Source organism: Faecalibacterium langellae (assembly GCF_002549775.1).
Taxonomy (GTDB): Bacteria; Bacillota; Clostridia; order Oscillospirales; family Ruminococcaceae; genus Faecalibacterium; species Faecalibacterium langellae.
In genome coordinates, this window is the sequence record NZ_NMTR01000010.1 from 1 (window position 1) to 46013 (window position 46013).

Annotated in this window: 41 protein-coding genes, 1 tRNA gene and 1 pseudogene; 21 read left to right on the forward strand and 22 right to left on the reverse strand. The window is 57.6% G+C overall.

What is annotated here, in order from left to right:
• Positions 1–499 precede the first annotated feature (499 nt).
• On the forward strand, positions 500–1459 hold the full coding sequence (locus CGS49_RS03610; protein WP_097800556.1) for a hypothetical protein: 960 nt from the start codon (positions 500–502) through the stop codon (positions 1457–1459).
• Positions 1460–1512: 53 nt separating this feature from the next.
• Here CGS49_RS03610 and CGS49_RS03615 read toward each other — a convergent pair whose 3' ends face one another.
• Both CGS49_RS03615 and CGS49_RS03620 read right to left on the reverse strand, forming a co-directional pair.
• Positions 1513–2061 carry a hypothetical protein gene (locus CGS49_RS03615; protein ID WP_097800557.1) on the reverse strand — a complete coding sequence of 183 codons (549 nt, stop codon included), beginning with the start codon at positions 2059–2061 and terminating at the stop codon, positions 1513–1515.
• A gap of 324 nt (positions 2062–2385) precedes the next feature.
• Positions 2386–2919, reverse strand: coding sequence for a gamma carbonic anhydrase family protein (locus tag CGS49_RS03620; protein ID WP_097800558.1), 534 nt, complete (start codon positions 2917–2919; stop codon positions 2386–2388).
• A gap of 114 nt (positions 2920–3033) precedes the next feature.
• Here CGS49_RS03620 and CGS49_RS03625 point away from each other — a divergent pair, with 114 nt between their 5' ends.
• On the forward strand, positions 3034–4314 hold the full coding sequence (locus tag CGS49_RS03625) for a D-alanyl-D-alanine carboxypeptidase family protein (protein WP_097800559.1): 1281 nt from the start codon (positions 3034–3036) through the stop codon (positions 4312–4314).
• Positions 4315–4383: 69 nt separating this feature from the next.
• On the opposite strand, the gene CGS49_RS03630 is transcribed toward CGS49_RS03625, so the two are convergent.
• The 10 genes from CGS49_RS03630 to CGS49_RS03675 all read right to left on the reverse strand — a co-directional run bounded on the left by CGS49_RS03630 (position 4384) and on the right by CGS49_RS03675 (position 15239).
• On the reverse strand, positions 4384–4737 hold the full coding sequence (locus tag CGS49_RS03630) for a PqqD family protein (RefSeq protein ID WP_179859020.1): 354 nt from the start codon (positions 4735–4737) through the stop codon (positions 4384–4386).
• Positions 4737–6626: an OPT family oligopeptide transporter gene (locus tag CGS49_RS03635; protein WP_097800560.1), complete on the reverse strand. Its 1890-nt coding sequence runs from the start codon at positions 6624–6626 to the stop codon at positions 4737–4739. Before CGS49_RS03635 ends, CGS49_RS03630 begins: the two co-directional genes overlap by 1 nt.
• 311 nt (positions 6627–6937) lie before the next feature.
• Positions 6938–8647: a serine/threonine protein kinase gene (locus CGS49_RS03640; protein WP_097800561.1), complete on the reverse strand. Its 1710-nt coding sequence runs from the start codon at positions 8645–8647 to the stop codon at positions 6938–6940.
• Between the two features lie 21 nt (positions 8648–8668).
• Complete coding sequence (locus CGS49_RS03645) at positions 8669–10657, reverse strand: protein kinase domain-containing protein (RefSeq protein ID WP_097800562.1); 1989 nt, start codon at positions 10655–10657, stop codon at positions 8669–8671.
• 45 nt (positions 10658–10702) lie between these two features.
• Positions 10703–11470, reverse strand: coding sequence for a biotin--[acetyl-CoA-carboxylase] ligase (locus CGS49_RS03650; protein WP_097800563.1), 768 nt, complete (start codon positions 11468–11470; stop codon positions 10703–10705).
• A complete protein-coding gene (locus tag CGS49_RS03655; protein ID WP_097800564.1) occupies positions 11467–11958 on the reverse strand; it encodes a YfcE family phosphodiesterase in 492 nt (163 codons plus the stop codon). Before CGS49_RS03655 ends, CGS49_RS03650 begins: the two co-directional genes overlap by 4 nt.
• Before the next feature lie 61 nt (positions 11959–12019).
• Positions 12020–12868: a 16S rRNA (cytidine(1402)-2'-O)-methyltransferase gene (rsmI, locus tag CGS49_RS03660; RefSeq protein WP_097800565.1), complete on the reverse strand. Its 849-nt coding sequence runs from the start codon at positions 12866–12868 to the stop codon at positions 12020–12022.
• Between the two features lie 161 nt (positions 12869–13029).
• Complete coding sequence (locus tag CGS49_RS03665; RefSeq protein WP_097800566.1) at positions 13030–13668, reverse strand: tRNA1(Val) (adenine(37)-N6)-methyltransferase; 639 nt, start codon at positions 13666–13668, stop codon at positions 13030–13032.
• Positions 13669–13835: 167 nt separating this feature from the next.
• Entirely contained in the window at positions 13836–14006 is a 171-nt protein-coding gene (fdxA, locus tag CGS49_RS03670) for a 4Fe-4S ferredoxin (RefSeq protein ID WP_097800567.1), read from the reverse strand.
• A 285-nt stretch (positions 14007–14291) separates the two neighbouring features.
• Positions 14292–15239 (reverse strand): PSP1 domain-containing protein, encoded by a 948-nt coding sequence (locus CGS49_RS03675; RefSeq protein WP_097800568.1) that lies wholly within the window; start codon positions 15237–15239, stop codon positions 14292–14294.
• 400 nt (positions 15240–15639) lie between these two features.
• On the opposite strand from CGS49_RS03675, the gene CGS49_RS03680 reads away from it, so the two are divergent.
• A complete protein-coding gene (locus tag CGS49_RS03680) occupies positions 15640–19587 on the forward strand; it encodes an efflux RND transporter permease subunit (protein WP_097800569.1) in 3948 nt (1315 codons plus the stop codon).
• Between the two features lie 95 nt (positions 19588–19682).
• Here the strand turns inward: CGS49_RS03680 and CGS49_RS03685 are convergent, their stop codons facing one another.
• Both CGS49_RS03685 and CGS49_RS14140 read right to left on the reverse strand, forming a co-directional pair.
• Positions 19683–20372, reverse strand: coding sequence for a GntR family transcriptional regulator (locus tag CGS49_RS03685; protein ID WP_097800570.1), 690 nt, complete (start codon positions 20370–20372; stop codon positions 19683–19685).
• Positions 20347–20694: a hypothetical protein gene (locus tag CGS49_RS14140; RefSeq protein ID WP_179859021.1), complete on the reverse strand. Its 348-nt coding sequence runs from the start codon at positions 20692–20694 to the stop codon at positions 20347–20349. Before CGS49_RS14140 ends, CGS49_RS03685 begins: the two co-directional genes overlap by 26 nt.
• Positions 20695–20920: 226 nt before the next feature.
• Between CGS49_RS14140 and CGS49_RS03690 the strand changes: the two genes are divergently transcribed.
• From CGS49_RS03690 to CGS49_RS14145, 7 genes are all read left to right on the forward strand, one after another.
• Positions 20921–21994, forward strand: coding sequence for an aldose epimerase family protein (locus tag CGS49_RS03690; protein WP_097800571.1), 1074 nt, complete (start codon positions 20921–20923; stop codon positions 21992–21994).
• Positions 21995–22145: 151 nt separating this feature from the next.
• Positions 22146–22352: a hypothetical protein gene (locus tag CGS49_RS13890; RefSeq protein WP_143405802.1), complete on the forward strand. Its 207-nt coding sequence runs from the start codon at positions 22146–22148 to the stop codon at positions 22350–22352.
• Between the two features lie 105 nt (positions 22353–22457).
• The gene (galE, locus tag CGS49_RS03695; RefSeq protein WP_097800572.1) at positions 22458–23483 is read left to right on the forward strand and encodes a UDP-glucose 4-epimerase GalE; all 1026 of its coding nucleotides are present in this window, start codon (positions 22458–22460) and stop codon (positions 23481–23483) included.
• 152 nt (positions 23484–23635) lie between these two features.
• Positions 23636–25978, forward strand: coding sequence for a ferrous iron transport protein B (gene feoB, locus CGS49_RS03700; RefSeq protein WP_097800573.1), 2343 nt, complete (start codon positions 23636–23638; stop codon positions 25976–25978).
• A gap of 133 nt (positions 25979–26111) precedes the next feature.
• Positions 26112–26546, forward strand: coding sequence for a MarR family winged helix-turn-helix transcriptional regulator (locus CGS49_RS03705; protein WP_097800574.1), 435 nt, complete (start codon positions 26112–26114; stop codon positions 26544–26546).
• Between the two features lies 1 nt (position 26547).
• A complete protein-coding gene (locus CGS49_RS03710) occupies positions 26548–27324 on the forward strand; it encodes a sulfite exporter TauE/SafE family protein (protein ID WP_097800575.1) in 777 nt (258 codons plus the stop codon).
• A gap of 281 nt (positions 27325–27605) precedes the next feature.
• Positions 27606–27743 carry a hypothetical protein gene (locus CGS49_RS14145; RefSeq protein ID WP_179859022.1) on the forward strand — a complete coding sequence of 46 codons (138 nt, stop codon included), beginning with the start codon at positions 27606–27608 and terminating at the stop codon, positions 27741–27743.
• A gap of 2 nt (positions 27744–27745) precedes the next feature.
• Here CGS49_RS14145 and tig read toward each other — a convergent pair whose 3' ends face one another.
• Positions 27746–29041 (reverse strand): trigger factor, encoded by a 1296-nt coding sequence (gene tig / locus CGS49_RS03715; RefSeq protein WP_097800576.1) that lies wholly within the window; start codon positions 29039–29041, stop codon positions 27746–27748.
• Positions 29042–29127: 86 nt separating this feature from the next.
• Positions 29128–29412, reverse strand: coding sequence for a hypothetical protein (locus CGS49_RS14150; RefSeq protein ID WP_179859023.1), 285 nt, complete (start codon positions 29410–29412; stop codon positions 29128–29130).
• Between the two features lie 61 nt (positions 29413–29473).
• Here CGS49_RS14150 and CGS49_RS03720 point away from each other — a divergent pair.
• Positions 29474–29550, forward strand: a tRNA-Arg gene (locus CGS49_RS03720).
• Between the two features lie 150 nt (positions 29551–29700).
• Here CGS49_RS03720 and CGS49_RS03725 read toward each other — a convergent pair.
• From CGS49_RS03725 to CGS49_RS03740, 4 genes and pseudogenes are all read right to left on the reverse strand, one after another.
• On the reverse strand, positions 29701–31089 hold the full coding sequence (locus CGS49_RS03725) for a site-specific integrase (protein ID WP_097800577.1): 1389 nt from the start codon (positions 31087–31089) through the stop codon (positions 29701–29703).
• Positions 31090–31104: 15 nt separating this feature from the next.
• On the reverse strand, positions 31105–31416 hold the full coding sequence (locus CGS49_RS03730) for a helix-turn-helix domain-containing protein (protein ID WP_097800578.1): 312 nt from the start codon (positions 31414–31416) through the stop codon (positions 31105–31107).
• Positions 31417–31428: 12 nt separating this feature from the next.
• The gene (locus CGS49_RS03735; protein ID WP_430407817.1) at positions 31429–32298 is read right to left on the reverse strand and encodes a plasmid recombination protein; all 870 of its coding nucleotides are present in this window, start codon (positions 32296–32298) and stop codon (positions 31429–31431) included.
• Positions 32243–32515 (reverse strand): annotated as a pseudogene (locus CGS49_RS03740) (plasmid recombination protein); the annotation flags it as partial. The pseudogene CGS49_RS03740 and the gene CGS49_RS03735, both read right to left, overlap by 56 nt.
• A 454-nt stretch (positions 32516–32969) precedes the next feature.
• Between CGS49_RS03740 and CGS49_RS03745 the strand changes: the two are divergent.
• Both CGS49_RS03745 and CGS49_RS03750 read left to right on the forward strand, forming a co-directional pair.
• A complete protein-coding gene (locus CGS49_RS03745; protein WP_143405804.1) occupies positions 32970–33728 on the forward strand; it encodes a hypothetical protein in 759 nt (252 codons plus the stop codon).
• Positions 33729–33741: 13 nt separating this feature from the next.
• Positions 33742–34191: a hypothetical protein gene (locus tag CGS49_RS03750; RefSeq protein ID WP_097800580.1), complete on the forward strand. Its 450-nt coding sequence runs from the start codon at positions 33742–33744 to the stop codon at positions 34189–34191.
• Here the strand turns inward: CGS49_RS03750 and CGS49_RS03755 are convergent.
• Positions 34188–34592 (reverse strand): CHC2 zinc finger domain-containing protein, encoded by a 405-nt coding sequence (locus tag CGS49_RS03755; protein WP_242975350.1) that lies wholly within the window; start codon positions 34590–34592, stop codon positions 34188–34190. The genes CGS49_RS03750 and CGS49_RS03755 overlap by 4 nt on opposite strands.
• 416 nt (positions 34593–35008) lie before the next feature.
• Between CGS49_RS03755 and CGS49_RS03760 the strand changes: the two genes are divergently transcribed.
• The 7 genes from CGS49_RS03760 to CGS49_RS03785 all read left to right on the forward strand — a co-directional run bounded on the left by CGS49_RS03760 (position 35009) and on the right by CGS49_RS03785 (position 44320).
• Positions 35009–35824, forward strand: coding sequence for a helix-turn-helix domain-containing protein (locus tag CGS49_RS03760; protein ID WP_097800587.1), 816 nt, complete (start codon positions 35009–35011; stop codon positions 35822–35824).
• A 379-nt stretch (positions 35825–36203) separates the two neighbouring features.
• Positions 36204–37202, forward strand: a complete 999-nt coding sequence (locus tag CGS49_RS03765; protein WP_097800581.1) for a restriction endonuclease subunit M — start codon at positions 36204–36206, stop codon at positions 37200–37202.
• A complete protein-coding gene (locus CGS49_RS03770; RefSeq protein WP_097800582.1) occupies positions 37189–41280 on the forward strand; it encodes an Eco57I restriction-modification methylase domain-containing protein in 4092 nt (1363 codons plus the stop codon). The genes CGS49_RS03765 and CGS49_RS03770 overlap by 14 nt, the downstream gene beginning before the upstream one ends.
• Positions 41281–41503: 223 nt before the next feature.
• Positions 41504–41881, forward strand: a complete 378-nt coding sequence (locus tag CGS49_RS03775; protein WP_097800583.1) for a hypothetical protein — start codon at positions 41504–41506, stop codon at positions 41879–41881.
• 220 nt (positions 41882–42101) lie between these two features.
• A complete protein-coding gene (locus CGS49_RS14155; RefSeq protein ID WP_179859019.1) occupies positions 42102–42251 on the forward strand; it encodes a hypothetical protein in 150 nt (49 codons plus the stop codon).
• Between the two features lie 77 nt (positions 42252–42328).
• Entirely contained in the window at positions 42329–42571 is a 243-nt protein-coding gene (locus tag CGS49_RS03780; protein ID WP_207653397.1) for a hypothetical protein, read from the forward strand.
• A 93-nt stretch (positions 42572–42664) separates the two neighbouring features.
• Positions 42665–44320 carry an RNA-binding domain-containing protein gene (locus CGS49_RS03785; protein ID WP_097800585.1) on the forward strand — a complete coding sequence of 552 codons (1656 nt, stop codon included), beginning with the start codon at positions 42665–42667 and terminating at the stop codon, positions 44318–44320.
• A gap of 155 nt (positions 44321–44475) precedes the next feature.
• Here CGS49_RS03785 and CGS49_RS03790 read toward each other — a convergent pair whose 3' ends face one another.
• Positions 44476–44724 carry a DUF6061 family protein gene (locus tag CGS49_RS03790; protein ID WP_015537124.1) on the reverse strand — a complete coding sequence of 83 codons (249 nt, stop codon included), beginning with the start codon at positions 44722–44724 and terminating at the stop codon, positions 44476–44478.
• 479 nt (positions 44725–45203) lie between these two features.
• Between CGS49_RS03790 and CGS49_RS03795 the strand changes: the two genes are divergently transcribed.
• Positions 45204–45455, forward strand: a complete 252-nt coding sequence (locus tag CGS49_RS03795; RefSeq protein WP_005927463.1) for a DUF6061 family protein — start codon at positions 45204–45206, stop codon at positions 45453–45455.
• Positions 45456–46013: the final 558 nt, after the last annotated feature.

Consider the following 46013-nt stretch of genomic DNA (forward strand, 5'->3'; position numbering starts at 1 on the left):
CAACCCCAAAGAGGATGGGCTCCATACAAAAAAGCTAGCCGCTTCGCTTAACGCTTTTTTGTGTTCCGCCATTTCAAGGCCCCTCAGCCGCTGCGGCGGCAGCTCCCCGCAGGGGAGCGGGAGCGCCCTCTCCGTCACCTTCGGTGACACCTCTCCCTAAGGGAGAGGCAAGAAGCACTCCCAGTATGCCCTTGGTACCCTTTCGAAAAAGAGACAAGAAACGTGCCCTCCACGGTCTTGGCTCTCCCTTCGGGAGAGCTGGCGCGAAGCGCCTGAGAGGGTTGGCTTCCCGCCGGGCTGCCTGTTCTCCCCGCTGACGCGGATGCTCCCGCAGGGAGCCAGCGGCAGCAGATGCCGTTTGCCGTTACGGCCCCACCCGTGAAAAAGAGAATTTGAAAAATCCGCAGATTTTTCAAATTCTCAAAATAAAATAATTTTTCCGCTAATATTGTCAGAGCGAAGCGGAGACAATTCTAAATCAAAAAAGGAGCACCCGCTTATGATGCTGGACCGCATGGAAGGCAATGCAGAACTGAAAACGAGCGTGCGGCAGATGCTGGCGTCCCGGCGGCTGACCCACAGTGTGCTTCTGGTGGGCGAAGACGGGCTGGGAGCCGGTTTTGCGGCCCGCTGCATCGCCGCCGATTATCTTTACCCCGCAGGCGGCGCGCCCGCTGAAGCGCTTCTGCGGGGCGAATGCTGCCGCGCTGTGGCAAAGGCCGGCAAGCGCGACAGCGGCCAGGTGGAGACGGGCATCGTGCGCGAGGCCATCTCGGTGTCCGGCATGGGCAGCGGCGGGCGGTACCTTGTGGGTCAGGTCACGGCCATGCGCAGTGAGATTTTCAACACCAGCCTGTCCGCCGAGGGACGCGCCGTCCTGCTCTACCATGTGGAGCGCATGAACGAGGAGTCCGCCAATGCCCTGCTGAAGGTCATGGAGGAGCCGCCCGAGGGGGTGCTGTTCCTGCTCACGGCGGATTCGCTGGCAAGCGTTCTGCCCACCATCCGCAGCCGCTGCGTCAGCTTTGCGGTGGCGCCCGTCTCGCCGGAGCAGTGCGCCCGCTACTGCGTCGCGCAGGGGGTGGACAAAAAGACGGCGGCCCTGTACAGTGAACTGTTCGACGGCCACATCGGCACGGTGCTGGCTGCCGCCCGGGACGAAGCCCGCACCGCGCAGGTGGAAAAGGCCCTGCAGCTGGCAAAGGCGGCCGCCGCCCACGACAGCTATGCCGCCGCCGTGCTGCTGGCCGCCTTTGAAAAGGACAAGGCCGGTGCGGCGGCCCTGCTGGCGGATTTCCGCGCCGTGGCGGCGGCAGGCCTGCGCGGCAGCCCCCACGCCCCGGTGCAGGGCGCGGACGCCCAGCGGGCCCTGCGGCTGGCCGAAGCCGCCATCCAGCGTCTGGGCGCGCAGGTGAACCCGAAGATCGTGCTCAGCGTGTTCGCTGCAAAACTTGCATAACAAAAATATCCCCGGCAGAGGAAGGCGCAAGGCCCTTTCTGCCGGGGATTTCTTTATACTTCTTCAACAAGGATATCCGGGTAAATGGAAGCGGCTTCGTAGGTGAAGGTCGCTTTTTTGTTTTTGCTTGCAGCAGTGAAGACAATGACAGTTCGATTGTCGTTCCGATACTGCTCAGGCGTGAGACTGATATAGAGAGGAATGCGGGGGGCGATTGCTCCGGGGGCGACAGAAACGGAATCAGTAAACTGCAGCGTGCCATTTTTTTCAATATTATCCAGACTGCAGACAGTTGCCGGACTGCCATCGACCGTGCAGGTGAAATCAGAAAGCTTCAATTCAAAAGAAGTGTTGTTTGCTTTGTTGTCGATATACAAGAAGGTGTACTTATAGTAGTCGTTGTTAAACGTCATCGGAACAAAGCTGCCCATGTTGACGTAGATATCACCCATGCCCTGCTGTTTGCTTCCATCCATGGTAGGAGATGCAGTGCTGGGTGCTCCCCCACCCCCGCATCCGGCCAGAGCGCCGGCGGCGGCAGCAGACAGAACGGCAAGGCCGGTGGCTTTCAGAAAAACGCGGCGGCTGATCATTTTAGACATCATTGATTCTCCTTTTCAAGATTTCTTCTGGGTGGAACAGTCGGATAGAAACAGAAACACCCTCCAGCGCTTGCGGTACACTGGAGGGGTCTCTGTTTGGGGTATTGCTTTGGTGTGAGGAGGAATCATGTGTAAGGCGCGGTTGCGGCCCCGCATCCCTACAAAAGATAGTATACCCTATTTTCCGTAAAAAGTCATTGCTTTTTTGTGAAAAAATCGAAAAATCAATTGATTTTTCAAACAGAGACCGTGCAGAACGTCAGGACGCCGTTTCAGCACGCCGTTTTTCCGCGCAGCGGATATTCTTTTCTCCAGAATAACATATCAGCGGCAAAAGGTCAAATCTTTTTTTGCTTCGGCGGCGTGCAGCCTGCCGTGCTCCACATAGTGGGCGGCGTTGCGCACATTCGCCTCGGCCTGGGCGGGCGTCACCTGCTTGATGATCTTTGCGGGCACGCCCACAGCCACCGACCCGTCCGGGATGACCATGCCTTCCGGCACCAGCGCCCCGGCCCCGATGATGCAGTTTTTGCCCACCACGCAGTGGTTCAGCAGGGTGGCGTGCATCCCGATGAGGCTGCCGTCGCCCACGGTGCACCCGTGCACCAGCGCGCTGTGGCCCACCGTGACGTTTTTGCCCAGCGTCACGGCCCCGCCCACGTCGCAGTGCAGCACGGCGTTGTCCTGCACATTGGTGTTCTCGCCGATGGTCAAAGTGCCGTCGTCGCCCCGCAGCACGGCCCCGTACCAGACGGTGGAGCCGGGTCTCAGCACCACATCGCCCTGCACGGTGGCGTTGGGGGCCACGAAGACTGCGCCCTCATCGCGGGGGAATTTTCCACAAAAAGACAGGAACATTGTTAAAAACCGCCTTTCTCTCTTTCGCTTTTGGCTCGTTTATGGTATTCTTTAAGGTAGAACAAAATCATTTCCGGCGCTTTGGGCCGGGACGTCGATCAAGGGGGTACGCTCATGTTTCAAAACAGGTTCTTCCGCCGTGCCGCAGCACTGGTGCTCACCCTGGCGCTTGCCGCCGCGGCGGCGCTGCCGGGGCTGGCCGCCTACCCCATGCCCATCCAGACGGCCAGCGAGACCGAGGCGGTGTATCTGTTCAACGCCGACACCGGCAAGACCATCCTGGCCCAGAACGCCGACCAGCAGCAGTATGTGGCCAGCCTGACCAAGATGATGACCGCCCTGCTGCTGCTGGAGAGCGGCAAGGACCTGAACGGCGAAGTGACCGTGCCCACCGCCATGACCCAGGAGTTCAAGGACATCCAGAACGCCAACGGCATGACCGCGGGCCTGCGCATCGGTGAGACGGTGCGCCGCATCGACCTGCTGTATGCCCTGCTGGTGTCCAGCGCCAACGACGCCGCCAGCGTCATCGCCTACGATGTGGGCGGCAGCGTGCTGGACTTCGTCCGGCAGATGAACGCCCGCGCGGCGGAGCTGGGCTGCACCGGCACCAACTTCACCTGCGCCCACGGCCTGTTCGACTACGGCAACGTTTCCACCGCCGAGGACATGGCCAGGATCGCGGCGGAATGCTACAAAAACCCCACCTTCGTGCAGGTGTCCGGCACGGCGGCCTACACCATGCCCGCCACCAATCTGCACCAGAATGAGCGCACCATCAACTCCACGAACCCCCTCACCGACACCGGCAGCGAGTTCTACCGCAGCTACATCAAGTGCGTCAAGGGCGGCTTCACCACCCTGGCGGGCCGCTGCGCCGTGGCCTTTGCCGAACAGGGCGGCCACACCTACGGCCTTGTGATCCTCCACGCGGACAACGCCAGCCTCTACACCGAGTGTGACCAGCTGCTGGACTGGGCCTTTGAGAGCTTTTCGGACCGCCCGCTGGTGGACACCCAGACCGAGCTGACCACCATCGACCTGACCAAGTGCCGCGCCCAGCCCACCGCCGCGCTGTATGCGGCGGCTCCTGTCAGCGGCTACGGCCACGCAGACGATGTGGTGAGCTACGCCTTCGACCTGCCCGAGAGCATCCCGGCCACCGTGAAAAACGGCCAGAAGGTGGGCACCGCCACCGTCTATCTGGACGGCTACGAGGTGGGTACCGTGGACCTTGTGACCCATGCGGAATATATCTCCGACTTCCGCACCGACTCCAAAGCCACCCTGCTGCTGCTGTGCACGCTGGTGGTCATCCTGGGCGCGCTCACCGTGCTCACCCTTGCGGCGGGCGGCGGCGCGCTGAGCCTGCGGCGCAGAAAGCGCAGACATTGACCTTATTCTATAACAAAAAAAGCGGCACATCAAGCCTTGCGGAAAAGGCCCGATGTGCCGCTTACTTTTTTACTTGTTGAGGAACCGGATAAAGTGGTAGGATTCCACGATCTGGAAGTACTTGATGATGCGGGGATACAGCGGCTCGGCCTTTTCGCCGTACTGCTGCTTCATGCATTCAGCAAGGTCCGCAACGGTCTTCTGCCCGTCGATCAGCGGCCAAAGGTAGCTGCCGGTCTCGTCCAGATGGACCTGGGTGGTGCGTGGTTTGTGAAACACTTTTTGCGCGATCGTATTGAACAGGCCGGTGTTCTCCACCTCCAGGGTGATAAGGCCGGTCTGCTCGTCGGTGTGCCAGCGCAGGGTCTCCGCACGCTGCGGGATCAGGTCCAGATAATTGATGGATTCGTTCTTATGCTTCATCAGTTCTTCTTTTTCTTGAGGGAAAACGCCAGCAGGCATGCGATCATCACGATCATCAGCACGATGCCGCCGATGTTGCCCAGGTCAAAGCTCAGGGCAGTGTTGATGCCAAACACGGCGAACACGGCCAGCAGGATGCCCACAAGGCCCTCGCCTGCGATCATACCGGCGCAGAACAGGGTGCCGTTGGTGCTCTGCTCCTCCTTGGTCTTGGCATCGACCTTCTTGCGGCTGTCCATGAACCAGCGCACCACGCCACCGATCATGATGGAGGTGTTCAGGTAGATGGGCAGGTACAGGCCGATGGCGAACGGCATCACGGGGATGCGCAGAACTTCCAGAGCCAGAGCCAGGAACACGCCGGTGAACACCAGGTTCCAGGGCAGGTTGCCGCCCATGATGCCCTCAACGATCATCTTCATCAGGGTAGCCTGGGGTGCGGGCACCTCGGCACCGCCGTAGCCCCATGCGCTGTCCAGCAGGTACAGCACGCCGCCGATGGCAAGGCCTGCGGCGATCACGCCGATCAGCTCGCCGATCTGCTGCTTGACCGGGGTCGCACCCAGCAGGTAGCCGGTCTTCAGGTCCTGCGAAGTATCCGCTGCGATGGCAGCGCAGATGCAGATGACGGAAGCGATGGCCATGGAGCCGATCATGCCCTCAATGCCCACGTTGCCGGTGGCCTTCAGGACCATGGTAGCGATCAGCAGGGTGGCAATGGTCATGCCGGAGACGGGGTTGTTGGAACTGCCGATCATGCCGACCATACGTGCAGAGACGGTGGAGAAGAAGAAGCCGAAGATGACGATCAGCAGAGCACCCAGCGGGCTGACGGGAATTGCCGGAGCCAGCCAGATGATGAGGATGATGAGCAGGATGCCGCCCAGGATGAAGGGCATGGGCAGGTCCTTCTCGGTGCGGGAGGTGCCGGAAGCACTGCCGCCCTTCATGCTCTTCATGGCATCACGGAAGGTGGATGCGATCAGAGGCAGGCTCTTGATCAGCGAGATGATGCCGCCGGTGGCGATGGCGCCAGCGCCGATATACTTGACGTAGTTGGACCAGATGGCGTCTGCACCGCCCGCTGCGTACAGGTCCGCAATGGTGGTGCCTGCTGCAGCCGGGTACAGGGAGATGTTCGCGCCGAACAGGCAGATCAGCGGGATGATGACCATCCAGCCCACCAGAGAACCGGCGAACATATAAGAAGCGGTCTTGGGGCCGACGATGTAGCCCACGCCCAGCAGAGCGGGGTAAACTTCCATGCCCAGCGCGCCCTTGAAGGAGTTGAACGCCAGAGCGATGTCGGCGGGGATGGCCTTCAGGCCATCGACGATGAACTTGAAGATGGCCGCCAGGCCCATGCCGGAGAACACGGTGGAAGCGTTTGAGCCGCCTTCCTCACCGGCCAGCAGCACGTCTGCGCAGGCGGTGCCTTCCGGGTAGAGCAGGGTGGCATGTTCCTTGACGATCAGCGCGTTGCGCAGGGGCACCATGAACAGAACGCCCAGGATGCCGCCGCACAGGGCGATCAGGGTGATCTCCAGGATGCTGGGCTTATCGCACAGGCCTTCCTTTGCCCACAGGAACAGCGCAGGCATGGTGAAGATGGCACCGGCGGCCAGGCTCTCGCCTGCGGAACCGATGGTCTGCACCATGTTGCTCTCCAGAATGGAGTTCTTCTTGAGCAGGACGCGGATGACGCCCATAGAGATGACTGCTGCCGGGATGGAGGCAGAAACAGTCATGCCGACGCGCAGGCCCAGGTAGGCATTTGCAGCGCCGAAGACCACGGACAGGATGATGCCCATGATCACAGAGGTCGCCGTCATTTCTGCGGTGATCTTTTCCGCAGGAATATACGGCTTGAAGGATTCTTGATCTTTCATGCTTGCACTCCTTGCGACAGCACAAACGTCCCGCTGCAAAAAAAGCAAGGCGCTTGTGCTGTCTGTTTTCCTATTCCTATTTCCAAAACACGCGCATCCTATCCCGAAAGGACACGCTGGCACATTCTCTATTATACTAAAGTGTGACTCTAAAGGCAACTGGAAATGTTCACAAGGAATCAACAAAAAGTTCGTGAATTCAAGCATTTTGCGTAAAATTCGGCCATAAACCTGCAAAAAAACTCCATGCAGGCAGAAAACTGTCCGCATGGAGCGTACATTCTTTTAACGGCACCCGGGGGCCCCGCTGCTCAGATCAGGAAAATGAGGAAGCCCACCGGGATGCACAGCACGTCCAGCACCAGCAGCACCTTCTGGCCGGTCGTGGGCTGGAAACCGGAGGTCTTGCTCTGCTGCAGGTAGCGGCAAATGCCCGCGATGCCGAACCATATCAGCGCAATGCCGCCTGCAATGGTCATACCGGCCACACCGCCCATCACAGCCAGGAAGATCAGCGCGCCCTTGCACAGGGCGCTGATGGCGCTGAGCACCTTTTTTCGGGTGAAGGGCGTCGTTTCTTCCGGTTTTGCGTCAGGCTTGGTGTCGGGTTTGGCATCGGGCTTCGGGGTGTCGTTGTGGCTGCCGGTGCCGCCCGCTGGGCTGTGGGTGTCGGGTTTGCTGTCGGGCTTCGGCGGCAGGTCTGCCTTGCTCAGGTCGCTGGCGTTCTGCCAGTGCTTTTTGCCGCCGCCCGTCCCGCCGGAAGCGCTGCTGCCGCCGGTGGTGCTGCCCGGGCCGGGGAAAATGCGCTTGGTCACGTTGCCGTCTGCGGCCGTGCCGCCGGTACTGCCGGAAACGCTGCCGGTGTCGCCGCCCGGGCCGGGGAAGATGCGCTGGGTCTTGTTGTCGTCTGCGGCTGTGCCGCCGGTCTTGCCGCCAAAGCCGCCAAGGTCCCTGCCGGTGTCAAAGCCCTTTTCGCCGGTGCCTTTGCCGCTGCCGCCCCACATGTCGGCGGTCTTTTCCGTTTCAGCTGCGTTCACGGCCGCGTCCGGCTTGCCCAGGGGCAGGATCATGGTCCGGGATTCCGGCGCGTTCAGCAGCTTTTCCAGCGCAAGGCGCATCTCGGTGGGCGAAGCAAAGCGCCCGGCGGGGTCCGGCGCGCAGGCTTTGCGCAGGATGGCGTCCAGCGCGGCGGTGGCGTTCACCGCCCGGGGCAGCTCCAGCCCGGACAGCCGCTTGCCCTCGGCCATGTTCCGGTCCTCGGGGGTCAGCGGCTGCGGATAGGGCGGGTAGAACGGCAGACGACCCTCGTTCAGGCAGCGGTAGAGCACCAGACCCAGCGCGTAGGTGTCCACGCTGGCGTTGTAGGTCTTGCCTGCCTGGAACATTTCCGGGGCCATGTAGCTGGGCGAGCCCACCTGGGTCAGCGCGCCGGAGCTGGCCAGCACGGTGCGGGCCACGCCGAAATCGCCCAGCTTGTAGTTGCCGTCCGCCGAGATGAAAATGTTCTCGGACTTGACGTCGCGGTGGATGATGTTGTGCCGCTGGCACAGTTCCAGCGCGCGGCACAGGTGGACGCCCATGCGCACCACTTCGCCCCGGGGCATCTGCACGGTGCGCTGCAGGTGGACGTTCAGCGGGGTGAGCAGCTCCATGCGGATGAGGATGTCCCAGCCGATGCCGTCTTTGTGGGGGACGATCTTGTGGTCCTCGTAGCTCACGATGTTGCTCTGGGCCTTGAGCTCACTCATCAGCTTGATCTCGTTGGTGATGGCGTCCGCGCAGGAGCGGTAGTAAGACGAAACGCTGTCGCCGGTGAGGTTGTTGGTCTCGATGGTGGAGCGCAGGTCGTCTTCCGATTGGGGCAGGCTGATGATCTTCAGCGCGCTGGTGTTCACGGTGCCCAGCGCGTCCCGCCGCTCGATCTCGAACACTCTGCCGTAACTGCCCGAGCCGATGCAGCGCTTGATGGTCCACTCGCCAAGGAGCGGCGCGTATTTTTCGTTATAAGATTCCGCAGTCATGATACTTCCTCACTTTTTGGCTCAGTCGTAGTAGTTGATGGTAACGCCCTCGTCAAAGGCACTTTCATGCACTTTGCAGTCCCGGGAGAGGGTGACGCTTGTCAGCGCACAGCCGGAGAAAGCACCATTGCGGATGCTGGTCACGCTTTCCGGGATGGAAACGGAAGAAAGACTGCTGCAATTGCCAAACGCACGATTTCCGATGTAGAAGACGCCGTCCGGGATCGTGACAGTGGTCAGGCTAACACAACAATAGAAGGAATAGGAACCGAAGATCTGCAGCCCTTCCGGAAGGGTGACCGAGGTCAGGCTGGTAAACCTGGTAAAGCAGTAGGGCGGGATTGTGGGGACGGAGGCCTGCAGGTCAATGGCGGTGACCCGGTCGGCAAGCTTCTCCCACGGGGTACCAGTAATGGTGCCGCTGCCCTGAATGGTAAGAACGCCTGCACCGGAAATGCTCCAAGTCAGACCGTCGCCGCAACTCCCTTCGGCAACAGGTTTAGAGGACTCCGCCGAATACACGGCGTATCCTCCCCCGCCCAGCACAGCCAGAGCGGCGGCACCGCCGATAACCCCCAGCATTTTGCGGCGGGAAATTTTCTTCTCCCCTGCCGGTGCGGGCGTTTCGGCTGCCTCGGCCTTTTCCTGCTCTGCCTTGCGGGCCGCTTCTTCGGCTTCCCGGGCTTTGCGCTCCTGTTCGGCGCGCTGGGCCTGCTCTTTTGCGGCGGCGGCGCGGGCTTCCTCAGCCTTGCGCTGCTCCTCGGCCCGGCGGGCGTCTTCTTCCGCCTTGCGGGCGGCGGCTTCCGCTTCGCGGCGCTGCTGCTCCTGCTGGGCGAACAGGAACACCGTCTCGTCCTCGGCCTTGGGGGCAGGGGCCTTTGCCGGTGGTGTGGGCTGTGCGGCGGGCTGCTGGCCGAAAGGCAGACGAGTGGTCTCGTCCGCTGCATCCGGGGTCTCCGGCGCTTTGGGCGCGGCAGCCACAGTTGCCGCTGCATCTGCGGCGGGCACTTGGGCCGCCGGTGCGGCCGCGCGCACGGTGGCGTCGCCTGCCTCCGGCACCGGGGCGGCGTCGGATGCACCGCGCAGCACGGCTTCCAGCGCAAGGCGCATCTCGGTGGGCGAAGCAAAGCGGTCCGCCGGGGAGGGCGCACAGGCTTTGCGCAGGATATCAGCCAGCGGGCCGGAAGCGTTCACCGGGTCCGGCAGGGGCTCCCCGGCCAGACGGCGGTCGTGGGCACGCTCTTTGGCCAGCGCAGTCAGCGGCTGCGGATAAGGCGGGTAGAAGGGCATCCGGTTCGCGTTCAGCAGCTGGTACATCACAAGGCCCAGCGAATAGGTGTCCACGCTGGCGGTGTACTTCTCGCGGCGGAACACCTCCGGGGCCATGTAGTTCACGGTGCCCGCAAAGGTGGAAGCACCGGTGGACGCGCTGGCCGTGCGGGCCACGCCGAAATCGCCCAGCTTGAAGTCGCCGGTGTCCGAGATAAAGATGTTGGCGGGCTTGATGTCCCGGTGGATGATGCTGTATTTCTCGCACACTTCCAGTGCGCGGCACAGGTCGATGCCCAGCCGCAGCACGGCCTGCCGGGGGATGGTGTCGAACTGCTTAAAGTACTGGCTGATGGGGGTGAGCAGTTCCATGCGGATGAGGATATCCCAGCCGATGCCGTCGGTGTGCTCGATCACGTCGTGGTCCTCATAGCTCACGATGTTGCTGTGGCCCTTCACCTTGTTCATCAGCGCGATCTCGCGGTTCAGGGCCACCACCGTCTCCCGGAAATAGGAGGAGGCCCCCTGCCTGTCCAGTCCGTCCTCGTCCAGCACGCTCTGCAGTTCTTCCGGCGAAGACGGGATGGTGATGGCCTTCAGCGCGCCGCGGTAAACGGTGCCGTCCAGCGCGTCGGTGCGCTGGATCTCAAACACCTTGCCGTAGCTGCCGGCTCCCAGCTGCTTTGTGATGTACCATTTGCCGAACACCGGCTCGTATTTCTTGTAGTATTCCGCATCCATAATGGATCCCTCCGCAAGGCCCCTGCCAAAGGCAGAAGCAGGTGTTTACACGGCCCCGTAAATGCCGTGCACCGAAACTTCGCCGGTGAAGACGTGTTCCTCGCCGCTGTCGGTGCGCACCACAAGGCGGCCCTCCTCGTCCACGTCGATGGCTTCACCTGCGCCCTGCCTGCCGTCCGGCAGGTCGAAGGTGACCCGGCGGCCCAGGTTGACGCAGGCGGCTTTATATTCCTCCCGGAAGGGTGCAAAGCCGTCCCGGGCAAAGACATACATGTTGCGGTCAAAGCCGAAGTCGGTCAGGCCCTCGGCCAGCCAGGCCGGGTCGGCGGCAAGGTCCACTTTGGCCCCCTGCAGCTCCAGCGAGGTGCCGTTTGGCAGGTTCGCCGCGTCGAAGTAGCTCTGGGGCTGGGCCAGGTTGATGCCGATGCCGCACAAAATGCCCCGGCCCTGCTGCTGGTAGCCGTAGCTCACGCCCTCGCACAGGATGCCCACGATCTTTTTGCCGTTCAGCAAAAGGTCGTTGGGCCACTTGATCTGGCAGTCCACGCCGTAGCGCAGCTTCAGCTGGGTGCGCACCGCAAGGCTGGCCAGCAGCGGCAGGGTGGACGGCTGGGCCAGCGGCTCCCGGATGGCCACCGTGTAGTACAGCGCACGGCCCTCGGCGTTCACCCAGCTGCGGCCCAGCCGCCCGCGCCCGGCGGTCTGGTTCTCGGTGTACACAGCCCCCACGGGGCCAAACTCCTCAAAATGCTCTTTCACATACGCGTTGGTGCTGCCGCATTCGGGCAGATAGCGCACCTCATTGATGCTCATTTTTTCGGTACCTCTTTGTGTTCGTGGGCAGTCACTTTGCCGTTTTCCAGCGTCAGGATGCCGTAGGTGTCCGGCCCGGTGTAGCACCGGCCGCAGGAGCCGGGGTTGAACAGGAACACGCTGCCGCGGTCCTCCGCGTGGGGGACGTGGGTGTGGCCGAACAGCGCCACATCCGCGCCCCGGGCGGCTGCCGCGTCGGCCAGCGTATCCAGATCGTATTTTACGCCGTACATATGACCGTGAGTGTAGAAAATGACCACGCCGTCAAAGGCGGCCAGGCCGTCGGTGGGCTCCAGCGCGCCGTAATCGCAGTTGCCCGCCACCGAGTAGGCTCGCAGCCGGGGGTATTTGGTCAGCGCCAGCTCCAGATCGCGCAGGCCGTCGCCCAGAAAGATCAGTGCGTCGATGTTTTTGCTCTCAGCCTTCAGGATGCGCTCAATGGCGTCGCGTCCGCCGTGGCTGTCGCTCAGAACCAGAAGTTTTGTCACGAAAGGGGTCCTCCTCTATTTACCAGATATCATTTGCTCTCATGAAGGGCTGAATGGCCTGTCAGTCCTGTTCCTGCTGCAGCACCAGCAGCTGCTTGTACACTTCGCTCTTGGAGTAGGGCGTGCCCTGGGCCGCTGCCTTGGCGGCGGCCGTGGGGCCGAAGCCCTGGCCGGTCAGCTCCAGCGCCCGCTGCGCGGCCTGCTCCAGCGTCAGCTCCTGCTCCGGGTCGGCAGAGTCCGGCGCACCGGCCATCACCAGCACATACTCGCCGCGGGGGTCGTTCACCTTATAATGTTCCACCGCTTCGCCGAGGGTGGTCTTCCAGATGTCCTCGTGCAGCTTGGTCAGCTCGCGGCAGAGGGTGATGCTGCGGTCCGCGCCGAAGGCATTCGTCAGGTCGTCCAGCGTGGTGCGCAGCTTGTGGGGCGCTTCGTAGAAGATGACCGTGCGCTTTTCCCGCAGAAGATCGGCCAGCCGCTCCTTTTTCTGCTTGCGGTTCACGGGCAGAAAGCCCTCGAACACCCAGCGGGAGGTGTCCTGCCCGGAGACGGCCAGCGCCGTCACGCAGGCAGACGCCGCAGGCACCGGCACCACCTTGATGCCCCGGGCCAGCGCGTCCCGCACGATCACTTCGCCCGGGTCGGAGACGCAGGGCATTCCGGCGTCACTGCACAGCGCGCAGCTCTCCCCTGCCTCGATGCGCTGCAAAATGGCCTCACCCTTCTGCAAAGCGTGCTCATAGTAGCTGACCATGGGCTTTTTCAGGCCCAGAAAGTTCAGCAGCTTCATGGTCACGCGGGTGTCCTCGGCGGCAATGAAGTCTGCCGCGCCAAAGGTGGCAGCCACCCGGGGCGGCATGTCGTCCAGATTGCCGATGGGCGTTGCCACGATATAAAGAGTTCCTGCCATAATTTACCTCCTGAAATTCCCCGAACGGCCTCGCCCTCTCCGTCACGGCTGCGCCGTGCCACCTCTCCCGAGGAGAGAGGCAGGCACTTTTCGGTTAAGCTCTTGGCTCTCCCTTTGGGAGAGCTGTCATGAAGCGGAGCGAAATGACTGAGAGGGCGCTCTCACCTTCCATAAAGAGCTGCACCTGTACTAATCAAAATATCCGGCTCCACCCGCAGGCCGGTCTTGCGGTTTTTCTGCGCTTCCACGAGGAAAAGCCAGGGTGCGCCGTCGGCCTTGTTCTTCACAAAGGCCAGACGCTTGGGCTCCAGCCGGTGGGCCCGCAGCACGGCCAGCACCTCGGCCAGCCGCTCCGGCCGGTGGCACAGCGCAAAGCGCCCGCCGTCCTTCAAAAGCCGGAAGGCGCAGGTGCACACATCCTCCAGCGTGCAGGTGTTCTCGTGCCGGGCAAGGGCGTGGGCGGCGTTCGCACTCTGGGGCCCGTCCGTAAAGTAAGGCGGATTGCACGCGCACAGGTCGAAACTGCCCTCGCCTTCCCGCCAGCTGCGCAGGTCGGCGCACACCGGTGTGATGTGGTCAAGGCCCTGCTGGGCTACAGCTTCGGCCAGCAATGCGCTGCCCTCGGGCTGCAGCTCCAGCGCGGTGCAGGGGCCGCGGTGGCCCCGGTCGTGCCATTCCAGCGCCACGATGCCGCAGCCGGAGCACAGGTCCGCCGCCTTCTGGGCGCGTTTCGGTGCACAGAAACGGGCCAGCAGCAGTGCATCCGAGCCAAAACGGTGGGCCGGGGTACAATATACCATGGTCCTATTATACAAAACTTCCGTAGAATGTTCCATAGAGTGTGTACCGAATCCTCTCAAAAAAATCAGGGGAATTACTCCCGGAATTTGTGCAAAAACAAAAAGCAGCAGACCCGCTTTGGACAGGTCTGCTGCTTTTGATGCGTTATTTCGGCAATCAGCTGCGATTATTCAGCAGTAATTGCACCAGTGGGGCAAGCGCCCTCGCAAGCGCCGCAATCAATGCAAGCGTCTGCGTTCACAACTGCAACGCCGCCGTCAACGGCGACTGCACCAACCGGGCAAGCGCCCTCGCAAGCGCCGCAGCCAACACATGCGTCAGAAACCTTGTGTGCCATAATAAACTCTCCTTTTATCCCCGTGCCCGTTGTGATGTATGAAGAAACGCACATTGGCACGGCTGTGCACGCCTCTCCGGAAATCATATCCTTGCCTGCATTTTAACAAAGCTGGATTGAAAAGGCAAGACTAACCGTGCGGCGTAAAAGGAGAATGATTACTTTTTGTTGGGTTGCACAAAAGCATGGGCTAACTTATAGCCAAAATTGCAGGAGATTTTCGGTAAAAATCACGAAGAATAGTTAGTTTTAGCAGACTAACCGCCCGGAGATCCCACCGCAGCATTATTCCTTTTCAGCGGCGCGTTTCCGGGCGCAGCCGGGGCAACGGCGGTTCTCATCGTCGGAGGATGCCACCACCGGGGCGGGGTTGCGCACGCCGGAATAATCGTCGTCCGGGTCCGGGCGGCGGGGGGCGCGCTTGCCGCCGCTGATATACTCGCACACGCCCACCTTATAATAACGGGGCGAGAGGCTCTCGGTGCCGCAGCGCACCCGCAGGTAGCCGGAGACAGGGTTCACTTCCAGCACCGTGCCCAGGCCGTCCGGGGTGCGCACCGTGCTGCCCACCATGGGCATGATGCTGTTGAGGTATTCGTAGGCGCTCTCCTCGTAGGCCAGGCAGCACATCAGGCGGCCGCAGGCACCGCTGATCTTGGTGGGGTTCAGCGAAAGGCCCTGCTCTTTGGCCATCTTGATGGAAACGGGCTGGAAGTCCTTGAGGAAACGGCTGCAGCAGAAGGGCTGGCCGCAGATGCCCAGGCCGCCGATCATCTTGCTCTCGTCGCGCACGCCGATCTGGCGCAGCTCGATGCGGGTGTGGAAGATGCCGGCCAGATCCTTGACCAGCTCGCGGAAGTCCACGCGGCCGTCGGCGGTGAAGTAGAACATGATCTTGGAGCGGTCGAGGGTGTACTCGGCCTCCACCAGCTTCATTTCCAGCCCGTGGCGGGCGATGCACTCCTGGCAGGTGCGGTAGGCGCGCTTTTCGTCCTCGCGGTTCTGGCGCATCCGGCGGATGTCCACGCTGTCGGCCATGCGGGTGATGGGCTTGAGGGCCTTGGGCACGGCGGCGTCGGCGATCTCCTTCACGCCCTGCACCACCTCGCCGCACTCGATGCCGCGGGCAGTCTCCACGATGACGTAGTCGCCGGTCTTGATGTCGGCCCCGGCGGGGTCAAAATAATAGCTTTTTCCGTTTTCTTTGAAACGGACAGAAATGACTTTTTTCATAATAATCCTCGTGTTGTATGTCGATCTATCGGATAGGGCCCGCTCAAAAGGGCCTGTTACTCCATTCTGTACTTTAGTATAACATATTCAAATGCACATTTCCACGCAAATTTCAGTGCAGCGCGGCGGCAAAATTTTTTCGGGGTGCAACAATCCGCCGTTCTGCAGCGTATTACTAAGGGAGACTGACCGAATTTGGTCGCATCCGCTGCCGGAAACTGGAAAAACGGAGCGGCAATTGTTAAAAAACTGCGAAAGTGTCAAAAGAAAAGCAAAAGATTCGGGCATTTGCTTGCAAGGGCGGCCCTTGCGTGTATAATAAAACTTGTTAAAGTGTGGCATTCCCGGCGAGGGGAACGGCTGCCCGGCCAGGGGCCCGGCAGAGAAACGGTAGGAGATAATGGAAAAATTCAGTGTCAAAAAGCCATTCACGGTCCTGGTGGCCGTGATCATGGTGCTGATCTTGGGCTTTGTGGCCATCACAAAGATGCAGACGAACCTGCTGCCCGACGTCAGCACGCCGTACCTGATGGTGGTGACGGTGTATCCCGGTGCCAGCCCGGAGCGCGTGGAGAGCGAAGTGTCGGATGTGCTCCAGAACGCGCTCACCGTGCCGGGCGTGGAGAAGATCACCGCCACTTCGGCCGAGAACTACAGCCTGCTGCTGATGCATTTCACCGAGGGCACGGACATGAACAGCGCGCTGGTCAAGGTGTCCAACAAGCTGGATCAGGCCAAAAGCGACCTGCCCAGCACGGCGCTGACCCCTTCCATCATCGAATACAGCCTGAACATGAACGCCTTCATGACGGTGGCCGTCAGCCGCGAGGGCAGCGATGTCTACGCGCTGTCGGACTTCGTCAAGAACACGCTGGTGCCCTACGTCCAGCGCAAGGGCGGCGTTTCCAGCGCTTCGGCCAGCGGCCTTGTGGAGCAGCTGGTGCAGGTGCAGCTGAATCAGGACAAGATCGACGCCATCAACGCCCAGCTGCTGGAGCTCATCGACACCCAGCTTTCGGCGGCCCACGCCCAGCTGGAAAGCGCCGAGGCCCAGATCGCGGCCGGACGGCAGGAATATGAAAAGCAGCTGAAAAACTTCGGCAACACCGTGTCCAACTCGGTCATGGGCTCCATGAGCACCGAGGTGGGTGCCGCCGTGGAGACGGTGCGCCAGCAGGCCCAGGCGCTGCTGGAAAGCGTCAATGACCTGATCGCCGTGGTCAAGGAGCCTGAGATCCAGCAGGCCCTCATCGAGGTGCGCGACGGCCTGCAGAAGGTGATGGACAAGTTCAACGAGACCGGTATGCGGGACATCGACTCCCTGATCGAGATCGTGGGCGAGCTGCGCACCATCACCGATAAGCTCACCACTGCCCTGCAGAAGCTGCAGGAGCGCATGAACACCGAGACCGGCTCCGAGGGCAGCACGGCGGAAGACCTTGCCAACGAGATGCAGCTGCAGGAAAGCCTGAATGTGATCTACAACACGCTGGAAAGCACCATCAAGGCCATGGACAATGTGCCCCAGCTGATGACCGAGTTCTCCAGCGCGCTGGGCAGCTTTTCCCAGCAGCAGCTCAACGCCTATATGCAGTTCACCGAAGCGCGTGAAATGCTGAACGAGTACGAAAAGCAGCTGGACGAGGCCAAGCAGGAGTACGAGACCGCCAAGGCCAACGCCCTGGCCCAGGCCGACGTGGCAAAGCAGCTGGACATCAACACCCTGGCAAACCTGATCTATGCCCAGAACTTCTCCATGCCCGCCGGTTACGTGGAAGACAAAAACGGCGAGTCCTGGCTGCTGAAGGTGGGCGAGGAATACGATAGTGTGGATGACATTGCCGGTGCTCTGCTGCTGCATGTGGACGGCTACGGCGATGTGCGCCTGTCCGATGTGGCGGATGTGGAGGTCATCGACAACGCCGCCGACAGCTTTACCCGCCTGAACGGCGAGCAGGCCTCGGTGCTGAAAATTTATAAGGACGACAGTTCCAGCGCCGGCACCGTTTCCAGCAACTGTCTGGAAGCGTTCAAAGAGCTGGAAGCCCAGTACGACGGCCTGCATGTGGTGGTGCTGTCCAACCAGGGCAACTATATCAATGTGCTGATCAAGAGCATCCTCACCAGCATGCTGGTGGGCGCGGCGCTGGCCATCCTCGTGCTGGCCATCTTCCTGAAGGACGTCAAGCCCACCCTTGTGGTCGGCATCAGCATCCCGCTGTCGGTGCTATTCGCCGTGGTGCTCATGTATTTCACCGGGCTCGACCTGAACATCATGACGCTGGCGGGCCTTTCCCTCGGCATCGGTATGCTGGTGGATAACTCGGTGGTCGTCATCGAGAACATCTACCGCCTGCGCAGCCGCGGCGTGCCCGCCGCCCGTGCCGCCGTGCAGGGCGCAAAGCAGGTGAGCATGTCCGTTGTGGCGTCCACCCTCACCTCGGTGTGCGTCTTCTTGCCGGTGGTGTTCTCCTCCAGCATGGTGCGCAGCCTGCTGGAGCCCATGTCCCTGTGCATCGGCTACTGCCTGATGGCCTCCCTCATCGTGGCTGTCACGGTGGTGCCGGCGGCAGCCTCCACCGTGCTGAAAAAGGCAGAGCCCAAGCGCCTGCCCTGGTTCGAGAAAATTCAGGAGAAATACGCCCACAGTCTGGACTGGTGCCTGAAGCACCGCGCCATCCCGCTGCTGGCGGCGGTGGTGCTGCTGGTGTTCAGCGCTGTGCAGGTGCTGTCCATGGGCGTTGAACTGCTGCCCACCAGCACCAGCAACGAGGCCGTGGTGACCCTTTCCACCACCGACACCCTCTCCAAGGAGGAGTCCTACACCGTTGCCGGGAAGGTCGTGGAGGCCGTGATGGCCGTGGACGGCGTGGAGGAAGTGGGCATCACCACCGACACCAGCGTGGCCGGCATGGACATCAGCCAGCTGGGTCTGCCTTCGCAGATCACCAGCCTGCTGGCCGCCGCCAACAGCTACGGCAATTATAAGATCAACGTGATGCTCAGCGAAAGCCTGTCTTCGTCCCAGCTGAACAAAGCCTGCACCGCCATTGAAGAAGCGGTGGCCGGCATCGAGGACTGCACCGCTACGGTCAAGCAGTACGGCATGACCGATGACCTGACCAGCCAGCTGTCCAGCGGCCTGTCGGTCAAAATTTATGGTGCCGACTCCGCGACCCTGACCGCCCTTTCCGAGAAGGTGGTGGAACTGGTCAACGAGACCGAGGGCTTCCAGAACGCCACCAACGGCCTGGGCGCAGGCGACGCCACCATCATCCTGAAGATCGACCGCGATAAGGTGCGTGCCTACGGCCTGACCGTGGCGCAGGTGTACCAGCAGATCGCGGCCAAGCTCACCACCACCACCACGGCCCAGACCCCCGTCACCGTGAACGGCACCACCATGGATGTGCAGATCACCGACGATCTGGACCCGCTGACCAAGGAAAACATGATGGACATGACCTTTGAGACCAGCGTTCTGTCCACCGACGGCACCACCGCAACCGGCACCTGCACCCTGGCGGATATCGCCACGCTGGAGACTGGCACCGCGCCGGACTCCATCACCAGCGAGAACCAGACCGAGTACGTCACGGTCACGGCCGAGACGGTGGAAGGCTACAACACCACCGTGCAGGCCCGCGCGCTGGAAAAGAAGCTGAACGAGTTTGCCCTCAGCGACGAGATGCCGGAGGGCTGCTCCTTCTCCATGGGCGGCGAGAGCAACAACGTCAACTTCATGGTTGAGGAGATGGTGCAGTGGATGGCCCTGGCCCTGCCCTTTGTGTATCTGGTCATGGTGGCACAGTTCCAGAGCCTGCTGTCCCCCTTCATCGTGCTGTTCACGGTGCCGCTGGCCTTCACCGGCGGCCTGCTGGGCCTGCTGGTCACCGGCCAGCAGCTGACCATGATCTCCCTGATGGGCTTCATCGTGCTGATGGGCACCGTCGTCAACAACGGCATCGTCTTCGTGGATTACGCCAACCAGCTGCGCCTGGGCGGCATGGAGCGCCGCGCCGCGCTGGTGGCCACCGGCAAGACCCGTATGCGCCCCATCCTGATGACCACCCTCACCACCGTGCTGGCCATGCTGCAGATGGTCTTCAGCAACGATATGGCCAGCCAGCTGATGAGCGGCATGGCCATCGTCATCATCTGCGGTCTGAGCTACGCCACCCTGATGACCTTGTATATCGTGCCCATCCTGTACGATATCCTGTTCAGGAAGCCGCCGCTGAACGTGGATGTGGGCGGCGACGATCTGGACGATATCCCGGACGATGCGGCCGAGTTCATCGCGGCCAGCAAGGCGGCCGAAAGCCCGGACCTCCTGCCCGAGGCGTGAGTGCCCCCTGCCCCGCAGAAAAGCAGAAAAAAGAAAAGCGTCTGTGCCCTGCCCGGGCTTGCCGGGTGTGGGGCGCAGACGCTTTTTTGTCTGGTTCAGCTGTGGTTGAAATAGATGCGGTATTCGTCCGAGTAGATTTTGCCGCCCATGCGGGTCATGCCGCCGTACAGGTGTACTTTGAACAGCGGCTCGATGGCGTTCAGGTCCTTTTCCCGCAGGATGCGCAGCATCTCTGCGTGCTCGCTCAGCACGCTGGGCACATTGCGCGCGCCCACCACGTCCAGCCGGATGAACCGGGAGTAGTCGGCCTGAGGCAGGGTGAGCAGGTGCCACAGGTATTCCTTGCCGGTCTTGTGGAACCAGTAGTGGTGCATCTCCAGATCGCAGGCAAGGAAGTGGTTGAAGTCGAAGCTTTCCGGGTGCTCGCGGCCCTCGGCGGCCTGCTGGAGCAGGTCGTACAGGTGCTCGATCTCGATGATCTCCATGGGCGAGCAGATCTGCACAAAATCGCGGAAGACCATACACTCCACGGCCACGCGCTGGTAGATGATCTGGTCCACCACGCTGGGGTCGATGGTGGTGACGATGGTGCCCTTGCAGGGGATGATCTGCACGAAGTGGTTCTGCTCCAGCCGCTGCAGCACGCTGCGGATGGGGGTGCGCGAGATGCCGAACCGCTTGCACAGCTGGTTCTCGCTCAGCGCTTCGCCGGGGAGGATCGCCAGTGAGCAGATCTCATCCTCCAGAATATGATAGATCTCATCGGTATTCTGCTGTACTGCCATGCGCGCCCTTCCTCCTTTGCCTGAAATCTGCGGCAGCGGTGTACCACCCATTGTACCCCGTACAGAGACGAATGTCAATGCCTGCGGCCAGAAAGTTCCAGCTCCTGTATACAAGGCAGGGACGCATTTCCGCCGCTTCTGCCCGCCGCTGCGCCGGGAACGGCCCCGCCGCGAAACCGGCCGCCCGGTGCCGAAAAACCGCGCGATTCCTGTAAACCTGTACCGACTGCACAAAGATGAAGCGCTTGCTTTGGATGAAATGACCAGAAAAAGGCAAAAAAGTGCAGATTCCGGCATCGAGATTCCAGCTTGCTGTATACAAGAAAGAACCTCCCCCGCCCGCCCGGGTCGGTGCCTGCGGCGCTGCGCCCGGCGTGGTACGGTGTTTTTTCCAAATCGAACAAAAAATTGCCTGAAAAATTGGATGCAAATTCTAAAATGTTTCCTACACAGCGGCACAAAACTGTGATATAATCATAAATACAATACAAATACAGTGGGAGTCTGCCCGACTGTATTCCGAAAAAATCTGAGGAGGCGAATGCCCAATGGCACAGATCCGCTCCAAGCCCTTCGGTGTGACCAAAGAGGGCGCCAACGTTACCGAGTACATCCTTTCCAATCCCGGCGGACTGACGGTGCATGTCCTGGATTACGGCTGCATCATCAAAAATATCATCGTACCGGCCAAAAACGGCCCTGTGGATGTCGTTCTGGGCCACGACACCATGGCAGACTATGAGAGCGACTTCACGTCCTCCGGCAGCACCTGCTGCGGTGCTTTTGTGGGGCGTTACGCCAACCGCATCGAGAACGCTGTGTTCAGCGTGGGCGGCAAGACCTACCAGCTGGAAAAGAACAACGGCGAGAACCACCTGCACGGCACTTTCCCCCGCAAGCTTTACCGGGTGAAGTCCTTCGGTGACACTTTGCTCATGGAAGCCGAGAGCCCCGACGGCGAGGACGGTTTCCCGGGCAATCTGAAGATCGCGGTGCGCTACACCCTCACCGAAGATAACGCCTTCCGCATGGATTACCGCGTCTCGTCGGACGCGGACACCATCGTCAACCTCACCAATCACAGCTACTTCAACCTGGACGGCGAGGGCGACGTGCTGAACCAGAAGCTGCGGCTCTACGCCTCCAACTATCTGGAAGGCAACAACGCCACCTGCCCCACCGGCAAGATCCTGCCCGTGGCGAACAGCCCCATGGATTTCACGGCGGGCAAGCTCATCGGCAGGGACATCGACACCGGTTTCTCCCAGACCACCATGGTGGGCGGCGGCTACGACCACTGCTTTGTCATCGACCGCGCCCGCGGCTCCAGCCAGAGCATCTGCGCCTGGGCCACCAGCGACAAGACCGGCATCAGTATGAAGCTCTACACCACCCAGCCGGGCATCCAGCTCTACACCGGCAACTTCCTGCAGGACTGCCCCGCCCCCGGCAAGGGCGGCAAGCCCATGCAGAAGTACGGCGGCTTTGCGCTGGAGACCCAGCACTACCCCTGCAGCCCCTCCCACCCGGAGTTCCCCTCCACGGTGCTGCGGGCGGGCAAGGTGTTCCGCGCCACCACCACCCTGCGCTTCTTCACCGGCAAGCAGTGCGGGAAGTTATAAGAATGATGCACCGCAAAGGCCCCTGTCCAGACGGACAGGGGCCTTTTTGCGGCATGATGTCTGCCTTGCGGCAGAATGATGTGGTTTCTCCGAAACCAATGATGTACGCCCTGCGGGCGCATGAAGCCGAACGGAAGGCGCGTTCCCCTGCATGGCCGCCGTAGGCGGCTGCATCATTTTCGCGTTAGCGAAAACATCATTTTGCCGCCCTGCGACAAACATCATTGCGCAGCACATCATTTTCCCTCTCTTTCTCCCATTTGCACAAAGAGGGCTATCTCTCCATGGTGAAGATGCGAAAAATCCTTTGAAATCAAAAAATCAAATCCAAATATGCAACAAAAATACATTCAAATAAAAAACGCATCCCTTGATTCTGCCCGCAAAACGCGGTATCCTTTAGGCAGACCGGGACCCACCCGGCAGTGCTCGAACAAGTGATCCGTGAGAGAGGGTATGAAGTATGGCAATTTTGGTTTCCGGCGGTGCCGGTTATATCGGCAGCCACACCTGCATCGAACTTCTGAACGCAGGCTACGACGTGGTCGTGGCTGATAATTTCTATAACGCTTCCCCGGTGGTGCTGGACCGTGTGAAACAGATCACCGGCAAGGACTTCCGCTTCTACAACGCCGACATGACAAAGCACGAGGACGTGGAGAAGATCTTCGCCGAGTGCCCGGACATCACGGCGGTCATCCAGTTCGCGGCCTACAAGGCCGTGGGTGAGAGCGTTTCCAAGCCCATCGAATACTATTATAACAACCTCAACTGCACCCTGGTCATCCTGGATGTGATGCGCCGCCACGGCTGCAAGAACTTCGTGTTCAGCTCCTCTGCCACTGTCTACGGCGACCCCGCCAGTGTGCCCATCACCGAGGAATTCCCCGTGGGTGCCACCACCAACCCCTACGGCACCACCAAGGCCTTCACCGAGCGCATCCTGACCGATGTCTGCAAGGCGGACCCCAGCCTGAACGTGGCCCTGCTGCGCTACTTCAACCCCATCGGTGCCCACAAGTCCGGCCTCATCGGCGAGGACCCCAACGGCATCCCCAATAACCTGATGCCCTACATCGCCAAGGTGGCCGTGGGCAAGCTGGAAAAGGTGCACGTCTTCGGCAACGACTACCCCACCCCGGACGGCACCGGCGTGCGCGACTACATCCACGTCGTCGATCTGGCCCGCGGCCATGTCTGCGCCATCCAGAAGCTGGAGACGAACTGCGGCCTGTTCATCTGCAACTTGGGCACCGGCAAGGGCTACAGCGTGCTGGACGTCATCCACGCCTTCTCCAAGGCCTGCGGCAAGGAGATCCCCTATGTCATCGACCCGCGCCGCCCCGGCGACATTGCCGAGTGCTACGCCGACCCCACCAAGGCAAAGAACGAGCTGGGCTGGGTGGCTGAGTACGGCATCGACGAGATGTGCGCCGACAGCTGGAACTGGCAGAAAAACAACCCCGACGGCTACCACACTGCAAAGTAAACACCGCTCTGTCCTGCGCCCTGCGCTCCACCCGGAGTGCAGGGCGCTTTTTGTATCTTTTTCTATTGACATCCACCTGCAGTTAGCCTATATTACTATTGTTAACACAAGCTAACAATCACAGATTGAGCGGATAGAAAAGGAAACAGCATATGACGTTAAACGAATTGCCGATCGGCAAAAGTGCCCGTGTGGATACCGTGGGCGGCACCGGTGCGCTGCGGCAGCATTTTCTGGATATGGGCCTGATCCCGGGCGCAGAGGTCACCCTGATCAAGCTGGCCCCCATGGGGGACCCCATGGAGCTGCGCATCCACGGCTACGAGCTGACCCTGCGGCTGGAGGATGCCGCGCAGATCGGCATCACCCCCACCGAGGCCGTCCCGCCGGTGCACACACCGGTCGAGGATAAAATGGTGGAGCATCCAGGCCTTGGCGAGGGCGGCCGGTATCACATCAAAAAAGGGGAGCACCCCCTGCCGGAAAACCAGACACTGACCTTTGCGCTGGCCGGCAACCAGAACTGCGGCAAGACCACCCTGTTCAACCAGCTCACCGGCTCCAACCAGCATGTGGGCAATTTTCCGGGCGTGACGGTGGACCGCAAGAGCGGTGCCATCAAGGGCCACCCCGAAACCGAGGTCACCGACCTGCCCGGCATCTACTCCATGTCCCCCTATTCCAGCGAGGAGATCGTCACCCGGCAGTTCATCATCGGCGAAAAGCCCACCGGCATCATCAACATCGTGGACGCCACCAACATCGAGCGCAACCTCTACCTGACCATGCAGCTGATGGAGCTGGACATCCCCATGGTGCTGGCGCTGAACATGATGGACGAGATGCGCGGCAACGGCGGCACGGTGCGCATCAACAAGATGGAAGCCATGCTGGGCATCCCGGTCATCCCCATCTCCGCCGCCAAAAACGAGGGCGTGGACGAGCTGGTGGACCACGCCGTCCATGTGGCAAAGTATCAGGAGCGCCCCGGGCGCATGGATTTTTGCAGCGAGGATGACCACGGCGGCGCGGTGCACCGCTGCATCCACGGCATCCTGCACCTCATCGAGGATCACGCCAAGGCGGCGGGCATCCCGGTGCGGTTCGCCGCCACCAAGCTGGTGGAGGGCGACCAGCGCATTGAGGAGGCCCTGAAGCTGGACCAAAACGAAAAAGAAATGATCGAGCACATCATCGTGCAGATGGAGCAGGAGCGCGGGCTGGACCGCGCCGCCGCCATTGCGGATATGCGCTTTGCCTTCATTCAGGAGCTGGTGGCGCAGACGGTGGTCAAGCCCCACGAAAGCAAGGAGCAGCTGCGCTCCAACCGCATCGACAAATTCCTCACCGGCAAGTACACCGCCATCCCGGCGTTCATCGCCATCATGGGTCTGGTGTTCTTCCTCACCTTCAACGTCATCGGCCTGTTCTTCCAGAACCTCATGGAGATGGGCATCGACGCCCTGACCGGCCTTGTAGACACCGCCCTGACCAACTGGAACGTCAACGCGGCGGTACATTCCCTCATCATCGACGGCATCTTTACCGGCGTGGGCAGCGTGCTGAGCTTTCTGCCCATCATCGTGGTGCTGTTCTTCTTCCTCTCCATGCTGGAGGATACCGGCTACATGGCGCGTGTCGCCTTTGTGATGGATAAGCTGCTGCGCCGCATCGGCCTTTCGGGCCGCAGCATCGTGCCCATGCTCATCGGCTTTGGCTGCACCGTGCCCGGCGTCATGGCAAGCCGCACCCTGCCCTCGGAGCGCGACCGCAAAATGACCATCCTGCTCACTCCGTTTATGAGCTGCTCGGCAAAGCTGCCCATCTACAGCCTGTTTGCGGCAGCGTTCTTCCCCAAGTACGCGGGGCTTGTGATGGTGCTGCTGTACTTCACCGGCATTCTGGTGGGCGTGCTGGCAGCGCTGCTGCTCAAGAGCACCGTGTTCAAGGGCGAGGCCGTGCCCTTTGTCATGGAGCTGCCCAACTACCGCCTGCCCGGCCTGAAAAACGTGGCGCAGCTGCTGTGGGAAAAGGCCCGGGACTTCTTGCAGAAGGCCTTTACGGTCATCTTTGCCGCCACCATCGTCATCTGGTTTTTGCAGAACTTTGACCTGCGCCTGTCGCTGACCGCCGACCCACAGGCCAGCATTCTGGCGCGCATCGCGGGCGATATCGCCCCGCTGTTCGCCCCGCTGGGCTTTGCGGACTGGCGCATCTCCACCGCCCTCATCACCGGCTTCATGGCAAAGGAGAGCGTGGTGTCCTCGCTGCTCATCCTCTTCGGCTCCACCGCAGCCCTGACCGCAGCCCTCACCCCGGCGCAGGCGGCACCGCTGCTGGTGTTCTGCCTTCTGTACACCCCCTGCATCGCGGCGGTGGCTTCGGTCAAGCGGGAGCTTGGCGGCAAGTGGGCTGCTATCATGGTGGTCAACCAGTGCGCCGTGGCATGGCTGTGCGCTCTGCTGGTGCGTCTGGTCGCCGTGGCGGTGTTCTGAAATATTGGTTTGGTCAAGAGGTCCTGAAAAGCCTGCGGGCTTTTCAGGACCTCTTTTTCTCTTGACATCTCCCCTCCTCTGCACTATAATATTTCAAAAATGAATCATTCAAAGATGAAAGGATAGACCTGCCGTGAACCCGAACATCGAATTTTCCATCAAGACCTCGCAGGCGTACAATGCCGTCTGCAAACCGCTGTGTCAGGAGCTGGGCCTGTCGCAGACGGCGCTGGATATCCTGCTGTTTCTTGCCAACAACCCGGACTATAAAACAGCCCGGGACATCGTGGAGGTGCGGCATATCAAGGCGAACCTCGTCTCCATGAATGTGGACAAGCTGGTGCAGGAGGGGCTGCTGGAGCGCCGCGCCGTGCCGGGCGACCGCCGCAAGACCGAGCTGCTCTGCACCGAAAAGGCCGGGCCCATCATCGCGCGGGGCCGTGCCGTGCAGAACGCTTTCTTCAAGCGCCTGCTGGACCATGTGGAACCAGCCGATCAGGAGGTCTTTTTCCGGACGATGGAACTGATCGGGAAAAATCTGGACGACATCTTAAAGGAGAATGCATAAAATGAGCGTGCTGTTTACGGTGCTGGTCGCCTTTTTTGCCGGCATGGGGGCCGGCCTTGGCACCGGCTTTGCCGGCATGAGCGCGGCGGCGGTCATCAGCCCCATGCTCATCACCTTTTTGCACATGGACCCCTACATGGCCGTGGGCATCGCCCTTTCGTCCGACGTGCTGGCCAGCGCCGTCTCGGCCTATACCTATCATAAGAACAAGAATCTGGATATCAAAAACGGCCTCATTATGATGGCCAGCGTGCTGGTCTTTACGGTGGTGGGCAGCTGGGTGGCCAGCAAGGTGCCTTCGGCCACCATGGGCGGCTTCTCGGTGTTCATGACCTTCCTGCTGGGCGTCAAGTTCATCGTGCGGCCGGTCATGACCACGAAAGAGGCCATGCAGGGCGTCAGCGCCCAGAAGCGCGCCATCCAGTCGGTGGTGTGCGGCGTGCTCATCGGCTTCATCTGCGGCTTCATCGGCGCAGGCGGCGGCATGATGATGCTGCTCATCCTCACCAGCGTGCTGGGTTACGAGCTCAAGACCGCCGTGGGCACCAGCGTGTTCATTATGACCTTCACGGCCCTGACCGGCGCTGTCTCCCACTTCATGATCGGTGGCACGCCCGACTGGTTCGTCTGGGCGCTGTGCGTGGTGTTCACCCTGCTGTGGGCCCGCATCGCGGCTGTCTTCGCCAACAAGGCCGACCCCAAGACCCTGAACCGCGCCACCGGCGTGGTGCTGGTGGTGCTGGGCGTAGTCATCATGGGCTTCAAGCTGGTGGCATAAAATGCAAAAAGGCGGTTCGTGTTCCTGCGAGCCGCCTTTTGTTGTTTCGTGTCGTAATCTGTGTTATACTGTCTATGCTGCCCTTCGTCCCCCGACTCCGAGTGCTATGCAGCAGGAGGAGGTGAATGGCTGTGGCATACATCATCGAGTTCATTGTCTCGGTCGCAGCGCAGGTAGTGGCTTACTTCCTGTGCAAGTGGCTTGACCCGGACAAGAAGGGCAAGTAAGCACAAGACCCCCGGAGAGAAGCAACCTCTCCGGGGGTCGTTTTGCGAACAGCCATGTACATCATCGAGTTTTGGCTGCTTTTAGTATATGCCGAAACACAAAAAAGTCAAGGGCTTTCCATAAAAATTCATAGTTTCGATAAAAAAGCCCGTGCATCTGCTGCACGGGCGGTTTTTGCTGTATCGGGATGAAATTACTTGTCCTCGATGGTAGAATGCTCGATGACCCAGTCAGCGGCCTTGCGGATGCCCTCGTTGCGGCGCATCGCGTGGATGTTGGCCTGTGCCTTCACTTCTTCCAGCGTCTTCTTGGTGCGCTCGGCACGCTCAGCCAGCTGCTTGTCGATCTCCTCCTCGGTGGGCACCAGGTTTTCCTGCTGTGCGATCTGCAGCAGAGCCATGCGCACGCGGGCGGTCTTCTCGGCAGAGGTGCGCACCTTTGCGGTGAAGCTCTCGCGGGTCTCGTGGATCTGGCTCAGGTAGCGGTCCAGGCTCAGGCGCTGCATCTGCAGCTGCTGCTGGATCTGCTGCATCTGCAGCTGGTAGGTGCTCTCCACCAGGGTGCTGGGCAGATCGCCCTCGGCGGCGTCGGCCAGCTGGGTCAGGATCTGATCCTTGGCGCGGTTCAGCGCGCTGGCGTGCTTGCCGTCGTGCAGCTGCTGCTTGACCTGTGCGCGCAGCTCGTCCAGCGTGTCCACATTGGCGACCTTTTTGGCAAAGTCGCTGTTCAGGGCCGGGATCTGGCGCACGCAGACGTCGATCAGCTTGATCTTGAAGATGACCGGCTTGCCGGCCAGGTCCTTTGCGTGGTAGCGGGCCGGGAAGGTGACGAAGATGTCGAACTCCTCGCCTGCCTTGTGGCCCAGGATGCCCTCCTCAAAGCCGGGGATCATGCGGCCGCTGCCCAGCTGCAGGGTCTGGTTCTGCGCGGTGCCGCCCTGGAAGGGCTTGCCCTCCAGCAGGCCTTCGTAGTCGATATGTACGATGTTGCCCTTGACGGCCGGGCCCTTGTGGGGCACCAGCTCCGCGGCTGCATTGCGGCGGCGCTCCAGCACGCTGTCGATCTCCTTGTCGGTCACTTCCGGGGTGACGCACTCGGTGGTAAAGCCGGTGGTCTTGGTCAGGTTCAGCTCCGGCTGCAGGGCGACGGTGGCGGTGGCCACAAAGCCCTCATCCTTCTTCACGCTGACCAGATCGTAGACCGGAGCGTCCACCGGCACAAAGCCATGCTCTGCCAGAGCGGCGTCGTACAGTGCGGGCACGTCCTTGTCCATCAGGTCGTTGATGGCGTCATACCAGAAAGTGTGCTCGCCGCGGTCAGCCTCGATCTGTGCACGGTCAGCCTCGCCTTTTTTGAAGCCCTTGATCGTGTAAGAGGCGCGGGTGCGCTCGTAAACCGCATTGGATGCAGTCTCCAGTTCTTCAGCACTGGCGCTGAAAGTCATTTTGCAGACACTCTTTTCAGGAGTTTCCACGCTTACCAGTTTCATAGGATCTACCCTCCGTGGTGCCTTTTCGCCGGGGAAGAAACCTGCATCCCCGCAAAAGCACATTCTAAAAACATATAGTAAGGTTATTATAGCACAAGAATGACAAAAGCGATACAAGAAAAATCATAAAAAGCGCCGATTGGCTGTATTTTGGGCCGTTTTTTCGGCCGAAAGAAAAGAATTCCCGGCTGAACCGGCACTTTAGCGGGGGCTCCCGCGCCGTTCCGGCGCACCCTGAAAGGCAGCCGCCGCAGAAAACGGCGGCCGTTCTGCCTGCGGAAACAGCCCCCGGGCAGAGCACCCGGCACCGAAAATGTGCGCAGAACCGTGCAGAAGACATTCTTTTTCAAAAAATCAAAAAATAATTGCAAAAAACCGTTGACAAACCCGGCTGCGCGTGATAAAATACATCATGTTCCGAACGGAACGTATGCGTTGGTAGCTCAGCTGGATAGAGTGACTGACTACGAATCAGTAGGCCGGGGGTTCGAGTCCCTTCCATCGCACCAGAAAATGCCGTGAAATCGAAAGATTTCATGGCTTTTTTGTTTTGTAAGCCATGGCTGCACGGTTTCTGCACGGTTTTTGCACGGTCGGTGTTTTCCATGTCCGATTATGTAGGGCGCTGTATTGCATTGCAATCAGTGCCCTTTTTTGCATCAGGTGAGCAGGGCCAAGCGGAGCTTTGCCTTCATTTCCGGGTCGGCATCCTTGAGCAATTCCAAGAGAGCCGTCATGGAGATGGTGGGTTCGCCTGCGGCGGGTACAGCCTGCGGGCTGGGGGTTTCGGGCTTGGCATAGAAGCCGCTTTCAAACTTCTTGCCCAGCTCCACACGGGAGGACTGCTGGATATGAGCGTAGGTGTTCACCAGCATATCTGCACTGGCGTGTCCTGTGGTCCCCTGCACCGCCTTGATGTCGCCACCGGAGATCATCAACTGGTAGGTGGCACTGGAATGCCGCAGACCGTGAAATACGATGCGCGGGAACTCCGGGTGCGCATCCTGCCATTTCAGGAACTTTTTGCGGATGAGCACCGGCTCCACCGCCAGACCGTTGGGGAGCCGCAGCAGCATCCCGCTGTTGCGGTACCGCTCCGGGTCGAGGGTTTCTTCCCTTTTCAGCCGTTCCAGCCACTGCTTCAGTTCCTCCCGCAGGGCGGCGGTCATGAAGATGGTGCGGCAGGAAGCTTCGGTCTTGGTGTCCTTCAGGATGAGGGAGGTCTTGCTGCCCTCCAGCTTGTCCGGGAAGATGCGGAGGATGCAGCCCTTGTCCACCTGTGCCAGCGTGTCCTTCTGTACCCGCTGCATGGAACGGTTGACGGTGAAGGTGCCCATGCCGTTGGCAGCATCAAAGTCGATGTCCTCCGGGGTCAGACCTGCCACCTCCCCTTCCCGCAGCGCACCCACCAGCGTCAAGTGCACCGCCAGATGCAGGATGGGGTCCTCCATGCTGTCCAGTGCTGCCCGCATCTCGTCCACCTCCCAGATGCTGCGCTCTTGGGTGGTCTTTTTGGGTGCTTCCACCGGGACGGGGCTTTTGATGAGGATGCCCCACTCCACCGCCAGCAGAAAGGAATTGTGCAGAAGCTGGTGGACCTCATGGAGGGTGGTGCCGGAAAGGGTGCGCTTCTGCTGCTTGGGCGAGAGGTCTCGCCGCTTGCCGCCCACATACTGTCCGCAGGGGGTCTTGCTCAGGGTGTCGTACAGGGCTTCGATGTGGTAGGGCCGCAGCTTCTGCATCTGCATCTCCCCGATATAGGGGATGATGAGGTTCTGGATGAGCGCCAAATTGGACTGGTAGGTCTTGGGTGCCCACTTGTGCTTGCTGCACTGCTTGGGCAGCCAGTCCATCAGGAACTCTGCCACCGTCACGGTGGACGGGATCAGGAAATTGCCGGTCGCCAGTTCATGCTCGATCTGCTTCTGGCGTTTCACCGCCTCCTCTTTGGTGGGAAAGCTCTCCCATTTGTCGCGGCTCTTGCCGTGCTCGTCCTGATAGGTGTAGCGGACGCTGTAAGAACTGCCGCGTTTCGTGATATATGCCATAGATTTGCCTCCTTATCAAGCTGCCCGGTAGAGCCACGCATCGAAGCTGTCTTTCGGGATGCGGATGCTTCCGCCTGCCCGCAGGACACGGAACTCGGTGGTGCTGTTGCACAGGTTGTAGGCGGCACGCTGGCTGATGGCCAGCATCTGCGCGACCTCCTTTACCGTGTACACCAGCTTAGTGGTCTCAGGGCTGTTGGTCGGAGACTTAACGGCATTGGTTCGAGTGACCACCTCCATTGTAGCCGGATCAGAGTCCGACTGCAAGAAGTTTTTCGTATAATCTTCAAATTTCACAGATGCGTTCTTCTCAAAATTCATATCCATATGCTTTTCTCCTTATACTTCATGGCGCACCACAGATTCCTGCGTGCGGTTCTCATAGAATCGAATGACCTCCGGCGGGATGCTGTCCAGCGTTTTCAGGGCGGCTTCGTAGTCCTGCCGCAGCTTGGCATCCTCCAGACGCTTCAAGACGCTCCCTTCCTTCGCTTTGTCCAGCGAGGCAGAGAGTGTCTTGTTCTTCTCTTTCAGCTTTTCGTTTTCGGCGGCAGTCTTGGTGAAGGCGACGTTGTACTTTCGCAGCTGGTCCTTCATCCGTGCCACGTTGGGGATATAACTGTCCAGCAGCTTGCTGATCTCCGCTGCACGACTCTTACCGTTGAAGGGGGTGATGCCCACCAGCAGGGCATCCAGTTGCTCCTTCTGCTTGGTCAGTTGGGTCATCTCCTTGAAGATGCGGGGCGGGATGTGCTCTCGCCCGGTCTGGCTGGCGCTTTCACCTCGTTCCAGCTCCGGGTACTGCTTGACCATGTGCTGCCAGAACTCGTCCTGCCACTTCACAAGGTTTTTGCGGTTGCCGATGATCTCCTTGGCGCTCAGTCGCCCGTCAGGGGTCAGTGGCACAAAGCAGAGGTGCAGGTGGGGCGTTTTCTCGTCCATGTGGACAACAGCAGAGAGAAAGGTATCCGGGCACTGTCTGCCCTCCAAAAATTTCAGGGCGTACGCAAAGTACGCTCTGATCTCCCGGTTGGTCTTGTCCTTGAAAAACTTCGCGTTTGTGAAGCGCAGCGGAACAATGAAAGCCCCAGTGGGGCTTTTAAGTGACAGAACGGTCTTGCGTAGCAAGATGGAGGGGCCTCGCCCCGACAAGTTCTGGGCTGGCGGTGACAAGAGCCTCCACCACCCGCACGCTGTCCTTGCGGACACGGCAGTGGGCAGCGGCTATCATGCGGTCGGCTTCTTCCCGGTACCTGCCCTGCGGCTGCACCAGATGGAGGTTGTAGCGGCTCCGGCTCGTGTCGATATCCGGGTTGCTGGCGTACTGCTCCTTGGTGCGCTCGTTATGGGCTTCGATGGGGCTGGTGGCAGGCCCCTTGTACTTTTTGAATCGTAAGATTCGCGTTTGTGGAGCGCAGCGGAACAATGAAGTCCCCAGCGGGGACTTTAAGCGACAGAACGGTCTTGCGACAGCAAGATGGAGGGACCTTGCCCCGACAAGTTCCATATTGGGCTTTCATAGATCACGCTCCTTCTTGGGGTGTACAAAAAATCTGTACGGACTTCAAATAACCCGTACGGTCTGTACGGCGTACGGAAATGCGAAATATAAACGATAACACGTTTTAATTCGTTTCGATTCGCTGTACAGGTGCGTACAAGTACAGACCGTACAGGTTGTACGAACTTCTTCCGTAAAAAATGCACTTTTTACGGGCAGGGGTGGACAAGCGGTTCGATGCCTACAAAACCCCGCACCCTGCGGCCACCATGAATAAAGAAGTTTGGTTTGTTTCGCAAGCAACAAGATTGTGTTGACTTTGAACTCCTTGAGTGATATAATGTAACCAAGATAAAAAACACTATGTGGGGGTTCGGAAATGAGTGATAGAAATACATTGTGGGAAACAATACTAAAGGGCAAGGGGGATAGAACATACAGAAAGTATGGCGAAGATACAGGTGTCAGTTATTCTAACATTCAAAGACTGGTTCACAAACAGTACATACCGACACCTGAAACGATTTATAAATTATCCATTGGAGACAAAGGGCAAAAGGATGAACGCCAAAGAAATAAATTATATCGAGAAATGATGCTTGCTGCGGGATATAGAGATCCTAAGGAACTCGAAGAAGATGAGGAAACGAAACGTAGAGACTTCTTTAATAAGCTGGAGCTTTTAGTACTTGGAGGACTGATACGAAAAGACATTCGCTTTAGAAAACAAACTATAGACAAGCAGTACCGCTTTTTTGCTCCACAGATGTCAGTTGTATTAGAGGAATCGAGTATTCAGGAATGGACTTTTAAGTTTATAGAACATGGACCAGAACCGGTGATTCGAGATGGTAGTATTTATATAAAAATTACTCCAATGCGCTATGCAAGACAATGCTTGGCAGAGGCGGTCTTAATTCCATTAAAAGATAATAGAAAGGTTACACTTGTGACGGACTCTGTTGATTACTATGCGGAGATGATAAAATTCAAAAATGAAATTTCATTTGCAGGAGACCTTTCGGTAATGCTTGTTGACCTAAGGGCGATGAGTATTAAGCAAGAAGAATATATTGCGCATGAAAATAGAAATACAAATGAGATTTTTCTGTGTAAAACCGAGTCATGTGGTGAATAAAGGAGAAATTGATATGCAAAAACTGGTTGTTGATGCACCAGATAAATTGGAAAAAGGCGAAAGCTTTGGTCCAGGTGGTGTGCGTATAAATGGGAAAATGAAAATTCAATACAAGAATCCGGAGACATTAGAGAATTACCTGAAAAGAGAAAACAAAACACAGTATACAAGAAATATAAACGCTGTATGCGGCAACGAAAAAGTAGACAATCGAATTACAAAAATAGCAAAAGTCTTTGCTCGAGAGCTTATATATGAAGGATGGAGAAGACATGGAGATGAAATGGTTGATTTTCTATGGAATGGAATAGACAAAATTTTCCGAATGAAGGATACTGAAAGTTCGATAAAAGCAGTCCAGATTATGGAGCAAAATAAAGCCAGAGTTCAGTATCCATATAATACTATGCTTTTTCAGCAGAGACAGCAAAATGACTCTACTAGAGATAGCAGCGTCTGTTAAGTATACTTGGGCGGCGGCAAAGCGATGGCATTGGCGGGCGGCTTATCCGGGTCAAGCCAGAGCTTGTCGGGGCGGGGCCCCTCCATCTTGCTGACGCAAGACCGCTCGGTCACTTGCAGTCCCCACTGGGGACTGCATTGCTTCGCAAACGCGAAGTCATTTATCAGCTTCTCGGCGGCTTGCCGGGGGTTCAGGTCAAACAGCTTGGCGGTGAGGTCGATGGCATCGCCGTTGGCTCCGCAGCCAAAGCAGTAATAATAGGTGTCGTTCAGCTTCATGCTGGGGTCGCTGTCAGAATGGAACGGACAGCACACCATGCCATGGCGGTCGGGCTCCATGCCGTACATCTCTCCCACTTGCCGAACGGTGATGGCGGACTTGATCTTTTGATATAAACTCAAAATTTCTCCTTTGGTCAAAGGCTCTGGCACGGATCAATTTGATCCCTGCCACGTTCAAAGCCGGTCTCCCTTGCTGCCTCCCGACAGGAAATCTTTTTGGACTCTGTGTCGGCCCCATGCAGGGCGCTCGCTCCCCCGATGGGAGGTCTTGGCGGTCTGGGCAGTTCGGACGGTCATTCTGTTCTCAAGGTCCTATAATGAAAGATATTTCAGAGGGCTTTCGCGGGAAGCCCTTAATATGTTCGCTGCTGGGGAGTTAATATGTTTTCTTTCTGTCTATAGGATAGCACTGCAATGGCCGCTGTGCCGTATATCCATAATGTCGGAAAACAGGTGCAGAATCAGCAAAATTCCACGCTTATGGACAGGAACCGCCGGAAGTGGTATACTGTGCAAAAAACATCGGAGGTGCGACCATGAACATCAAGCTGACACTGGGAGAACGGCTCAAAGACCTGCGTGTGGAGCGGAATCTGAAGCTGGAAATGCTGGCAGAGCAGACAGGTCTGTCCAAATCGGCATTGTCGAAATACGAGAGCGACGATGTGACCGACCTCAGCATTTATGCGGTGACAACGCTGGCTGAGTTCTATGGCGTGACCACGGACTACCTGTTGGGTGTGACGGAAAACAAAAAACGCCCAGATGCAGTCCTTTCGGACTTGCATCTGAGCGATGGCGCAGTGGACGTATTAAGGAATGGAAAATTCAATCATCGGCTGCTGTGTGAGCTGATCGTGCATGAGAATTTCCAGCGGTTCATGACCGATCTGGAAATCTATGTGGATGGATATGTCAGCGCAAACATTCAAAACCTCAATGCCGGTCTGGAAGCAACGCGGCAAATGCTGAAAAAGAAGTATGCAGCAGATGAAAATGATCTGTACATGAGCACCTTGAAGCTGGGGCAGATCGATGAAGATGAGTACTTTGGTCGGGTCTTGTATGACGAGTTGGTGGCTATCCTGAAGAACATCAAGACGGAACACCGCAAGGACAAGACCACTTCGGATGGTGCAATGGTCGATAACCTGATGAAGGAACTGGAGGATGCACAGAAACTTGAAGGGTCTGCGGATGAAAAGAAGATCCGAACAGCATTGAAGGCGATCGGCATCAACTACGATAAGCTGACAGAGGATGAAAGGAAGCTGATAAAGAAGATTCTTTATAAAACGGCAATGCTGAAACCGGGGACACTTGCAGGCAACCGGGGCAAGCACAGACGCTGATCATTTGCCCTGCGCCTTATAGGGGGAGCGCTGCTGCGGCAGGAAGGAGAACGTACACCATTGGTTCCTCTGCAAGTCTGCGCTGGGTGGGCAAAGACCGTCAACTGCCACGCCCATCCGCGCATCCTTCTGCCACAGAACAGGTGCTTGCCGGAGCCTTTCGCAGCCCCTTTTCCGCGTCAGCCGGAACCAAGGTGTAACACACTAGACTTTGCAGGCAAAGTCGTGTGCCAACGAGCGTTCCGCCGCTCTTTGGATTCTTCCCGGCAGGGCACTGGAAAATGGGGTGCCCTGATGAAAACGGTGGATGGTACACATTCACAAACCCCGAAAGGTGTGTTATTATAGTACCATCAATAAATGGAAGGGAGGGCGGCGGATGTTCAGCATTGCAGGAATTGACCTGTTGGAGCAGGAACTTTTGGACCATGAACGCACCCTCCTTGAGATTTTGCTTCAGGACAAAACCACCAAGAAAAACATCATCTGGGCAACCGATGATTACGCCGAACTGGGCGAACCATACAGCTTCAAAAAAGAAATCCTGCCGGAGCTGGTTACAGGCGAACAGGACAGTCTGATCCAGCCCAGAGTGGAAAAAGCAGTGGAGCATCAGACCAACCGCACCCGTGACAAAGCAGAGGTGTTTACCCCCAGTTGGATCTGCAACGCACAGAACAATCTGGTGGATGAGCAGTGGTTTGGCAGGAAGGATGTTTTCAACATCCAGAAGGAGATGTCGTGGAAAGCAACGGCTGACAAAATCGCCTTCCCGGACGACCGTCAGCACACATGGCAAAAATATGTGGATGCACAGCGGCTGGAAATCTCCTGCGGCGAGGCTCCCTATCTGGTAAGCCGCTACGACACCGTAACGGGCGAAACCATTCCCATTTCCCAACGAATTGGCCTGCTGGACCGCAAGCTGCGTGTTATCAGCGAAAACACGGACACCGAAGAAGAATGGTTCACATGGACAAAGCGGGCGTTCCAGAGCGTGTACGGCTTTGAGTATCAGGGCGACAGCTTGCTGCTGGCACGGGAAAACCTGTTTGTGACCTTCGTGGAGGTTTACCGGGAACGCTTTGGCAAACTTCCCCACCTGCGGCAGATGAAGGTGATCGCTAACATCATTGCGTGGAACCTCTGGCAGATGGACGGCACAAAGTATGTGGTTCCGGGCAGCTGTAAGGAAAACAAAATTGAAATTATCAGCTGGTTCGGCAGTGAGGAACAAATTGACCTGTGTCCCGGATGCAAAAGCGGAAATATCCGGGCGCACAACGGGATTTACAGCATCATAAAGGATTGGCGTTCCAACCAGACAATGACGTTCCTTTCGATGGTGAGGGGAGGAAGTGCAAATGGCAGCGTATAAACCAACCATGTCGTATCGGTTGATTTACATCTTTACGATTCACGATGCCCAGCACGAGGGCTACTGGAAGATCGGAAAGACAAATTTTGACAGCGTGAACAGCTACAAACAGCTTCCGCCCAACTGTGCGGAGCTGAATTGTGCTGCCCGTGACCGCATCGACCAGTATACCAAGACGGCGATGGTTGAATACGACCTGCAATATACCGAGCTGGCACGCAGAACCGTCACCTTCCCGGATGGTACGACCGATACGGAATTGTTCGATGATGACGATGTCCATAACGTGCTGTACAATTCTGGATTTTCGGCCCGGAAGTTCTCCAATTCCAATCAGGACAGCGAATGGTTTGAGGTGCCGCTGTCCGTTGCCATCCGTGCAATTCAGGCGGTCAAGGAAGGCCGCACGGCGCTGACTGCTGCCGAAAAGAGCGAAGGGCAGACCAGCTTTCTGCCGCAGACTGTCCCTGCTGCGCCCAAAAAGAGAGCTATTACCCTGCGTGACGAGCAGGTAGATTGCGTCAATCGGACGCTGACGATTTTCCGCAAGCAGAACTCGATGCTCTGGAACTGCAAGATGCGTTTCGGTAAGACGGTTACGGCCTATGCGCTTATCAAAAAAGCAAACTATCAGAAGGTGATTGTGGTCACCCACCGCCCGGTGGTGGAAGATGGCTGGCGCAACGATTTTGACCTGATTTTTGGCGAAGGAGACAACCGTGCTTTCCTGAAAAAAGACCGTTTCGATACGGATTCGTCCGTTTACGATGCGGCAATGGATGCACGCAACGATGCAAACCTGACAGCCTACCAGAATTCCGGCAAGGCGTTTGTTTACTTTGCCTCCATGCAGGACCTGCGCGGCTCTCAGCGGGCAGACGGCAAGTTTGACAAGAATAACGCCGTTTTCGATATGGACTGGGATCTTGTGATTTACGATGAAGCCCACGAGGGCACCCAGACCCAGCGAGGGCAGAAGGTGCAGTCTTTGCTGGAAGCGGAAAAGAACGGCAAGGCTCCCAAGGTTCTGCAGTTATCCGGCACGCCGTACAATTTGATGCAGAAGTACGAGAACAACGTCTACACGTGGGACTACGTCATGGAGCAAAAGCGCAAGCGGGAGTGGGATACCCTGCACCCCGGCGACCATAACCCCTATGCAGACCTGCCGGAACTTCGCATCCTGACCTTTGACCTTGGGAAAAGTCTGCCTACCTCCTACCGCTACGAGACCTTGGAGATGGCGTTCAACTTTACCGAGTTTTTCCGGGTGTGGACGGGCGACCCTGCACGAGATTTTCGTCCTCTGCCTGCTGGCGCACAGGTGGGTGATTTTGTCCACGAGGCCGACGTGCGCAGCTTTCTGGACCTGATTTCTTCGGAGAACCCGGAGAGCAACTATCCTTACTCCACGCCGGAGTACCGGGAGATGTTCCGGCATACCCTCTGGATGGTTCCGGGCGTGAAAGAAGCCAGTGCCTTGAGCAAGCTGCTGAAAGAGCATCCTGTGTTTGGAGCCTATAAGGTGGCCAACGTTGCAGGCGACGGCGATGCCGAAATGCCCTACGACAACGCCCTGACGCTGGTAAAGCAGGTCATCAAAGCGAACCGCTATACCATTACCATTTCCTGCGGCAAGCTGACCACCGGCGTGACGGTGCCGGAGTGGACGGCTGTGATGATGCTGACCGGGTCGGCAAGCACGGCTGCGCCCGGCTATATGCAGACCATTTTCCGGGTGCAGTCGGCAGGAGTGCTGGACGGCAAGCAGAAAGAACGCTGCTACGTCTTTGATTTTGCGCCCGACCGCGCACTGAATGTTCTTTCCGAGGTCAACCGCGTCACCAAACGTGGCAAAACCAACGAGGAAGAATACCGTAAGGCTCTGGGCGAATTCCTGAACTTCTGCCCGGTGATTGCCGTGGACGGTACGCAAATGACCGAGTACAGCGTACCGAAGATGATGCGCCAAATCAAGCGGCTGACCGTGGACAAGGCCATCAAGAGCGGCTTTGACGATGAATCGGTCTACAAGCAGGATACCGGCATGGTGATGGATGAGGAAGATGTGGAGCTGTTCCATACCCTGTCCGACAAGCTCAGCGAGCAGAAAGCCGCCAAGAAAGAGACAAAAATCCACATCAACAATCAAGGATTGACCAACGAAGAGTACGAAGAAGCCTCCAAGCTCTCCAACAAGCCCAAGCGGGAGCGCAGCAAAGAGGACGAAGAACTGCTCAAAAAGCTGCAAGACCAGCGCAAGGAGCGCGATAAGGTCATTCGGCTGCTGCGGAATGTTTCGATTCGTCTGCCGCTGTTGATTTACGGCGCAAAGGTCGATTTGACCGAAGAAATCCACATGGCGGATTTTATCGACTTGGTAGACCCTGAATCTTGGCAGGAGTTCATGCCAAAAGGAGTAAGCACTGCTTTGTTCCGCAAGCTGCTGAAATACTACGACGAGGATGTGGTCAGCGGGGCGGGTCTGCGCATTCGCCGCATGGCAAAGGCTGCGGACGAGCTGCCGCCCACCGAGCGTGTGAAGCGCATTGCCGAGATCTTCAGCCACTTCCGCAACCCCGACAAGGAAACCGTTCTGACCCCGTGGCGGGTGGTGAACCTCCATCTGAGCAACATGGTGGGCGGTTATTGCTTCCTCAACGAGCAGTTCGATTCGCAGGAGGTTCTGGAGGTGCCTCGTCTGGTGGATCAGGGGCAGGTCACGGAGGACATCTTCCTCAACCCGGAGGCACGGATTCTGGAAATGAACTCCAAATCCGGCCTGTATCCCCTGTATATGGCATACAGCCTGTACGCCATGGAGCTGCCCGGCCCGGAGGACAAGCTGCCGTTGGAGCAGACACAGGCTCTCTGGCAGGAGACCGTGGAGCAGCAGATCTTTGTTCTGTGCAAGACCCGGATGGCAGAAAGCATCACCCGGCGAACGCTGGTGGGCTATCAGGATTGGACGGTCAACACCACCTACATTCCGCACCTGCTGGAACGGATGGAAAAAGACCCGCAGCGTCTGGCAAAGAAGCTGCAGCGAACCGATACATGGGGAAAGGAGGGACAGCCCATGAATTTTGATGCCATTGTGGGCAATCCGCCGTATCAGCTTATGGGTGGTTCTGGCGGAACGAATGATGCGCCCATCTACCAGTATTTTGCTTCTCTTGCAGAGGAAGTGGAGCCACATTATATTAGTTTGATTATTCCGTCTCGTTGGTTTTCTGCTGGCAGAAAGAATTTGCTGGGTGACTTCCGCACACAGATGCTTGCAAATCGTAAAATTCGTAAGATGTATGTCTATCCATCTTCGCAGGATATTTTCCCAACGGTCGATATTAAAGGCGGCTTGTGCTACTATTTGATTGATAACGGCTATGATGGAGATTGCGAATATACCCTTGCACAAAATGGCAAGGAGAAAACAACGACTAGAAGCCTGAACGACCTTGACATTTTGGTGCGTGAGCCAGAACTTGCGAATATCGTTAAGAAAGTTATGAGTGGCACCGCAGAAACAGACACTGTTTCAACGATTGTGTCCAATGATACGCCGTTTGGTATTCCGACTAACCCCAAGACGAGCGGAAAGAATGCAACGGCGGTTTATGAAGATTCCACACCAGAGCATAATGTGAAACTGCTGTATCTTGACAATATGGTTCGGACGATTGCCTATGTTTCCAGAGAAAGCATCAAAAAGAATATGGGTGATATTGACTGTCCCAAGGTGTTTATTCCTGAAGCGGCAGGCTCTGGCAATGATCCGTATGTTGTGGGAAAGCCAGAATACATCGGTGAAACCGCTGTGTGTTCACAAACATTCCTGTATGTTGCATTCAAAACGGAGATGGAGGCAAAGAATTTCATTTCGTATCTTAAAACAAGATTCTTCCGTGTTCTGGTATCTGCTTGCAAAATTTCACAGCACACGCCCAGCAGCACATACCGCTTTGTTCCTTTGCAAGATTTCAGCAAATCTTGGACGGATGAAGAACTGTATAAGAAGTACGAGCTGACGGAAGATGAGATTGCGTTTATTGAGAGTACGACTAGAGCGATGGAGTAAAACGCAAGACTAAAAGCGTGTAATCTACATCGTGCACAAAAATGCAAACAAAAATTCTGAGCAAAATTTTGCGTAAGAGACCTTGACAATAAAAGATGTTAACACCTTGTTTACAAATGCAAGTATCAGACGATGAAATGACAAAAGAAACGCAAGATCTGGTTGAATTTTCTTGACTTTGCAGAAAAGAAGGAATATAATTAGTAAGCAAGGAGGGGATAGCATGGTTGACCTGAGCGGCTTTACTGCTTTTGATTTTAGCGAAGGTGTGCCTTATTGTTCGATCACGGCTAACGGCGTCACCTTCAACAAGGCGGTCACGCTGAAAATGGGCTCACCGGCCTATGTTCGGTTACTCATAAATGGAGACAGCCGTCAAATTATTCTTCAGGCTTGTGACGAAGATACGCCCCGTGCGGTGGCTTTCTTTCGTCCCAAAAAAAACGGCGTGATGTCTGTGCGCTGGAATTCCATGGATTTGCTTTCGACGTTTAAGCGTCTTTTGAATTCTGATTTGCAGCATGGCTACCGTGTGGATGGCGAACTTGTCGGAGATGGTATGATGCTTTTCGACTTGAATGCCGCAAAAACTTTGGTCTGACAGTTTCCAACTGTTTGACATATAAAAAAGCACGCATCAAGACAGGGCCTAATCTGTCCGACACGTGCTTTCCTTGAAAAAGCTAGAGCAGAAGCTCAAAACTAATTCGACTAACACGGTTAGTATACCCGGTTGCTCCGGCTTTTTCAAGCATTTCACGGATTCGTCTGCAACTTGCTTGCGGCGTGTTCGAGCGTTGCTTGAAAGGAGGAGTGTAACTATGCGAGACAATCGGATGGATGAGAATGTGACCATCGTCTACACTGCGTATATTACGCTGCGTAACGGTCATCGCCTGTACGCAAAGCAGTACGGCAAAAAGGCGTTTGAACTTCACATTCGTGACAACAAACACCGCAAACGCAGGTGATTCTTGCGTGATTTGATCGTTGAGGGTATCGGGAGTAGCTTCACCCTCCTTGTTTTATATAGCATGGAGGAATTGATATGAATTCTAAGAAAACATCTTCGTCTGTTGCATCTCAGGCATCTCGTGCGCTGCGTAGCAGTAGCACTTCCAAGATTCAGCGGCAGCTTGCCGGAAGTGCACTCTCGCAGGCAAAGAGTGGTCATCAGACGGGAAAGAAAATGGAAGGCGTTGCATCGGCAGCTTTGAATAGCCCGAAATACAGCAGCACGACCAAAACTCTTGCAGGCAGCGTTCTCTCGCAGTCTAACAAGAACCGCTAATTAGTCCAAAACAGGACGTGCAGTTTATGGCTGTACGTCCTGTTTTCTTTTTAAGGGCAGAAATGCAATGTATGTTGAGGGGAGGTCTCTACCATGACCGAACAAGCGCTCCGCAAAATGATTGCTGCCGGGGAAAGCACCCGGCAGGAGTTTAAGTCGTGGGTGAAGTGCAAGGACTACCGGCAGCGGAAAGAGCTTGCGGTGAAAAGTGCGGTTGCGCTGGCAAATACAAAGGGCGGCGTTCTGCTGTTTGGCGTAGAAGATGACGGCACCATTACGGGCTGCCCCAAGAGCGACCCGCAGGCACTGATGGAAGCCATCTACGATATGACCCGGCCCAGCCTGTTTACCGAAATCGAGCCGGTAGAAACCTCTGACGGTGTGGTGCTGGTGGTATCGGTGGAGAAATCCAATTCTCATGTTGCCACCACCGGCGGCATCTATTACAGACGGCTGGGGAACGTGACAAAGCCCGACTACCCTGCAAACGATGTGTACTCCCCTGCTGACAACCCGGATTTTTCGGCAAAGATCGTGGCGGGCGCAACCGAAAACGACATTGACCTGCTGGAAGTGTACCGCCTGAAAGAGAAACTGCGGATTCGGGATGCAGGCTCTGCCCTGCCGGATTTGGCAGATACCACCTTTCTGGACAACCTGAACCTGATCCGCATGGATAAGGACGAGGTGCGTGTAACGGTGGCAGGGCTGCTGTTTGTGGGTAAGGCGGCTTCCATTGCACGGCTGCTGCCTCAGGCAGAGGTGATCTACCTCCATTACAGCGACGAGGCGCAGACGGAATACGACAACCGCATGGATATGCAGGAGCCGGTGATCTCGATTCTGGATAAGCTGACCGAGCGCATCCGCACCTATAACCGCCTGACCAATGTGCAGGTGGGGCTGTTCCGGCTGGAGGTGTACGATTTCTCCGAAGCGGTTTTTCAGGAGGCTTTGCTGAATGCGCTGGCGCACCGCTCCTATGAGGACATGGCACCGATCTACGTCAAGCACTACCCCACAAAGATCGTGATTGAGAACCCCGGCGGCTTTCCGGGGGACATCAACGAAAGCAACATCATCACCCACCAGTCCATTCCCCGGAACAAGCTGATCGCCATGACCCTTCAGCACCTGAAGTATGTGCAGCGTTCCGGGCAGGGCGTGGACATTATGTTCCAGAGTATGCTCACCGAGGGCAAGCCCTACCCGGAGTACGCCAGCACGCCCAACTCCGTCCGGCTGACCCTTCGCAGCACGATGGAGAATCAGAACTTCGTGCGTTTTATCGCAGAGACGCAGGATAAGCGTTCCAAGATGTTCACGCTGTCGGAGCTGATGATTCTGCACTATCTCCGGGAGCACCAGAAAATCACCTTGAAGCAGGCGGCAAAGACGATTCAGGAAACCGATGACAATGCCCACAAGGTTCTGAATGCTCTCCGGGACGAGGGGCTTCTGGAACTCAACGGCAAGACCTATATGCTGTCCCTCAAGGTCTACGAAACGGTGAAAACCGATGTGGCCTATGTGCAGGACAAGACGGTCAGCCAGATTCAGGCAAAGGATCGGATTCTTGAATATCTGAAGCATAAGCCGTCGATTACGAATCAGAAAGCACAAGAGCTGTGTGGATACACAAAAGATCAGGCATACCGTATTCTTCGAAAGCTTGTAGAAGAAGGGAAGATTGAAGTAAAAGGAGCAGGGCGCGGAAGGAGATACTGCTTAAAAGAAAATCAGCGATAAAAACGCGCGCCGCGCGATTATTACGCGCAAAGAAACGCGCGATTTTCTTGGGAAAGGACAGAAAATGACTGCAATTCGATAAAAACAGAAATCGTTAATCGCGCGCTGAAACGCGCGCCGCGCGATTAGCGGTTTTGCCGCGCGTTTTCTAAGGCTCAATCTTCCAGCCTGCCGTGGTCACACCCCAGCGACAGATAACGCTCCATCTCCCCTCTCAGCACCATCTGTGCGTACTCCAAGGGCTTGTTGTAGAGCAGCCAGTCCAGTTCTGCCCGCTGTGCCGGGGTGTTGCCGTACTCGTCCTCAACGGCGATGCAGTCGATGGCAATGGTGGTGCCATCCTCGAACCGGGCTTCCACCCGGTTAGTGTCCATGTTGTAGCGGCAGGTAAGCAATTTTGTCATAGTAGTATCCTCCAAGACTTGATTTTTGGTGTGTAGTCACTCGAACCAATGCCGTCAAGTCGTTGTCGGATGAAGTGGTTTTTAGTTTGTCCGGGAGTAAGTGCACGGTTTTTGCACGGTTTCAAAACGTGCAAAGGGTGCAAATCGTTGCAAAATCGGACAAAGGGTGCAGAAACTCGAAGCTCAAAACCTGCGATATATCGCGAAGAAATGACGTTAAAACGTAACTTCCAAAAATTGAGGGAATCGCCCGGCGTGCGCTACGAATCAGTAGGCCGGGGGTTCGAGTCCCTTCCATCGCACCAAACCATGAAAATCCGAACCTTTTCTCGATAGGAGAAGGGTTCGGATTTTTTGTTTTCTTTGGAAATGACAATTCCGGCTCCTTCCCGACGACTGTGTGTCCAAAACCTTATCAGAAGAACCGTATAACAAAAGTCACAACTGTAAAGGTGCCGTAAGGCAGAAAGGACACGATTATGAAGTACGATGAAAGAACTTGCAAATTCAACATGGATACCGGCTGCGTGGAGCTGCTGCTCCGGGATGGGAGAATGATCTCCATTGACTGCACTGGGGTCGAGGATGAATTGGACGTGACCATGGCGCAGAGGACGGAACTGGACTACCTCATCTACAACGATCCGTTGGGCTATGCGGATTTGATTCTGAACGGTGACCCGGAGAAATATTTGAAGAATGTGGCTGGAAGCCATGGGCTAGAAGATTAAGGGCAAAACAAAAAACAGGGTGCGCCCCTGAATAGGACGCACCCTGCCAAAGACCACAGACGATAGCGATATGTACAACAGGGAGTTCCCCAGTGGGAACTTCCTGTTTTTCGTTGTTTGCATGATGAGCTTGTTCTGCCTGCCACGCGGCAAACTCCCTTTGGCCTTCCTCGCTGTTCCAGCAGGCAAGGATGGCCGGGTAGAACGCCCGTGCCAGACGGTCGATGACATCATCGGGGTAAGGGGAAATGTTTGTGGACTTTTTCTTTTTGTTCAAACGCACGCTCCTTTGATCGTCCCACCGTGGCAAAGCCGGGCGAGAAAATCAAAGTTCCAATTTTTATCAGGCGCAAGGGCGCGGATGCTTTCCGCCCTGCACTTGCGGCTGGGGGCTCGTTGATGGCTTACAGGTGTCTGTTGTTATGCGGTCTTTTCTTCTTCAAGGGCTTCTGCAAGAGCCTTTTCCAGATAGGTTTCGATTTCAGTCAGGTAGTTAGCAGGCCTCTGCATTGCGAAGCGGAGAACCTTCTGCTTTTCCGGGTCAGTGAAATAGCTGGG

Bases quoted from the DNA above. Each gene is read 5' to 3' on its own strand.
- CGS49_RS03610 (WP_097800556.1), top strand. From the start codon at position 500: ATGATGCTGGACCGCATGGAAGGCAATGCAGAACTGAAAACGAGCGTG.
- CGS49_RS03615 (WP_097800557.1), bottom strand. From the start codon at position 2,061: ATGTCTAAAATGATCAGCCGCCGCGTTTTTCTGAAAGCCACCGGCCTT.
- CGS49_RS03620 (WP_097800558.1), bottom strand. From the start codon at position 2,919: ATGTTCCTGTCTTTTTGTGGAAAATTCCCCCGCGATGAGGGCGCAGTC.
- CGS49_RS03625 (WP_097800559.1), top strand. From the start codon at position 3,034: ATGTTTCAAAACAGGTTCTTCCGCCGTGCCGCAGCACTGGTGCTCACC.
- CGS49_RS03630 (WP_179859020.1), bottom strand. From the start codon at position 4,737: ATGAAGCATAAGAACGAATCCATCAATTATCTGGACCTGATCCCGCAG.
- CGS49_RS03635 (WP_097800560.1), bottom strand. From the start codon at position 6,626: ATGAAAGATCAAGAATCCTTCAAGCCGTATATTCCTGCGGAAAAGATC.
- CGS49_RS03640 (WP_097800561.1), bottom strand. From the start codon at position 8,647: ATGACTGCGGAATCTTATAACGAAAAATACGCGCCGCTCCTTGGCGAG.
- CGS49_RS03645 (WP_097800562.1), bottom strand. From the start codon at position 10,657: ATGGATGCGGAATACTACAAGAAATACGAGCCGGTGTTCGGCAAATGG.
- CGS49_RS03650 (WP_097800563.1), bottom strand. From the start codon at position 11,470: ATGAGCATCAATGAGGTGCGCTATCTGCCCGAATGCGGCAGCACCAAC.
- rsmI (WP_097800565.1), bottom strand. From the start codon at position 12,868: ATGGCAGGAACTCTTTATATCGTGGCAACGCCCATCGGCAATCTGGAC.
- CGS49_RS03665 (WP_097800566.1), bottom strand. From the start codon at position 13,668: ATGGTATATTGTACCCCGGCCCACCGTTTTGGCTCGGATGCACTGCTG.
- fdxA (WP_097800567.1), bottom strand. From the start codon at position 14,006: ATGGCACACAAGGTTTCTGACGCATGTGTTGGCTGCGGCGCTTGCGAG.
- CGS49_RS03675 (WP_097800568.1), bottom strand. From the start codon at position 15,239: ATGAAAAAAGTCATTTCTGTCCGTTTCAAAGAAAACGGAAAAAGCTAT.
- CGS49_RS03680 (WP_097800569.1), top strand. From the start codon at position 15,640: ATGGAAAAATTCAGTGTCAAAAAGCCATTCACGGTCCTGGTGGCCGTG.
- CGS49_RS03685 (WP_097800570.1), bottom strand. From the start codon at position 20,372: ATGGCAGTACAGCAGAATACCGATGAGATCTATCATATTCTGGAGGAT.
- CGS49_RS03690 (WP_097800571.1), top strand. From the start codon at position 20,921: ATGGCACAGATCCGCTCCAAGCCCTTCGGTGTGACCAAAGAGGGCGCC.
- CGS49_RS13890 (WP_143405802.1), top strand. From the start codon at position 22,146: ATGGCCGCCGTAGGCGGCTGCATCATTTTCGCGTTAGCGAAAACATCA.
- galE (WP_097800572.1), top strand. From the start codon at position 22,458: ATGGCAATTTTGGTTTCCGGCGGTGCCGGTTATATCGGCAGCCACACC.
- feoB (WP_097800573.1), top strand. From the start codon at position 23,636: ATGACGTTAAACGAATTGCCGATCGGCAAAAGTGCCCGTGTGGATACC.
- CGS49_RS03710 (WP_097800575.1), top strand. From the start codon at position 26,548: ATGAGCGTGCTGTTTACGGTGCTGGTCGCCTTTTTTGCCGGCATGGGG.
- CGS49_RS14145 (WP_179859022.1), top strand. From the start codon at position 27,606: ATGTACATCATCGAGTTTTGGCTGCTTTTAGTATATGCCGAAACACAA.
- tig (WP_097800576.1), bottom strand. From the start codon at position 29,041: ATGAAACTGGTAAGCGTGGAAACTCCTGAAAAGAGTGTCTGCAAAATG.
- CGS49_RS03725 (WP_097800577.1), bottom strand. From the start codon at position 31,089: ATGGCATATATCACGAAACGCGGCAGTTCTTACAGCGTCCGCTACACC.
- CGS49_RS03730 (WP_097800578.1), bottom strand. From the start codon at position 31,416: ATGGATATGAATTTTGAGAAGAACGCATCTGTGAAATTTGAAGATTAT.
- CGS49_RS03745 (WP_143405804.1), top strand. From the start codon at position 32,970: ATGAGTGATAGAAATACATTGTGGGAAACAATACTAAAGGGCAAGGGG.
- CGS49_RS03750 (WP_097800580.1), top strand. From the start codon at position 33,742: ATGCAAAAACTGGTTGTTGATGCACCAGATAAATTGGAAAAAGGCGAA.
- CGS49_RS03760 (WP_097800587.1), top strand. From the start codon at position 35,009: ATGAACATCAAGCTGACACTGGGAGAACGGCTCAAAGACCTGCGTGTG.
- CGS49_RS03765 (WP_097800581.1), top strand. From the start codon at position 36,204: ATGTTCAGCATTGCAGGAATTGACCTGTTGGAGCAGGAACTTTTGGAC.
- CGS49_RS03770 (WP_097800582.1), top strand. From the start codon at position 37,189: ATGGCAGCGTATAAACCAACCATGTCGTATCGGTTGATTTACATCTTT.
- CGS49_RS03775 (WP_097800583.1), top strand. From the start codon at position 41,504: ATGGTTGACCTGAGCGGCTTTACTGCTTTTGATTTTAGCGAAGGTGTG.
- CGS49_RS14155 (WP_179859019.1), top strand. From the start codon at position 42,102: ATGCGAGACAATCGGATGGATGAGAATGTGACCATCGTCTACACTGCG.
- CGS49_RS03780 (WP_207653397.1), top strand. From the start codon at position 42,329: ATGAATTCTAAGAAAACATCTTCGTCTGTTGCATCTCAGGCATCTCGT.
- CGS49_RS03785 (WP_097800585.1), top strand. From the start codon at position 42,665: ATGACCGAACAAGCGCTCCGCAAAATGATTGCTGCCGGGGAAAGCACC.
- CGS49_RS03790 (WP_015537124.1), bottom strand. From the start codon at position 44,724: ATGACAAAATTGCTTACCTGCCGCTACAACATGGACACTAACCGGGTG.
- CGS49_RS03795 (WP_005927463.1), top strand. From the start codon at position 45,204: ATGAAGTACGATGAAAGAACTTGCAAATTCAACATGGATACCGGCTGC.